Consider the following 57,671-nt stretch of genomic DNA (forward strand, 5'->3'; position numbering starts at 1 on the left):
ACCTCGACTTCTTCATTTCCCAGCTCCTTGCCTGATGGCTCTAAAGCGCCGGAAAATCTCACTCAAAGTGGATGAAAAAAATAGGGAGGACGTCAGGGCAGCTCGATAGAAACCCGGACTTTTTGTGCGAATCCCTGAAAATTCCTTGTTAGCAGGGAAATCTGGCAGAGACGGCTTCTGCTCTGGACTGCGCTGCGCACCAGGCAGTTTTTTGGAACAGCACTGATTTTTGCCTTCGTTCACCGGGCTAGTGCAAAGCCGCGCAGTTCTGCGTTTTTCAGCACCACGTCAGCTGTAGTGAGAACAGAGGCACCTCACGTCGCGGTGAACCGACAGCGCATACAAGCTTTATCAGAACACCTACGAGCCGATCGCTGCGTGAAATGCGACATAGGACGAAGCAAGCGCTGCTTCGCTGTCTATAAGCGACTGGCGGCTTGAGATCAGCTGACGCTGCGCGTCGAGCACGTCGAACAGCGAGGCGAGGCCCTCACGGTAAAGAGCGTTGGACTGGCCAAGAGCGGCCTCGCTCTGCTCGATTGCCTTGGCGAGATCCTCGTTACGCTGGCGATAGGCCTCAATCGCCACAAGTGCGTTCTCAACCTCGCCCAGCGCTTCAAGAAAGGCCGCGCGGTATTCGGCCAGCCGCGCTTGCCCTTCGGCCCGCGCCGCCTCCACTTCCGCACGGCGCCGCCCACCGTCCAGGATCGGCAAGTCGAGCGCCGTACCGATCCCGACCAGGAATCTGCTGAACAGTTCGCTCAGCGTTCCGGCACCGAGGCTGAGTGTACCCGGAACCGTCAGGGAGGGACGCAGGTCCGCCTGCTCGATCCCGATTGCCGCAGCCGCCTGCGCCAGCCTCGCTTCCGACGCAAGGATATCGGCACGTCGCCGCAAGAGGTCCGCCGGAACACCTGCTTCCGGACCGCGAGCATAGTTGGGAATGGTACTGCCATCCGGCTGCGAGGGCGGAGCGAAGTTGCCGGGTGATTCGGCCAGCAGGACTGCCAACGCATTGGCGGAAGCAGTGCGGTCGATCGAGATGAGACCAAGCCGTGCACGCGTCTGTGCCAGGTCCGCCGCGGCACGCCGTACGTCGAGATTGGCGGCGAGGCCTGCCTCAAAGCGCAGTGTCACGACCCGCAACGTCTGCTGCTGCAAGTCGGTGGACTGTTCGAGAAGATCAAGCTGCGCCCCCGTGCGGCGATATTCGATGTATTGGTTGGCTATCGCTGCCGCAACGAGGCGGCGCTGGTCGGCGAGAACGTAGTCTGCCTCGGCGTAATTAGCGGCCGCCGCCCGGACCTCGGCCGCAAGCCGCCCGTTGAAATCGAGATTGAAAAGGCCGAACAGCCCGGCAGTGCTGCGCACGCGGTTGTCACTGCCGAGGTCCACGTCGACCGCCGCTGAGCCATCAACTGAAGGCAGTCGGTCCGAGCGTTCGGCCGTGAGCAGCGCCGCCGTCGCCTCCAGCCGATCCGCAGCCGCATCAACATCAAGGTTGGTAGCGAGCCCGCGCCGAATCAGTGCATCGAGCACAGGGTCCTCAAAGCCCGTCCACCAGGACTCGCTTCGGCCGGACGGTGGCAGGTTTGTAGCGTAGACGGCAGGCGGTGCGATCACCGGAAGCAGCTCTGGATCGGAAGCCGTGGCACATGCGGCCAGAGCCAGTGTGCCCGCCAACGTCGCTCCCTTACCGATTGTGCCGATCATGCAGGCGCCATCGTGGTATCTTCATCAGTCGCCTCGATCTCCTCGCGGAGGCGTTCGAGATCGAACTTGCGTGGCTTACCCAGCCGCGCCACCGCAAGATAGATCACCGGGGTCAGGAACAGGGTGAACAAACCGGCCAAGCCCAGTCCGCCGAAGATCACCCAGCCAATGGACTGGCGCGCTTCGGCACCCGCTCCGCTCGCCAGGATCAGCGGCAGGGCGCCCACGACGGTGGAGATGAGCGTCATCGCGATGGGCCTGAGGCGAACCGCTGCCGCTTCCTCCACTGCCTCACGAACGGTGTGGCCCTGATGGCGCAGCTGATCGGCAAATTCGACAATCAGGATGCCGTTCTTGGCCATCAGTCCGATCAACATGACGAGGCCAATCTGCGAATAGATGTTGAGCGATACGCCAGAGAGGAAAAGCGCGAAGATTGCCGCGGCAAGCGCGAATGGCACTGTCAGGATCACGACTGCCGCACTGGTCAGGCTCTCAAACTGGGCGACAAGGACCAGAAACACGATCACCAGCGCGAAGGCATAGGTCAGCAGAAGATCGCTCGAGGTCTCCTCGAGGCTCTCCGCCTCGCCCCGCAGCAGCATGTCGACACCTGGCTTCACAGATTCGTCGGCCAGTCTCTCGATCTCGTCCACCGCCTCGCGCAGGGGGGTGCCGGGCGCGATATCGGCGCTGACCTCGATCGCCCGGCGTTGTTCGGTTCGGTCGAGTTCGGCAGCAATACCCTGTTCCTCGATCCGCGTGACACTGGAAAGGGGAACAAGTGTGTTCTCGCCATTGGCGGCTCCCCGAACGTAGAGATTGCGCAGGTCCGATGGATTGGTGACGGTCACCGCCTGTGCCGTCAGGAAGATCGGCACTGCCTGATCCCCGACATTGAGATCGACCAGATCCTCGCCACCCACCATCGCGCGCAGTGTCTGCGCCAGATCGTCTAAGTCGACGCCGAGATCCGCGGCGCGCTGCCGGTCGATGCGGATGGAGAGCTGCGGCTGGGTTGGCTGGTAGGAGATGTCGGCGTTGGAAAGAATGTTCGACCGGGTGTCGATCGCCGTCGCCAGCGCCCGCGCTGATTCGAAGATCGTGCCATATTCAGCTCCGGTCAGCGCCACTTCCAGCCCTTCCCCTCCGCCGCCAAAGCTCAGGGTGCCGCGGCCACGAGCATTGGTGCGCGATCCCGGTATCTCCTGAAGAACTTTGTTCAGCTCCTGGACGATCTCGGACTGACTGCGCTCGCGATCGCCCCAGCCGGCGAGCTGCGCGGTTACCCGGACGCGATTGGGATCGTAGCGCCCGACGATTGAGAAGGTGCTCTTGATCTCACCGCTATTCAGATAAGGCTGAAGGACCTGCTCGACCTCGTCGAGTTCGCTGTCCATGAAATCGATACCGACGCCGTCGGGTCCGGTCGCGTCTACGTCGATCACGCCGCGGTCCTCGTCGGGCACTAGCTCGTTCTCGAGCTGGCCATAGAGCAGTCCTGCCGAAACGGCGAGCACCACCGAGACCAGCCCCACCCAGCGCGGGCGATTGAGGCAGTGCTGGAGCAAGCGTGAGTATCGCTGCGTCGCGACGACGCCCCATCGCGCCAGACGCCCAGGGGCCGGGTCGCTGCTCGTCAGGTCGAAGCGAGCGGCGAGCGCGGGCACCAGCGTCAAAGCGACGAAGCTCGACAGGATCACTGCCACCGCCAGCACGAAGCCGAATTCGCGGAATAGCCGTCCGACCTCAGATGGCAGGAAGCTGATCGGCACGAACACCGAGACGAGCACTGCGGTGGTCGCGATCACGGCGAAGAAGACCTGTCGCGTGCCGACGACTGCCGCGGCGCGGCGCCCGAGCCCCTTGTTCTGCAGGCGCTGCGCGTTCTCCAGCACCACGATAGCGTCGTCGACGATAAGCCCAGTCGCCAGGACGAGCGCAAGCAGCGTGAGCAAGTTGATGGAAAAGCCCATCAACCAGATACCTGCCACCACGCCGACCAGCGCTACCGGTATGGTTGCGCTCGGCACTACGGTGGGTCGCCATGCGCGGAAGAAGAGCAGCATGGTGCCCACCACGACGAGGATTGTGACGCCGAGGGTAATCAGCACCTCCTGCACAGAGATGCGAATAAACTCCGCGTCGTCGGACACGACTTCGATGCGCAGATCGTCAAAACGCTCGTTCAGCCGGTTCACTGCGGCGCGGATCGAGTCCGAGATTTCTATCGTGTTGGAGCTCGCCTGCCGCACCACGCCCAGACCGATAATCGGTCGTCCGTCGAGCCGGACGAAATTGGTTGCGTTGGCAGGCGCGAAACCTGCCTGGGCCACGTCGCCGACCCGCGTCGTGCCTGATATGACGATGTTCTCGATCAGCGCAGCGTTTGTCGCACTAGCCTCCGCACGCACGACCAACTCCTGCGCATTGGAGCGGAAAGAGCCGACCGGCACATCGTATGGCGCGCGTTCCAACGCGTCGGCGACATCGGTCAGCGTCAGCCCAAACCGGTTAAGCCGCGCGGGATCGACCGATATGCGCATTTGACGTGCGCGAGTGCCGAACTCCTCGATGCTAGCGACGCCTTCGGCGGTCAGCAATTCGGGGATGATATCGTTTTCGACGATGCCGGTCAGCTCGGCTTGGTCGTAGCGTGTCGACTGGACCGCCAAGGTCATGATCGGCTGCGCGTCCTGATCGGCCTTGACGACAGTAACCTGCTCGACTCGCTCGGGTAACTCGCGCGTCACGCGGCTTACCGCCTCGCGGACATCGGAGGCGGCGGTGTCGAGATCCGTGCCGGGGTTGAATTCAACTCGAAGTCGCGCGTTGTTCTCTTCACTTGAAGCGCTGATCTGACGAATGCCGGAGACGCGCGCGACAGCGTTTTCAAGCCGGCTGGTGACTTCCGAATCCATCGTCTCAGGAGCGGCGCCGGGCAAGGTTGCGCTGACGGAAACGATCGGGCGATCGACATTGGGCAGCTCGCGCACCTCAACACCCATGATCGCCGCAATACCGGCGATCACGATCAGCAGGTTCAGCACGCCGATCAGCAGCGGCCGCTTGACCGCCAGCATGGGCAGATCGTCGCGGTCCTTCACCGCTCCGCCGGTGCTGCGGCGGGGGGAGATGAAGCGGCCGGGCGCAGGCGCACCGTCTGGCGGCCCGCGCTGCCGCCGCTAACCAGGCGAACCTCCTGTCCATCGCGCATCTTCTGCACGCCTTCGACCACCACCCGGTCGCCACGGCGGATCGCGCCATCGACAAAGACGAGTCCTTCGCGGCGTGAGGTGATCGTCACCGGTACGCGGACCGCCTTGCCCTCTCGCACAATGAACAGGTGCGAACCTTCACCGCCCCAGACGATCGCCTGTTCGGGCACGGCGGGACGCGCCTCGCCGTTGCGGGCGAACAGGACGCGAAAGCTCATGCCGGGGCGCAGAAGGTCGTCTGAATTGGAGATGGCAGTCCGTACGATGAAGTCACGGCGGTCCTGCGAAACCCGCGTGTCGGTGGCCACGACCCGCGCATTGATCGTGCGCGAGGGATCGGAAAAGGGCGTCACCTGCACAACCTGGCCGGGCCGCAAAGCACTGAAGACCTCTTCAGGCGCGGGAAAATCGACAAAGAGCTTGCCGCGCTGATCGAGCTGAGTGATCGGCGTAGCATCGCTGACACGGTCGCCGGTGTCGATTTCCGTTAGACCGACATGGCCGGAGAACGGCGCGCGCACGGTGCGGTCGGCGAGATCGGTCTGCGCCTGCTCAAGCGCGACGCGGGCGCTGGCGAGCGCGGTCTCTCCTGCTTCGATCTGGCTGGCGGACAGTGCGCCGGTATCCTCGATCCTGCGATAGCGTGCGAGCAACTGGCTCGCCTCGCGCACTCGGACCCGTGCAGCCTCCACTGCCAGCCGCTCGGCCCGCGCATCGAGCTGGAGGAGTGGCTCCCCGTCGCGCACGAAGTCGCCGGCAGTGAAGAGCACCTGCGTCACGCGGCCGGCAGTCTCGGGAAAGATCTCGGCAGAGGTGGCCGCCCGCGCCGATCCAATCGCTTCTACCTCAAGCTGCTCGGGAAGGGCGCGAATCTCCTGAGCCACCACGGGCACCGGCGCACGCTCCGGTTCCGGTGCCTCGCGGGAGCAGCCAGCCAGGGCGATGAACCAGGAAAGGGCGAATGCGCGAAAGGTCGTAATCGCCATGGCCCTTTCGTCTAATCAACAAGTACCGCCCTGTGAAGCGCGGGGCACCACGCGTCCAAGAACGAACGCGCTGACTTCGTGTCGCTTGGAGCCAAATTGAGCACGGTGCGGTTGGCCGCAAAACTGATGTGTTGCAGTCGTACTCCTTGCTACGAATTGCCTTCACCCACATTCCACGACGAGGCACGCTTATCTAGGTGACCGATCGGGCAAGCGCCCGCTTGCGCAGAAGCAGCCACAGTGCCCCAGCTCCCAGGATGTCCAGGGCGGCGAGCGCCACGAACAGCGGGTTATACCCGTAGACCTCCGCGCTTTGCCCGATCAGGAACGTGAACAGCATACCGCCGATCCAGGCAACCGTGCCCGCCATGCCGCTTGCGGTCGCGACCGTGCGCCCGTCAAAAATGTCTGAGCACAGGGTGATGAGCGCACCGTTCAGCATTTGATGAGCGAAGCCCCCGACGCAGAATAGCGCAATCGCCAGCCCCGGGGAGCCCGCTAGGCCGATGCAAGCGGGCCCCAACATGAACATGGCGCCGATCGTCATGGTGATCTTGCGCGAATTCAGCGTGCCGACCCCATAACGCATCAAGAGCGGCGGCAGCAGACCGGCGGCAAGCGAGCCCACGTCCGCAGCCAGGAACGGCAGCCATGCCCACAGGGCGATGGCCTGGAGGTCGAGGTTCCACACTGCGACGAGATAAAGCGGTATGAAGAAATTGAAGGTCTGCCACGCAGGTTCGGCCAGAAAGCGTGGCAGTGCTATCGCCCAGAAGCTGCGCGTGCGCAGTACCGCCATGCGCGTTGCCGGCGGCGCGGAAGGTGGTTCACCACGGTCCTGCTCGATGTAGGAACGCTCATTCGCGCCCAGCCGCGAGTGCTCGGCCGGACTGCGATAAGCGAACCACCACAGAAGCGCCCACGCCACGCTGAGACCACCCGTCACCACGAACGCGGACTGCCAGCCGTAGCTGAGGATGCAGAACACCACGAGCGGCGGGGCTATCATGTTGCCGACGCTTGTGCCCATCTGGAACGCGCTCGTGGCGAGCGGACGCTCCTGCGCGGGGAACCACTCCGACACTGCCTTGGTGCCGGCGGGAATCGCCGCAGCCTCGGTGGCGCCAAGGAGGGTCCGGAAAAAGGCCAGGCTCTGCCAGCCAGTCGCAAGTCCATGCGCCATGTTCGAGAGCGCCCAGCCCATCGCGAAGATGAAGAAGCCGAGGCGCAAGCCGAGGGCATCCAGCACCGCACCGGCGACTGTCTGCATCACTGTGTAGGCGGCCTGGAACAGCAGCACAACCCAGCTGTATTGCTCGGTGGTCATCCCGAACTCGGCTTTGATCGTCGGCGCGGCCACCGACAGCGTTGAGCGCGCAAGGTAGTTGAGGATCGTGCCAAGCGTGACGAGGCCGATGATCCACCACCGCAAGTGTCCGCGCGACCGCCTCATCGCTGGTGCTCGCGAACCTGGGCAATGAACGCGCTGGCATTTGCCGCGGCGCCCCTGCGGTCGTGTGAAGCATCACCCTCAAAGCAGCCGTTCGCGCAGCTTACCAAATTGAGGTGAGCGCGCGAGACAGGACAATTCCTGCCATAGCCCTTGTCGCGGTCTCTCCCCTGTCGCCACCCGTCGATGTCGACGTAAGGCTGCAAAAACATCGAATCGTTCTCCGGGTGGTATCTCGGCGCTTCAGCCTTGGCCGTGGGCGGGTTGTCTTGCGCGCTGGATGTGACCGGGGCAGCCAGAGACCAGACAAGACTGATCGGCATTCCGGCGACTGTCAGGACATGTTTGACCGGACCCGACTTCCTGGCCGGCCACTTAGACCTGTGCGGCATTGCTGCACTCGGTGCGATATCTCGACGTGCGAGTAGAGTGCGACTGCAGGATGCCATCCATATCCTCCCCGTCGCCTCCCCACCTTGATGCAGGTTCAGCGAATGAAGCAAGCTGTGCAAATGCACACAGCCTTGCCGCATCACCCCATTTGGTAAGACCAGTCAAGTGCAGTGCAATCGCTTATGACGATGCGAAACGCACCTCCTTGCCGTCGCTGAATTGATCCCGGCCGCCTCACGCCGCTCCCCACCCCTGACGCACCTCTCCGGATAGGTCTACACCGCGCAGGAGGCGGGTGACGGCAAGCACGGCGGACATGCCACGCTAGCCGATCAAAGAGGTCTCTGGTCGTAAACCCTCAGACTGCTGATTTTGCCGTCGGGGTTGATCTCGTAAACGGCAATGGATGCAAGCGTACTATAGTCCCCATCTTCCTTGACGGGGTGACTCGAGTTCGAACGCTCTTCGGTTTCGAGGTAGACCAGGCCGGATTTACCGTCTCCGGAGGGCACTTCACGCATTCTCAAGATGTAGCCTTTCCACCAGGCATGGTTAGCCCACTGGGTCAGCAACTCGGCATAGCTCTGCCAATCGTTGCGCACGCCGTAATTCCCCACCCGGCGAAAGTTCTCTCGGTCGACAAGGTCGCCCAATGGCTCCCAGTCTTCGGTCGTGATCGCAGGCTGCTTATCCTTGTTCACCACCCGGTCCATCACGGTGAGGAAATCGAGGACAATCCCTTCCAGGCGCCCATGTGGCTGCTTCTTGGCTTCGTCCAGACTTTGCAACTCGTTGTGCGATGATGCCATGGCTGCACTCTCCTCGGGTTGTTCTGTTACCTTTGCGCTGGCTCTTTCAGCTGCGCGGCCTGTGCCGGAGACTAGCAAGGCGGCCAACATAGCGGCAGTGACGGTGTAGGCCTTCAAAACTCTCTCCTTTGTTTTTTATAGCCACGCCCTCCGTCCAGACCGAGGGGGACGCAGCGTTGACTGGCATGAGTATCAGCTCACCGGCGATGATGAGCAATTGCTTTTGCGATCGCTGAAGCGGAGCCCATGCGGCCAATCTTTGCCGCGCACTGCCAGGAGCGCAAGATGCATCCGCAGCAGCGCTGGCCCTAGCCGTCCGTTTACGAGCCTGTACGCTCCGCGAGGATCTGTGCCGGCTGATAGGCAGCACGTGAGATCACAGAACCGCACCTCGCCTTGTGCGTTGCCAGCGTGGGATCAGGGTCCTGCACGAAACAACCGGCGCGCCGTCGGGACAGGGTCAGTTCGACACCTCGGAGTCTAAATGTTCTTCACACGGTTCACCGCTCTTGCCATCGCGATCATCAGCACGATCGTCAGCGGCTATTACTTGCCTGCGATCTGGGCCATTCCGCTCTTTGCCGTTGCAGCCTTCCTGGTCGGCTTAGGTATCTACGATCTTACGCAGCCGGTTCACTCAGTACGACGGAACTATCCCATCGTCGGTCACTTGCGATGGTTCTTCGAGGACATTCGCCCGGAAATCCGGCAGTACCTGATTGAAGGGGACTTCGATCAAACGCCGTTTTCGAGAAGTCAGCGCAGCCTGATTTATGCCCGCTCGAAAAACGAGAGTAGCGAGCGCGCCTTCGGCACACTCCTGGACGTCTACAAAAACGGGTACGAGTTCATCGCCCACTCCACGCGTCCGGCACCCGCAGCGGACCCGGCAACCTTTCGCGTGCGGATTGGCGGCGACGATTGCACGCAGCCCTACTCTGCCTCGATCTTCAATATTTCAGCCATGAGCTTCGGTTCGCTCAGCGCAAACGCGATCCTCGCTTTGAACCAGGGGGCGAAGCTGGGTGGCTTTGCCCACGACACTGGCGAAGGGAGCATCAGCCCATATCACCGAAAGCACGGCGGCGATCTCATTTGGGAGCTCGGCAGCGGCTACTTCGGCTGTCGAACCGCTGACGGCAACTTCGATCCGAACGCGTTCGCCAAGAAGGCCAATGACCCCCAAGTCAAGATGATCGAAGTCAAGATGAGCCAAGGCGCCAAGCCGGGCCACGGCGGCATCTTGCCGGCCCCCAAAGTGACTGAAGAGATATCGCTTACCCGTGGTGTTCCGATGGGGGAGGACTGCATTTCACCTGCGCGCCATCGCGCCTTCTCCACGCCGGTGGAGATGATGGAGTTCATCGCGCAGCTGCGGAAACTGTCCAATGGCAAGCCGGTCGGCTTCAAGCTTTGTATTGGCCAGCCTTGGGAATTCATGGCGATCGTGAAGGCCATGCGTAAGACCAGCATTCTGCCGGACTTCATCGTGGTGGATGGGGCAGAAGGAGGCACTGGCGCTTCTCCCCTCGAATTTTCGGATCACCTTGGCATGCCGATGCGCGAAGGCCTGCTGTTCGTTCATAACACGCTGGTCGGCGCCGGCTTACGCAACAAGATCAGGCTCGGAGCCGCCGGCAAGATAGTCAGCGCGTTCGACATAGCCGCCGCGCTCGCCCTTGGCGCCGACTGGGTCAATGCCGGCCGCGGCTACATGTTCGCGCTGGGTTGCATCCAGTCCCTGACCTGCAACACCAACAAGTGCCCGGTCGGAGTTGCAACGCAGGACCCGCTACGTCAGCGGGCGCTCGTGGTGCCCGACAAGGCCGAGCGGGTGTTCAACTTCCACAGAAACACTTTGCACGCCCTTTCAGAGATGATTGCCGCGGCAGGGGTGGAGCACCCAAGCAAAATCGGACCACACCATCTCGTTCGGCGCGTCAGCCAGACCGAAATCCGCCTGTTCTCTCAGTTGCACACTTTCCTCGCCGCCGGCGAACTTCTGGGAGGCAGCTCCGGCAGCGACTTCTACACCACGGCTTGGCAACTCGCCCATCCCGACACTTTCGAACTGTCGCATCTGGCATGAGGCCTCTTCCGATCGATCATCGTTTTTACAAGAAACTGTATCTGGCCTCGCATCTACGGACGGTGTTAGCCAGACACTTACAGCCGCGTGGAGGCGGCAGTGGATGTAAGGCTACTGTCACAAGAAGCTCAGACATGGCTGAATGAGCTATCCGGACGCCGCTACCAAGTCGTTCAATAAGAACGGCCTGATAGCGGCGCCCTTTAGCCCGCAGCCAAAGCAAAGCGAGACCGCGTGACGTCCAGAGAGCTTACACCCCTTCTGTCGATTGCACCTGAGGCGACGCAGAACAAAACCTTGCGAGAGCAACTGTTCCAAGTTGCGTTCTCGCTTGTTCAGTGGCCGTGGCTACTGCGAAGCCTCCACGGCGGATCGCGTGCGAGCAAGGATGCGCTGCTCAACCGGCTTGACCTTGGGGCCGGTGCCCTGCCGCATCTGGGCAGCTGGAAAGCGGACACCTACCTGTTGCACCGCATCGTTGATCTGATCGAGGAAAACAAGCCGCGGGTCATCGTAGAGCTTGGCTGCGGGGCGACCACCCTGGTTCTTGCCAAAGCGCTTGCGCTTACTGGCAGTGGCGGAAAGCTCTACAGCTATGATCAAAACGCAAGCTTCGTTGCCGAGGTCGAAGCATGGCTGGCCACTTACCGTCTTCCCGTCAGACTACAGCACGCGCCGCTGACCTTCCGCGCCTGCGACTGGCCGGGGCAGTGGTACCAGATCGACGAGCCGCCGGAGGAAATAGATCTCCTGGTTATCGATGGCCCCCCGTGGGCTATTCATCCTTTCGTCCGGGGCGCTGCGGAGGTGCTCTTTTCAAGACTTTCCTCGACAGGGGTTATCGTTCTCGATGATGCGGCGCGACCAGGGGAAAGGTACATCGCCCGCCGATGGAAGCAGCGGTGGCCGGACATCGCCTTCCAGTATGAGGGCGGCGGCGCGAAGGGCACGCTGATCGGGAGGAAGCGTGAACAGACCAACTCTGCCGCTCGCTCGGAGATCCCGAACAGGCTGGCGGCGGAATAAAGGCTTGACCGCAATCTACACGCGCGATGCAGCCTGAACGGCGCCGCTCAAGTTTTACGATGCCAGAGCGCGGGTGCGGTGGGACGGCATTCTGACGCGCCGCTTGCAACCTAACGCTCCTGAGGCGTTCCTCCTTCAGGAGGATCGATGCGGCACCTGACAATACGTGTCCCAAGTGGACAAGGACGCGAGACATCGCACGTGGCAGCCAAAGCTGGCGCCACCGATGTTCAGGTGAGCAAAGCTCATGACGGTGACGACCAGTTCGAAATTATCGACCTCAACATCGGAAACTCCAGGGTCGAGCAACTCGTCGCGGCGCTGGAGCACATTTCCGATGTGAGAATCACGTTTGCTCCAAGAGGTGTCGTCGCCCTCCGACCTCCTTCATCCGAGGCGGCTCAGCAGGTAGTCGATGTCGAGCCAAGGAGTCCGCTAGAGGTCTTCTTGAGCGGGCTCCAAAGTGTAGGTTCTTGGACCGCGTTTCTCAGTTATGCTGCCGCAGCAGGCATCGTTGTGTGGATTGGTCTCTTCGCGGAGACAATCTACCTTCTGACGGCGGCGATGTTGATCGCACCTTTCGCTTCACCCGCCATGAATGCCGCTCTGGCAACCGCGCGTGGAGACGCTTCGTTGTTCGGTCGATCCCTGCTTCGCTATGGCGCGGCACTGGCTGTCTGCATCTCCACTGCCTTCGTGCTGAGCATGATCATGCGGCAGCAAATCGCTACCCAGCTTATGGTCGACAGGAGCCTTATCTCCTCGGTGGCAGTACTCCTGCCGCTGGTGGCGGGCGCTGCGGGCGCTTTGAACCTTTGTCAGTCCGAACGCAGCAGTCTGGTGACGGGAGCGGCGACTGGGATGCTCGTCGCTGCCTCGCTTGCCCCTCCTGCCGGTCTGGTGGGGATGGGCGCCGCGATTGGTGAATGGGATATCGTCAAATCCGCCGCCTTTCTCCTGATCCTTCAGATCGCGGGCATCAATGTCGCGGGTGCCATTGTATTCCGGATTTACGGCGTAACGCCACGGGGGGTTCGACTTTCCCGTGGGAGCCGCAAGGCGAGGGGCGCCTTGTGGAGTTCGACGCTGGCCGTGCTCGGAGCTTTGGTGGTTTGGCAAATGAGCAATCCCCCCGAGCTTCTCCGCTCATCGACGGCGCAACGGGCCACACAATCGGCCAGATCGGTTGTCGATAGAATAGAAGGGGTTCAGCCGGTTCAGGTGAACGCCTCTTTCACGCGCGCCGATATCCCTGGGCAGAACACCCTGCTCGTCACAGCATATGTGCAGTCGAGCCTTGATGAGGAGCGCGTGCGTGAACTCACGGCTGCTGCGATCAAGCGCGAGTTGTCGGCCCGGTACAAAGCAATCCCGTTGGTCAGTGTCACGGTCCTCAAGCCCTGATGCCGCCCGTGGGTGGCGGTTGATACTGTCACCCCACACCGATTGAGGAACCTAAGGATACGTCCAATGACGTATGCCGCCGCTGCGGCGCTGATGGCATCCTTAAGGTGATTTTCGGTGCGCGGAGGCAAAGTTGAGCGGAGTTCGCGTAGGCAAACGAATTATTGGCGCGCAGGCGCCTGTTACCGTGGGGTGGGAAAACGTCCCCAGGGTAGAAGGCGGTCCGGTGAAGCAGTTCGTATTCACCTGGTTCCAACCCACTGTCCTCTGCGCGTTGATCGCGTTCTGGTATTATGCGCCCAATTCGATCGCCACGGCATCGACCGCCATCGGCATCGGCATCGGTTTCAAGGTACTTCTGCTGGGTTTGGAATGGGTCAATCCACGCCATAAAAGCTGGCAGTTGACGTGGAAGGAACTGGTGACCGACCTGTTCTATGTCGGCCTGGGCTATACGTTGCTGCGCATAGTCGATAGCTTCATCGGTGACGGTGTCATGATTGAAGCCGCTCAGAGCGCCTTTGCCTGGGACAAGATTGCCTGGTTCATGGGCTTACCGCTGCTGATACAAGCGTTCCTGATCTCCTTCATCTTCGATTTTGGCCAGTACTGGATGCATCGCGGCATGCACAACTGGTACCCGCTGTGGCTGACTCACGCACCGCATCACTACATCACCCAGTTGAACATCAACAAAGGCGCCGTCGGCAATCCGGTCGAACTGTTCCTGATCGGGCTCGGTATCGGCGGGTTCTTCGACTTCATGCCGCGCGCCGCCCTCCTCGCCGGAACCCTCGGCCTCGCGGTCGGCACCTACCAGCACATCAACGTGCGCTTCAACACGCCGCGCTGGTGGCGCTTCGTCTTCAACACGACCGAGCACCACAGCGTGCACCATTCTCAGGATTTCGAAGCCAGCCGCAGCAACTACTCCGGCACCTGGATCATTATCGACCGCCTATTCGGCACGTGCGTTGACGGCGAGGCTGAACGGCTCGGCATGGAGGGCGGACGCCCAATGTCGATCAGGGAGACGATGACGTTTCCCTTCACCGAGGGCTGGAACAGGCTCAAGGAGCGACTCCCCAGGCCCGCCGCAGTGCCGGCCGAGTGACGATCCGCTCGATCCTCCTAAGCCCGGCCTCGCAGCACAACGAAACCGAAGCGCTCTTTCGTAAGGAGATCATGTAACTCACGGCTTGTCGACTGGATCTGGCACATCAGGGGCAGCTTGCCACTCCGGCCCGAGCAATCGAGTGATGACGTCTTCGGCAAGCTCGACCCTCTGTTCGATCAAAGTGGCACCAGCCACCGCCAGACAGACGACACGCTGACTTTCCGCAAGAAAGACCAGGTCGCTCAAGACAAGATGTCTGTCTTCGACGGCGGCATCTTGCAGATCAGAAAAGATGCAGTGGGAGCCGTGCTCCATTATCAGCTCACCAGTAAAGCGCTGCTGTTCTGCTTTCTTGCGCCGCTGCTTTTCCTAGGCGTTGCGAAGCTCACTATCGCCATAGGTAACGTTGAGAAGCCACCTGTTGAAACTACGGACACCGCAAATAAAGCCGGCAAGAAGATTGGGAGCTGCCGCAGCATCCTATAGACAAGGCCTTGGGCGCCCCTGCCCCCGGAAAACCGAAGAAATATTCTAGCGGATCTCAGGAGGACGAGAAGAAGTCCTCCGCCACTCCCGCTTATGTCTTCGCGGCAATGTTTGCGGCTCGCTATGTTTTCGGGCGGATACTGGAGGCGAGGCTCGTCAAGAACTTGTTTGAAAAGAAGCTGCTGGATAGCAGAAGCTCGTCCGCCGAATAAGCCAGGAACGGGTCCGGTGCGCAAGCCGTGCTATTCGCGAAGCTCAACATAGATCTTCTCAACACACAGGCTAGCTGCCCAGGCGAGCCCCGCAGCCTCGGCTTCTTCAACGGTATCGTAGAACTCACTCCTGATGACGGCTTCAGAGTCGCCGGCGTTCCCTTCTTCGCCGTCGCATTCGGCCAAGGCTGAAGTGATGAGCGAGTATTGCCCGCCCGCCACTCGCTCAATCTTGATGCAATCGGTATCCTCGCCAGCTTGTTCGCCCGGCGGCAACTTGATGATCTCCATACACGGTCTCCTTTAGCTGGGAAAACGTGCAGCAAGCCCAATGGATGCACCCCTTGATGCAGGTCGTGGACGCGGGAGCTACTTCAAGCGGTCTTTCCCTGCTAGTACCGCAGGAAGCCGTTAACTTTCGGGAGCTTACGACATGTGGAGGCCTAGGGGGGCGAGTCCGACCCACTTGGGTGCACAGGCAACGGCGGCTTTGATGGAGAAGGGCTTGACCTCCATGCCGGATACCTGCAACCTTATTGCGACTGCCTCGCAGTAGCTATCGTTCCTGACGTTCAAAAGGGCTTCGCCATGTACGAGTTTGTCGATCGCCATCCCCGTCACCTCGGCAACCCCGGCCGTCTGTTGCTTTGGGCTTTGCGCGGGTGGAATCAGTCCATGGCGAGCAAAGCCTGCCCGCCGCTCGCCCTGTACCGGGGATTTTGCAGGGTCGGCGCTAGTGCTGCTTTGAACGACTTTCACGTCGCAAGCACGCTCATGCGCCGGGAAGGACTGAAACCGCTGCATGTAGCGCCCATGGATGCGTGTCGAATCGAAGAGGACGAAGCCATACTCCTTGCGCTTTGGCAGGGCGTGGCCCGTGAAGATGTCGATCAGGTGTCTGGCACGCTGAAGCTCCTGGTGAAGCCGGACGCAATTCTAGCCGTGGCCCGCGCCATGGCGGACTGCAGCAACCAGATGATGCGCGCGGGCCTGGATCTGTCTCGCGCCACTGCCCTGAGCGAGAATCTGCAATGAGTGATCGCAAGACCGCCGCCGCCGCCCTTGCCCCCTCCGCCACGCTCACGGTGGAGAAGGTACACCGCGTGCATCATTGGAACGAACACCTGTTCAGCTTTTCCATTTCGCGGCCACCATCGTTCCGCTTCCGCTCCGGCGAGTTTGTCATGATCGGCTTGCCCGGCGAGGGGCGACCGATCCTGCGCGCCTACTCGATTGCAAGTCCCGCATGGGCCGAGGAACTGGAGTTCCTGTCGATCAAGGTGCCCGATGGTCCCCTAACCTCGCGCTTGCAGCGCATCGAGCGTGGTGACCCGATCTTCCTGGGCCGCAAACCCACGGGCACTCTTGTGGCGGACGCCCTGCTGCCGGGCCGTCGGCTGTTCCTTTTCTCCACCGGAACCGGGCTTGCGCCGTTCCTGTCGCTGGTCCGCGATCCCGACATTTACGAGCGCTTCGGCCAAGTGGTTCTCGTCCACTGCGTGCGCACCGCTTCCGATCTTGCCTATCGGGAAGAGCTGGAAAGCCACCTCGCCAGTGATCCGCTGGTACAAGATCAGGCGCTGCTGCAGCTGACGTACCTCCCAACGGTCACGCGCGAGCCGTTTCCCACAACCGGCAGGATAGGCTCCCTGATCGAAACCGAGCGCCTGTTTCGCGGCTTGGGCGGACCGAGCCGCCTGGACCCCGACACCGATCGGGTGATGTTGTGCGGCAGCATGGACATGATCCGCGATCTTGTCGCCCTGCTCGAACAACGCGGCTTCGAGGAGGGCTCCAACGCAAAGCCTGGAGACGTCGTGGTAGAGCGCGCCTTCGTGGGGTAAGGGCGCGCTCTGCGAGGTGGAGTTCAAGTCAGGCGCACTTGCCCGCCCGAGCGCGCGAACTTAGCCTCGTGAATCACTTTCGTCGCATATCGGGGTGAGAGCACCGTGTTCACAGCCACAAAGCTGGCTTTGCCAGTGGACCTGCCTAGCTCCACGCGAACGTAACCCTGGTGCATGTTGTCGGTCCAGACCACTTCCGGGATGTGTTCGGCATAGGCACGGTCGAGCGCTACGGAGGTTTGCGGACCGAAGCCGCTTTCGATGAAGTCACCGGGCGAAGAAATACCTGCGGTCCCGAATTCGATGCCTGCAGGGCGGTTAGAGTCGTCGACCAGGTTATTGAGCCAGAAGCTGTGACTGTCGCCGGAGAGGACGATGAGGTCGCTCGCCCCTGCCCGGCGCGACAAGTCGTAGAAACGCTCACGCGCCCAAGGATAGCCGGTCCAGGCGTCAGTGTAGTCGGCCAGATTCCAAAGTCCCCTCCAACCCAGCGACACTGCCGGATCGGCGCCCAGCTTGGCCAGTTCTTCCGGCGATCTGGCGGCAGCAAGCCGCGGCATCGGATCGGGCACGAGACCCAGCTTGACGACATCAGGCACATTGAGCCGGGCGACCACCATCGGGCTGCCAATGAGGCGCCACGGCTGCCCCGCCCGAACCGAGCCCGCGAGCGCGGCCTCGAGATCTTCCTCTAGCTCAGGCGAAAGCAAGGGGCGGTCGGGGGCCCCGAGCACCTCTTCGCGGAACCTCTCCGCCGAAGCGGCGTCGACGATGGAGGGCGCATAGTCGAGGTATTCGATCTGCTTGGCTCGAGCCGTATGCCGCGTCTCGAGCGTGTGCAGCAGCGCGAGATCGCCAAAGCTGTAGGCGCGCCAGAACTGCGCGCGGGAACGATCCGGATGCGCGGTATGCTCCGGCTCTCGGACGGGCATCCATTCGAAATACGCCTGGACGGAGGCCGCTCGGCGCGCGTCCCAGTCGCCTTCCGTCGCGGGCTGGTGGTTCTGAGCACCCCTGACCCACGGATTGTTGGCGCTCTCGTGGTCGTCCCAGCAGGCCAGCAATGTATGCCGCGCGTGCATGGCGCGCGAACCGGCGTCGGTCTTGTACTGCGCGTGGCGCGTACGATAGTCGGACAGCGAGACAATCTCATGCGCAGGCTCGTGGCTGCGGCCAATGGTGCGAGCGATCTTCTCACCCCAGCCGTCCTCGCCTCCGTACTCGTAGATATAGTCGCCGGTGTGCAGCACGAAGTCGATCGCCGGATCCCGAGCGATAGCATCGTAGGCGTTGAAGAACCCGAAGGCGTAGTTCGAGCAGGATGCGAGCGCGATGCCTAACCGGTCGAGACGCCCCTCCGGCAGAGTGCGTGCCTGGCCCACGGGAGAAACCGCATTACCAAGCCGGAAGCGGTAGAAAAATGTCTCGCCCGCAGGCAGGTCACCCGCAAGCACCTTCACCGTGTGGTCTCGCGAGGCATCGGTCACGAAGCCACCAGACTGGCGTATCCTGGCAAAGTCAGGAGTGTCGCTGAGTTCCCAGGTGCCTTGCGCAGGACCGTCAGTGGTGACTCGGGTCCACAGGATGACGCTGCTCGCGTCGGGATCTCCGCTGGCGATGCCATGGCGGAACACCGGGTTGGGCTCAGCGATGCGCGCCAGCAGGGGAGCGGGCAATGCCAGCAGCGCGGCGGTTCCTGCAAGTCCCGCCAGCAGCGCCCGGCGAGATACGTTGGTGTGGTGGATCGGCTTGGTCATGGCAGGAGCACTCGCGCGGTGTAAGGAGTATCGCCGCGGGGCGGAGGTTCCCCTCCTCCACCCCGCAGCTTGGGAATGACGACCGATCAGAAGTCGGCGGTCACCGTGAACACCGCTGTTCGGGGCGTGCCGATCCAAGCATAGTTTCCTGAGATGCCGCCCAAATAGCTCACGTCCGTCACGTTGTTGACGGTGAGCGAAAGAGTAAGCTCCTTGAGCAGTTCGCTCAGCGCCTCGCCTCTCAGTGACACGTTCACGTCGGTCAGGAAGTAGTTCTCCGCTACCCAGCTGCTGCCCGCGTCGACGAAGCGATCGCCTGTGTACTTGCCCGTAACGCCGAAAGTGAGCGGACCGGTGTCGTAGCTACCCGAGAGCGCCCACATGTGTTTGGGGATGCCGGCCACGCGGTTACCCGCGGTGATGCCCTGCTCCTCGTCCAGGACAGCATTCCCGGTGCCGCGGTACGTAGCATCGATGTAGGTGTACATGCCGTAGAGCGTCAGCCCGTCGAGCGGCCGGACGTTCGCGAGCAGTTCGAAACCCTCGGAGTCGATGCCGCCGGCGTTGAAGAAGGTGCCATCACCTTCGCCGAGGTAGTCGACCCCTGCCTCGCTGGAGTTGGGCACGAAGATCACGCGGTTGGCGAACCTGCTCTTGAACCACGTGGCCGAGGCCTCGAAGCGCGGTGTCGTATAGCGCACACCGGCTTCCCAGTTCTTCGCAGTCTCGGGTTCGATATCGACGAAGGCTTCATCGCCGAATTCGAGGAGCCCGTCCGTCAGCGCCTTGAAGTTCTCGGCGTAGCCGCCGAACACGTTCAGGTTCTGCATCGCTTGGACCTGGATGCCGCCAGAGAACAGCACGTTCGACTTGGACTTCACGCTGGCGTCGGGCGTCTCGCCGAACAGATCCTCGCGATCGATGTGGTTGATGAACTGCTTGGCGCCAACGTTGGCGGTGACGGGGCCGAAACGGATCTCGTCCTGCACATACCACTTGAAGGTATCTTGCGGGTAGCGGCGATTGTACTGCGTCCAGTACGGCTGATCCGCGAAGTCTGGGCCGACGGCGGTGTCGACGACATTGTGCCAGTCACGCCATTCCTTGCGACGTGTATCCTCATACCACAAACCGCCGCGCAACACATTCTCGGCTGCCCCTATGCTCATCATCCAGGCGCCGTCTAGTGTGCCGCCCACACGCTCCTTGCTATAGTGCGTGTGGCGATAAGACTGCGCGCCCCTCGCTCCCGGCGCATAGCAACGCGGGCTGGACGCATCGGCGCACAGGGTGGGGCTGAGAGCGACGCCGTTTGCATCGACGAAGGTGTAGCGCGGCGGCACCGTGGAGCCTGCTGGCAGGCCTGCCCACCACGTCGGCGTGCCGTCTACACGGCCCGAGCCAAGCTCGCTTTGCGCGCCGGCACCATCCTGGATCACATCGACGATGTAAGGGGGCGCCCAGTCGCCACGGCCTGACATGTCGTGATAATAGGCCGAAGCCTTGATCTCGAACGCATTGGCGACCGTGGTTTCACCCTTCAGGTACGCGAAGAAGTTCTCACGCAGCGTTGACCACACACGGCGGTACTGCTGGTCAACGACCGGGACTCCCGTCCAGCTTGACGTCAGCCCGTCGCGGTCAGGTGCACTCGCGAACTGTCCGGCCGAGTAGATCTGATCATAGTTGTTTTCGTGCGCGTCGTCGTAGCTGACGTAACCGGTAAGCCGAACGGGGGTATCGACGATGAATTTGCCTGCGAAGTTATTCCGCTTGTTCTGCGCGGCACCACCGATCCAGTCGGTCGCTTGCTGGTGCGACGCCGAGAACCAGGCTTTTGCCAGGCCGCCAAGCAGCAGACCCGTGTCGAACCTTCCGTAGTAGCGCTGCGCCTCCGCATCGCCGAACGATCCCGAGACGCGCACGCGCCGTTCATCCAGCGGGTCTGACGTCACGAAGTTGATCGTGCCGCCAAGCGCTTCGTTCGAGCGCGTGGCGATGTCGGCAGTACCCTGCGACACCTCGACCGTCGCAATGTTCATGGTGTCGACGTAGCGGTGTGCCTTCGCGCCGCCGCCATAGCCGGAGTCGCCGTTCGGCATGCCGTCAATGGTCATGCCGATCTGTTGCTGGTCGAGGTTCGTCTGGAACCCGCGCACCGAGAGCGTGGTTGACCAATCGTCGAAGCCCAACGCATCGCCCTGGTTCACCGACACGCCAGGAAGCGTGTTGATGAGGTCGAGCGGATTGGCGAGCGGCGGCCGGTCGTCCAGCAACACATCGCTTACTGCCGTGTTGTTGTACGTGGTGCGCTCACCTGTGACGACGATCATGCTTGCATCGACTGCATCAACGGCGGCGGCAGCCTCGTCCGCTGCCAGAGCAGGCGTCCAAGAGACAAGCGTCGCAAGGCTGCTGCCAATGAGTGCCGAGCGGCGAATGGAATAACTGCGCATGCTGGTGGTCCCCCTGACCCTGTATGTTGCAGCGCAGCGTTTGATCTATTTTTCTGACAAACTCCGGTCGTTTCAATGACGAATCGCGGTCATCTTGCTGACACTTGTGCTACAGGGCGCACCCTAGGCAGACACGCCAATTCCTTGGCCCCAGGAGTGGGCACAGCGAAGTCTCACCGGACGATGTTCGGCCGAGTCGCTACCGGAAGCTAGCAAGTGCCCTGCTGCATGCTGGCGCCTAGCGCAACCAGCACCGCAAAACCGCTCACTCCCACTCGATCGTGCCGGGAGGCTTGCTTGTGTAGTCATAGACCACACGGTTGATGCCCTTGACCTCGTTGATGATCCGTGTCGCCACGCTGCTGAGGAAGTGAGCGTCGAAAGGATAGATATCCGCGGTCATGCCGTCAGTCGAGGTGACGGCCCGCAAAGCGCAGACGTTGTCGTAGGTGCGCCCGTCGCCCATCACGCCGACCGTTTTGACCGGCAACAACACCGCAAAAGCTTGCCAGATCGCATCGTAGAGACCGGCGTTGCGGATCTCCTCAAGATAGATCGCGTCCGCCTTGCGCAGGACGTCGCAGCGCTCGCGCGTGACTTCGCCCGGAATGCGGATCGCCAGGCCGGGACCGGGGAACGGATGACGCCCGACGAAGACCTCGGGCAAGCCCAACTCGCGGCCAAGCTCTCGCACTTCGTCCTTGAACAGCTCACGCAGCGGCTCGACCAGCTTCATGTTCATGCGCTCTGGCAAGCCGCCGACGTTGTGGTGACTTTTGATCGTGACCGAAGGGCCTCCGGTGAAGGAAACGGACTCGATCACGTCCGGGTAGAGCGTGCCCTGCGCCAGGAACTCGGCACCGCCGATCTTCTTCGCCTCGTCCTCAAAGACGTCGATGAAGGTCTTGCCGATGAACTTGCGCTTGGCTTCCGGATCGGTGACGCCCTCCAGCCCCTTGAGGAACAGCGTCGAGGCATCAACGTGGACAAGCGGAATGTTGTACGCGCCGCGGAACAGGCTGACGACCTGCTCGGCCTCGCCGCTGCGCATCAGTCCGTGATCCACGAAAACGCAGGTCAGCTGCTCGCCGATCGCTTCGTGGATCAGCACCGCCGCCACTGCGCTATCGACGCCGCCGGAGAGTCCGCAGATCACGCGGCCACTGCCAACTTGCTGGCGGATTTCCTCGATCTTGGTCTTGCGGAACTCTGCCATCGTCCAATCGCCAGTCATGCCGCAGACATGACGCACGAAGTTCTTCAGCAGCTTGGCGCCGTCGGGCGTGTGAACGACTTCGGGGTGGAACTGCATGGCGTAGATGCGCTTCTCATCGTTCGCGATCACGGCGAAGGGTGCGCCGGCGCTTGCCGCGACGGTGCGGAACCCCTCTGCGAGACGAGTAACCTTATCGCCGTGGCTCATCCACACTTGGTGGCGTTCGCCAACTTGCCATAGGCCGTCAAACAGCGCGCAAGTCTCTTCGATCTCGATGAAGGCGCGGCCGAACTCCCCGGAATCGCCCGCCAGAACTTCCCCGCCAAGCTGATGCGTGAGTGCCTGCTGACCGTAGCAGATGCCCAGCATCGGTCGGCCGCTCTCAAGAATGACGTCAGGAATTTGAGGGCCCCCGCTGTCGAGCACAGACGCCGGTGATCCCGAAAGGATCACCCCGACAGGGTCGAGGCGGGCGAATGCTTCGGCAGCCGTGGAAAATGGGGCAATTTCCGAGTAAACGCCCGCTTCGCGCACGCGCCGGGCGATAAGCTGCGTCACTTGACTGCCGAAGTCGACGATCAGGACGGAATCCGAAGGCTGGATGGTCATGCCCGCGGGTTAGTCTGCGGCGCCTAAAGTGTCCAGATGTGCGCTGAAGTGCGCCGACGCAAATGACAAGACAGGGCTCACTTGCAAAACGCGCAAGTTATATTGTTGCTTTCGCGATTGCGGAAATTACTAACCCTCCTATGTTGCATTTGCGAAAGGATGCGGCGCTAGAGACGCCGTGTTCAACGAACTGGAGGAAAGTGCCATGACCCTCGTCCACCGGACGTTCGGTCTCGCCGCGGCCTTGGGCGCTAGCGCCCTTGCGTTCGCACTCACCCTCGCCTGAGGGGGGCGACCCGAGACAAAAGCAGAGGCGGCCCGATGAGGGCCGCCTTTCTTTTTTTGGCCCCCGGATCAACTTACCGAGCAAGAGTCCGCACGAGATCGTGGAGGTAGTCGCGGGCGGTATAAAGCGCCTTGGCTTCCACTCGCTCGTTCAACCCGTGCGTGCCGTTGCCGTCCGGATCGGTCCAGACGCTAGGGATGCCGTATACGGGAATCCCCACCGCCGAGAGGTAGAGACCATCGGTAGCGCCCGTGGACATCGCGGGAATAACCGGAACATCCGGGAAATACTGGGCCGCAAGCGCCTCCACCGGCTTCACAATCGCCGGATCGAGCGGCGGCGACTTCGCGATCGGTTTGCCCTTCACGCGCTGCTCAATCTTGATCCCGGGATTACCGATCACCTGTGCCAGCACCGCCTGCGTTTCATCGGCAGTGTGCCCTGGAAACATGCGACAGTTCACGTTCGCGGTTGCCCGCTGCGGCAGAGCATTGAGGGCGTGCCCGGCATCCACTTGCGTCGCCACACATGTGGTGCGCAACATCGAGTGCAGCGCCTTGTCCCTGTCGACAATCGCCAGCGCGGCTTTGTCGTCAGGATTGGCCGCAAGAGCCTGCATCGCCTGTCCTACTTCACCACCACGTTGCTGGCCAGACTTGGTGAAGAACGCCCGCGTCACGTCGTTGAACTCGACCGGAAACTCATGCTCGTCGATCTTCAGCAGCGCCGCGGAGAGATCGTAGATCGCGTTGTCCGGCACTGGCTGCGAGCTGTGGCCGCCCGGATTCGTCGCCGTAAGAGCGAAATCCTGGTAAGCCTTTTCGCCGACCTGGAGCGTCTGCACCATGAGCTTGCCGTTGCCGTCAGTCCGGCCACCGCCGCCCTCGTTTAGGGCGAATGCCGCATCGATCAGGTCGCGCTTGTTTTGGGCCAGCCACTCGGCGCCGTTAAAAGCGCCGCTGGTTTCCTCACCACACGTAAGCGCCAGCTTGATCGTGCGCTGCGGCTTGTATCCGGTCTTGGCAAAGCGCGCGAGCGTGTCGACCCAGATCGCGGCCATTGCCTTGTCGTCCACCGCGCCTCGAGCGTAGTAGTAGCCATTCTCTTCGACGAGCTTGAAGGGATCGCGCTCCCAGTCCTCACGTTTGGCTTCCACCACGTCGATGTGGGCGAGCAGCAGCATTGGCTCGAGCGTGCCGGAGGTTCCGGGATAGATGGCAACGAGTCCACCGTCCTTGGGGTGCTCGGGCTTGGAGAACGGGATCAACTGGTCCTCGGTCATGCCGGCCGCCCTCAGCCTCGCGGCCATCTTTGCGGCCGCTTCGGTGCAACTGCCCTCGCTCAGCGTGGTATTGGTCTCAACCAGTTCCTTGTAGAGACCGAAGAACTCTTGCTGATCGGGGCGCAATGCGGTGCTCTGCCCGCCCGCCTGCCCGATCGCGACCTGCGGCAAGGCCAGCGCTCCCGCCAGCAGAAACGAAAGCGATTTCCTCAGCATCGGCAGCCCCTTGTCCGTGACGGTTGTGCTACATTGACGCAGCAATGCTCACGCGCGCAAGCCCTTGTGGAAAATGACCGCTTCAATGCCGGTTTTGCTTTAGTTTCGCGCCCCCTGACCCTATATAATCGATATGGCAAGCACCCCAGAGAACACGAAGAACACCAACTCCTACGGCGCGGAATCGATCAAGGTCCTCAAGGGCCTGGACGCCGTCAGGAAACGCCCCGGCATGTACATCGGCGATACCGACGATGGTTCGGGCCTGCATCACATGGTGTTCGAAGTCTCGGACAACGCCATCGACGAAGCGCTGGCAGGCCACTGCGACCTCGTCTTGATCGAACTCAATCCAGACAATTCCGTATCCGTGACAGACAACGGCCGCGGCATCCCGACCGACATCCACCGTGAAGAAGGCGTCTCGGCGGCCGAGGTCATCATGACTCAGCTCCACGCCGGCGGTAAGTTCGAGAACACCTCGGACGACAATGCCTACAAGGTTTCCGGCGGCCTCCACGGCGTCGGCGTGTCGGTGGTGAACGCCTTGTCCGAGTGGCTGGAACTCACGATCTGGCGCGACGGCGAGGAGCACTGGATGCGCTTCGAGCACGGCGACACGGTCGCGCCGCTTCGCGTCGTAGGGCCGGCGCCCGAAGGCAAGAAGGGCACTCGCGTTACCTTCCAGGCCTCCACCGAGACGTTCAAGAACGTGACCGAGTACGACTTCGACAAGCTTGAGCACCGCTATCGCGAACTCGCCTTCCTTAACTCGGGCGTACGCATCCTGCTGCGGGACAAGCGGCACGAGGAAGTGCTGGAGCATGACCTATACTATGAAGGCGGCATCGGCGCCTTCGTGAAGTATCTCGACCGCAACAAGCAGGCGCTGATGCCGGAGCCGATCGCCATCATGGCGGACAAGGACGGCATCGGCATCGAAGTCGCCCTGGAGTGGAACGACTCGTACTACGAGAACGTCCTCACCTTCACCAACAACATCCCTCAGCGAGACGGCGGCACACACCTTGCCGCCTTCCGCGCGGCGCTGACGCGCACGTTGAACAACTATGCCGAGCGCTCGGGTCTTCTCAAGAAAGAGAAAGTACAGCTCTCCGGGGACGACATGCGCGAAGGCCTCACCGCGATCGTATCGGTCAAGCTGCCCGACCCTAAGTTCTCCTCGCAGACCAAGGACAAGCTGGTCAGTTCCGAAGTGCGCCAGCCGCTGGAGTCGCTGATGGGCGACAAGATGTCAGAATGGCTGGAAGAGAATCCCGCCACAGCCAAGGCCATCATCCAGAAGGTCATCGATGCAGCCGCGGCGCGCGAGGCCGCCCGCAAGGCGCGCGAACTGACTCGGCGCAAGGGCGTGATGGACATCGCCAGCCTGCCCGGCAAACTTGCCGACTGTCAGGAGCGCGATCCCTCCAAGTGCGAGCTGTTCCTGGTCGAGGGTGATTCGGCTGGCGGCTCGGCCAAGTCGGGACGCGACCGCAAGATCCAGGCGATTCTGCCCTTGAAGGGCAAGATCCTCAACGTCGAGCGTGCCCGTTTTGACCGGATCATTTCGTCCAAGGAAGTGGGCACGCTGATCCAGGCAATGGGCACCGGCATCCGCGACGACTTCAACCTCGACAAGCTGCGCTACCACAAGATCGTCATCATGACGGACGCCGACGTCGACGGCGCGCATATCCGCACGCTGCTGCTGACGTTCTTCCACCGTCAGATGCCCGAGATCATTCGCGCCGGGCACCTCTTCATCGCCCAGCCACCGCTCTACAAGGTCAGCAAGGGCCGCTCGGAGGTCTACCTCAAGGACGACCGCCAGCTTGACCGCTATCTCGTGGACGCAGGCTCGCAGGGCCGTGTGCTTGAGACTGCAGGCGGCGGGCGCGGCGGCGCCGAGCTGCGGGAGCTGATCGACCACGCGATGGCGATGCGCAACCTGCTGGGATACGTTCCACGCAAGTACGACCTCGGCATTATCGAAGCTCTGGCTCTGGCTGGCGCCTTCGCGCCCGACCTCAACGACGCCGGCAAAGTCGCGGCTCTCACCGAGGCCGCTGCCTGGCTTGAGCGCGGCGATCCCGAAGCCAAGTGGACCGCGCGGCGCGGCGAGGAAGGCGCCTACGTGGTCGAGAGGCTATGGCGCGGCGTAACCGATCACCACATCATCGAAGCCAGCTTCCTCAGCAGCGCCGAAGCGCGTAAACTGGCGCGGGTCGCCGGGGAGCATGCAGCCGTCTACAGCACTCCCACCCGCCTGACCCGGGCGACGGCGGATGCCGCTGAACCAGAGCAGGCTTCAGAGAGCGAGAGCGAGGCGGAAGCGGCACCGGTTCGTGTGACCGATGGAACGATCACGCGCCCGACGCAGCTTCTTGATGCAGTGCTGGCGAATGGGCGCAAGGGCCTTTCGATCTCACGCTACAAGGGTTTGGGCGAGATGAACGCCGAGCAGCTCTGGGAGACGACGCTTGACCCGGACAACCGCATTCTTCTGCAAGTGAAGGTCGAAGATGCCGATGTGACGGACGAGATCTTCACCCGGCTGATGGGCGACATCGTCGAGCCCCGGCGCGACTTCATCCAGGAGAACGCACTCAACGTCGCCAACCTCGACGTGTGATAGCCGCATGAGCCGCCTCGGTTCCGCGCCCGACGCTGCCGCGTTCGAGAGGTTGGCCCGAGCGGCTTTCACCCGCATCCCGGAGCCTTTCGCTCGCCACCTGGAAGGCGTGCGAGTGCGAATCCAGGAGTTCGCCGACGACGAGACACTCCATGCGCTCGGCATCGCGGACGGGTGGGAATTGACTGGGCTTTATCACGGCCGACCGCTGGACCAGGAGTCGATCTGGACCTCGGGGGAACTTCCGCCGGTAATTACGCTCTATCGCCAACCGCTTCTGGCGGAATGGTGCGAGACCGGCGTGGGGCTTGAGGAGCTTGTCACTCACGTTGTGGTCCACGAGGTCGGCCATCATTTCGGCCTATCCGATGCAGAAATGCACACACTGGAGGCAGAAAGGTAGTCGCCGCCGCGGACAGCGGAGTTTGAGCGGTGCTCTCCGCGCTACTCCGCGGGGTGGAGCACAGCCGGCCTAGGTCGCGCTATACGGCTCAACATGGCCATAGAGCGTGTGATCAGCGCATGCTCAGCCATCCAGGCATGATACGCACGATAGTTGGGGTCCTCTGCCATAAGGTGCGCTTCCTCCGTTCGCGCGCGCCAGTAGTAGATGCCGCTGACCAGCGAAAGCATCACCGTGTTGCGCACCATGTCGGTCATCGAGCCGTTGGTCACGAGGAAAGGGAGCGTGGAGCACCACCAGAACAGGTTCTTTGACAAGTAGGCGGGGTGCCGGGTGTAGCGGTAAGGGCCGTGGGTAATCACGCCTCGGTACGTCAGGTTGGAGAAGCGAATGCCGAAAGCGACCGTAGCCCAGGCATAGACCGCGGTGAGGAACACCAGCAGCGCCGCCCACGCCCACAGCAACGGAGCGCTGCCAGCCAGCCAATACCCCCAGCCACCAATCGCCGCCTCGTAGCCCATCACGTCCGCCCGGCCCATCGTGCCCCAGACCAGCGGAGGGTAACACATCAGCGCGGCGACCCAGCCCGCCAGGAACGGGTTGCCGCTGCGAATGTGTGCATCAAGCGGGCGCAGGGTTAGCAAGTATCCCACGGTGCCGATCTGCACATCGACCAGGAACAGCGTTTCAAACAAGGTTTGCGCCAAGCGCACCGGGTCCGCGGCGGCCGCCAAATAGTCTGCCTCCACCACGGCAGCGAAGCCCGGTGGCAGTATCGAGATCATGAAGGCGCCGAAGAAACCCTTGATCGCCCAAGCCCGCCAGTGCTTGGCGACTTGCCCGCTCTCCCAACCTTCGCGACCGATGAGCATCGCGCCGAAGTGCCATGCGCTGTCCCGGGGATCAACGAGGTACCGGTCCAGCCAGATGACGTAAGGGACGGACAACAGGACCATCGGCACTGCGAAGACGCCGATCACTTCCATCGCAAACAGATACTGCCCGTCCCAGTACCAACGTCCCACGCAGTAGAAGAAGCCGATCGCTGCCCAGGTGGCCCAAAGGCCGACCACCTTGGTAACAGAAACCCTCAGCACATCGCGCATACGACGCTCTAGGCGCCAGTCTATCCCGGTGGAGGGGCGGCGATGCACTTTGTCTACCGCCAGCGACCATGCAATCATCGGCAGCGAGGTGAAGAGCAGCGTCGCTACCGCCGCATAAGGGCCGGACATTGGCGCACGTGGGCCTGGGATCGCCAATGCCTCAGCGATCAGGGCCCAGTTACGGCACACCGCGATCCACACGAACAGCCCAGCCACTCCGACCAGGCCGACTGCGGTGGAGACATCGCTTCGAGGACGGACCGAAGGTGCGCTGCTCATGGCGCCACTGGGTAGTGGCGAAAGGTTAAAACGCTGGCAACGACGCTACGACGCCGCCACAGGCCTACCGATAGGCGGTGATCGTGCCGCTATCGTCCAGCAGATAGAGCGTCTGATTTGCCACCACTGGCGGTAACGAGATCGAACCCTTCAGCTCTGCATACGGCATCAGCGTCCCATCGGCCGGGTTGGCATACGAAAGCTGCCCCTCCGAGTTGGCGACCCACAGGCGATTGCCGGCGAGTACTGGCCCCACCCAGAAGATCGGCCCCTTGCGCTTCTCTGCGTTACGGTAACGCTGCAGTTCATTCAGCCAGCGCACCTTGCCGGTACTGCGTGCGATCGCCAGCAACTGGCCGCGGTCGGTGAGGGTGAACACCCAGTCGCCCGCCACGGCCGGCGTCGAAATGCCTGCGAGGTTGAGTTCCCAAACCCGCTGGCCCGTGACCAGTTCGTAAGCGGCCATGCGCCCACCCTGACCGAGCGCGAAAACCCGGCCCCGGTCGATGATCGGATCGGCATCAACGTCGGTGAGGCTGCCCACTTCGGTGGAGATGGAAGTGCGGGCAAGGGCGTCTGACCAAAGCTGACGCCCGTTTTCGTAGCGGTAGGCGACGAGCTCGCCGGAGGAATAGCCCGCGACGATGGTGCCCTGCCCGGCAGCCGGTGCAGCCACGCCGAAGACGCCGGCTTGCGAGACCGAGGCCGATTCGTTCCAGAGCTGCTTGCCATCGGCAGCGTCGAGAGCAACGATCTGGTTGTCCTGCGTCATCACGTAGATGGCATTGAAGCCAATCGTGGGTGAGCCGCGCAGCGGACCAGCAGGCTTCACCCGCCACTTCTCGGCGCCGTCAGCGGCGCTGAGCGCGGCAACTTCGCCAAGTCCTGTCGTCACGTAGACATTGCCCGCGTCATAGCTGACGCCGCCACCGAAGATGGCGTTTTCATTTTCGCCGTCCGCGCCGAGAGCCTTGCTCCACAGCTTGGCTCCGGTGTCGGCGTTGAACGCGGTGACGACACCGCTGGTGTCATAGACGTAAAGACGCCCGTCGCCGATCACGGGCGCGGCGGCAAGGCGGCGCTTGTTGCTCGATCCCGCGACGTTAGCCGTCCACAGACGCGTCGGCGAATCGCCTAAAGCCAGATGGCCGTAGGCCTTGCTGGCCGTGCCGCCGGCCTGCGCCCACTCCGAATTGACCTCTTGCGGAGGCAAGATCACGGCGACGTCGGCAAGCTCGGGCGCAACTTTTGCGCCCGACTCGATCCGGGAGAGAATCGGAACGCGGTCGCCGACCGTCGGGGTCTTGGACGCATCGCCCTTGCCCCTGAAAATGCCGCAGCCCGATGTTCCCAACGCCAGCGCGAGAGCGAGAACCGGGAGGAGGCGCGAGCGCCTGCCATTGCTTGTATTCATGTCGTGAGCCTTGCCGGACAACTGCTTATTCTCCTTCACCGCCTGCTGGAGATGCATTATCCCCCGAGGCGCTCACGACATCGTCGATTGCGTCGTAACCGATTTGCCCGGCAAGTTGGCGTACGCGTGCGCGCAAGCCCTCCGGCTGCGTGTTGTCTTTCGCGATCTGCACCAGGAGAGGACCTGCCTGCTTGTCCTTGCCCTGCTTGAGATAAGCGATGCCCACCATCTCTCCGGCAACGCCGAACCAGGGGTTACCAGGCTGAACCAGGCCCGAGAGGCGATCAATCACCGTCTGGGGTGAAAGTTTATCGAAGGTCGCGGCGACCTCGCGCACGCGTGCCAGATCGCGCAGCGGCTTGGGTGCGCCCTCATCGGCGGCAACCTTGGAGTAGATGCCGGCGGCCTCGTCCGCCTTGCCCTGTTCGAGAGCAATCCCGGCCTGTGTGAGCTGCGCCAGCACGGCATTGCCGCGTTCACCTGCGGCAAGCGGAATGAGCTTCTTCTGCGCTTCGGCTGTATTGCCGGCATCAAGGTCGTCAAGCGCCAGGATCAACTGCTCTGCGCTCGCCTCAGCCTTCTCGTTGCGACGGTGATCCCAGTAGAGATACCCGGCAAAGGCGAGCAGCCCGAGCACGATCACTGCAAGCAGCGGCTTGCCGTAGCGGCGCATGAACACTTCCATCTTGTCCTGGCGCAAGGCGTCATCGACCTCGCGCATGAACACGCCTTGCTCAGCCGCATTGCGGCGGACAACGGCATCGGAATTCTGCGGTGGAACGGCCAAGTGAGGGCTTTCTGGTAACCTGATAATGCTGGCCGCGGTGTTTAGCGGATAGTCGCTGCTTTTCAACGACCATGATCGCTGGAGGAACGCGGCTGAAGCCTGGCTGAATGGGCGCCAGCAGGCGTTAGTGCCATTCAGGGAAACTGGGGCTTGCCAAGGGCACGGGCATAGACCTGCCGGTAAGCCTCGATCATCCGCCCCTCGTCGAAGTGCTTGGCGGCATGCGCGCGGTTGGCGCCGCCGATCGCGGCTCGTGCCGGTGCGTCCGCAGCCAGGCGGCTCAAGACCCGCGCGAGGGCGTCATCGTCGCGCGGAGCGCAGATGAATTCGCGATTCTCGGCAGCGACCATGTCGGCAACATCACCCACGTCAGAAGAGGCGACCGGCAACCCTGCCGCCATCGCCTCGATCACAGATATGGGGAATTGCTCGCTTTCGGAGGACAGTGCGAAGATATCGAACAGACCCAACGCCTTGGCAGGATCGGGCGCGAAGCCGGGCAAATGAACGCGGTGTGCGATCCCGCTCGCAAGCGCCTGCGCCTTAATCGCATCGCGCTCGGGACCCTCACCTAGGATAACCAGCTGCCACTCTTCCGGCAGCCCGGCAAAGGCCCGCACAAGACGAGGCAGGTTCTTCACTGCCCGCAGTCCGGCAAGCGTACCGACCCAGAACTCGCCGGGACGCTTGACGATGCGCGACAACGCATCCGGCGCGGGCTTCTTCTTGTAGGCGGCCAGCTTGATGCCGTTGGGTATCACCACCACTCGCCCCGCCGGCTGTTGCCACGCTCCGAGGGCGACCTTCTCCAGCTTTCGCGAGGGGACGACGAGTGCCGACGCACGTCCAAGAGCGATACGGCGATACCAGTTGCGCGTCGTCTTGAGCCGATCCGCCTCGTCCTCGTTGAAGCCGTCTTCGTGATGGACGAGCGGAGGCAAACCAACGAATTCGCGGAAGACGGTATGCGCCATCACCGCATCCATCGCGCCCCAGTTGTACGTGAGGATCAAATCATAGGGCTTCATCGCGGCGGCAATCCGCTGCAGACGCCCGGGCGTCGGCTTGCCAGACAAGCTCGGGAACGCCTCAGGGTAGGTGACGCGAATGCCGCGGTCGATCGCCGACGCGGCGCCGAGCGCTCCGGGCACTGCCGAGACGACGTCGTGCGCGATGCCGCGCCCGAAGGCGTTCATCAGCCGCGCCGCGCGCAGCTCCTTGCCGCCCCGATCGAAACTGGAGTGAAGATGCAGGACCCGCAAGCGCTCGCCTCTCTCAGCCGACACGGGCGAGCAGCCGGTCGATCGCCGCCGTGGCGACAGGCTCGGTGAGCATGGGCGCGTGCCCGACGCCGGGAACTGTCACCCCTTCGGCCTCAGGCAGACGGTCAAGCATCCGGGCGAGCGTCTCCTCGCTCAGCAGGTCCGACAAAGCGCCGCGCACGATGAGCACGGGCCGACCCGCAAGTGCCTCCAGAGCGGGCCACATGTCCGCCTGCTCGGCATCGGGATCTAGTGCTGTGAAAGCTTCGGCTATCTTCATGTCGTAGTCGAAGACGATGCGCGCGTTGCTGGACAAGGTCATCACCCGCTTGGCGGCGGCGATCCAGAACGGCAGGTCCTTTCCGGGATGAGCGCTTTCATGCACTTCTTCCATTGCTCGCGCCGCGTGAACCCAGGTGGGAAAGCTGCGCCCCTGCCCGACATAGCTCTGGATGCGCCTCAGCCCGGCAGGCTCAAGGCAGGGACCCACGTCGTTAAGCACTGCTCCGACGATCCGCTCCGGCGCCTGCAAGGCGAGCAGCATCGTCATCAGGCCGCCCAACGAGGTGCCGATCGCGACAAAACGGTCGATCCCGGCTTCATCCAGCAGCGCCAGCACGTCATCGACATATTGCAGCGGATTGTAGCTGGCTGCGTCCCGCGTATATTCGCTTTCACCCCGGCCGCGCATCTCCGGACATAATACGCGCCAGGTCGGCGAGAGGCGTTCCGCCAGTTCGACGAAATCGCGCGCGTTGCGGGTGAGGCCGTGCAAACAGACCAGCGGCGGGCGCGCATCGGAGCCAGGATAGTCCCTGTAGTGCAACTTCAATCCGTCCCGGCTTGACCAGAACCGATCCTCGTACCGCGTCATGCTTCGTGGCGCCCCTTGCTGCCTTCCGCCCGACGTTATCGGCGAGCGCCCGCTTGCACTATCGCGCGATGTCGGGCGATCCGCAAGCGAGTGGCCGCAAGAGCGCCCAAGTCGAACGCGCAGTAATTTCCACTGTCAGGCGCGGTACAGGCAGACGCCCGTAACGCTGTCCATCTCGGCTGACGGAGACGTCGTTAGCAACCCGGTAGGGAGTGTCATGGCATAGGGTCGGGGATCACAACGCGACCTAAGTAACGGAACATCAAGCCTAATGGACGGCACAGCGGCACACCCATCGGAGGTCGACAGAGCACGGAGTATGCTCCGCCCTTCGCCCGCGCCCGAGATCGTGTCCTATGAACCAGCTACCGGCGCGGAGATCTGGCGCCGCGCAATCAGCGATGTCGACGATCTCGTGAGCCGCGCGCGGCGCGCTTGGCCGGAGTGGGCCGCGCAGCCGCTTTCAACGCGCATGGAACTCGTGCGCCGCTTCGCCAATGAAGTGCGCAAGGAAACCGAGCGGCTCGCGACGACCATCGCACGCGAGACCGGCAAGCCGATGTGGGAAGCTCAGGCCGAAGTCGACAGCGTCCTCGCCAAGGTCGAAACGTCGATCCGCGCTTATGCCGAACGCACTGCGCAGCGCAGACTCGACAGTGCCATCCAGGGCACGATGGCCGTTCGCCACAAGCCGCACGGCGTGCTGGCGGTACTTGGCCCTTTCAACTTACCGGCCCACCTGCCCAACGCGCACATCATTCCCGCGCTGATCGCCGGCAACGCGGTCATTTTCAAAGCCAGCGAACACGCGCCCGCGACCGGGGAACTGCTGGCGCGCTGCTTCCATCGGGCCGGAATTCCGGCGGCAGTGATGCAGCTATGCGTCGGCGGCCCCGCGGAAGGTCAGAAGCTGGTCGTGCACGAGGGTGTTGACGGAGTCCTGTTCACAGGATCGGCCACCACCGGCATTGCCATCAATCACAAGCTATCCACACGGCCCGACAAGCTCGTGGCGTTGGAGATGGGCGGCAACAACCCGCTTGTGGTGTGGGACACGCCCAAGATCAGCGACGCTGCCGCCATCATCGTACAGTCCGCGTTCGCTTCCGCCGGGCAGCGCTGCACTGCGGCGCGACGGCTGATCGTCAAGTCCTCCATGTACGAGGCTGTCGTTGCTGAGGTAAAATCCTTGGCTGATCGCATCATCTTCGGCGCGCCTTTCGACACGCCCGCTCCTTTCATGGGCCCGGTGATCGATAACGCTGCCGCCGACGGGCTGAGCGAGAGCTTCGTCTATCTGCTCAGCCACGGCGGACGTGCGATCAAGCATCTGATCCGGCCGGACGAGTCTCTGCCGTTCCTCTCACCAGCGATGATCGACGTCACGGCGATGCAGGATCGCCCTGACGTCGAACTGTTCGGCCCCATCCTGCAGATCATGCGCGTCGACGATCTGGACGAGGCAATTGCCGAGGCCAATAACAGCCGGTTCGGGTTGGTTGCGGGTCTCGTCGGCGGCACACCGCAGGAGTACAATCGCTTCTGGGCCAACATCCGCGCAGGCATCGTCAACTGGAACCGCCCGACGATCGGCCCCGCTCATGCTGCACCGGTCGGAGGCATCGGGCTCTCCGGCAATCATCGCCCGACCGGGTACTATGCGGCGGATTACTGCGCCTACCCGGTCGCCTCGGGCGAAATGGAGCAGCCGCGCGCCACCATCGGAGTCGGGCTTCGGTAGGAGCCGCTCACCACGCAGAAGCTAATGGCCTCAGTGACCGCTTGCGATCAGGTCCACTTCAGTCAGTCCGTTGTCGAGCGCACGCGCGTAGATCAGATAAGCAACGTTGCCCTTGCGGCCGCCCAGGACATGATCAGAGCCATCCATGCGGTGCTCCGCGCCAAAGCCGGCGTTGGTCGCCTTGGTATAGTAGAAATCCATGACGTCGCCGGGCGTCACCGGGCTGACGAAGTTCACCACACGCAAGCTGCAGCCCTCTCCGTCGGTGCCTGCCGCCTCCTGTACCGCGCCTCGTGGATAGACCGGCAAGTCCTTCGGCAGCTTGGCCGCCCAAGTGGCGGAATATTGAACTTTCTGCGTGCAATCGGTGCTTGCCGCCTTCGCCTGCTGCGCGACCCGTGCGGCAGTGGCGGCGCTCTCGACCAGCGACGTCGGACTGCCGGTCTGCGGTTGCGGCGTGGCCTTCAGGCTACCTCCGGCTTGCACCATCGCCTCGTCGCGAGCAGCCTGGATAGCTTCGGGCGAGCGTTGCTCCGGCGGCAGTTCGGTCTGCCCGCCGTTAGGCGCGATGGCCGAGCCATTGGCGCCGGACATCTCAGGATCGACCATGATTTCATCACCCAAGGCACCGGTTATCGCCGGGTCCTCAGCGCCATTTGGTTCGCTTTTCGTCTCGGACTTGCAGCCGCCGAACAGCAGCATGGCACTCGCAGCGCAGGCGATCGCAAGGCGGGTGGAGGTCTTCATCGTCACGTCCTTCCCCGCCGGCCACGAGAAGCAAGTGCCTATCGCAGTCCGGCTTGCTTAATTAGCCGTTAGCCTTGTCGGCCAATCGTTAACGAGACGTTGAGAAGGATGGTTAACCTCTGCCGCGTACCATTTTGGACCAAAGCGGCAGCTAACATGTAAATGCCTGCAGCCCAGACGTGAAGAAGGGCGCTCTCGCACAATGGAGAGCGCCCTTCCCGGCCGGCTCGCGGCAGCGGTGCTGCGGAGCTGGACTGTTCCCCCGCACGTCGCCGTCCGCGCGGAGAGAACTGTGGAAGCGGTTAGCGGCAGCGCGAATCGCTACGATCTACTTCGCGGCCGAGCAGGGCACCGCCGGCTGCACCAAGGATCGTTCCAATGGTCCGGTCGCGGCCGCCGTCGATCTCGCGGCCCAGCAATGCACCCGCAGCGCCGCCGAGCAGCAGGCCGGTCGTCCCGCTCTCCTTGCGGCAGTGATACCGGTTGTCATTGCCGCGCCACTGCTGCGCGGCGGGCTGGCGGTAGCGATTGCCGTAGCCGCGACGGTAATCCTCGCGCGAGTGGCGGCTGCGATTCCAATCGCGGTACTGGTTGTAGGCCTCGCTTCCCGGAGCGGCGTAAGTCGCCTGCTGGGTGGAGAAAGTGGGGGCCGCGACAGCGGGAACCGCGGTGGCGAGAGTGGCGCTGGCTGCTGCAAGTGCCGAAACCTTGAGAATGATGTTCATCGTGCTTCTCCTTATCGGCGGCACCGGGGGGAGAGATCCGCCTTACCCATTCAGGTTTAGAGTTACGAACCTGAATGGAACCCAACCAACCCTTCAGAATTGCGCTTTTCGATGAGACGAGTTTCTCACTGCGACGAGTTGCTTGCTGGCTTCTGCTCCGCTCCTCTAGGGGTGGCCAAATGAACGCAGGCTCCCGATCGCATAGCGGCCTTCCCCAAGCTCTTGGGGCTTACCTCTTATGGGGTCTTCTCCCGCTCTACTTCCATCTGCTGCGGGACGTGGCCGCGCTTGAGGTTGTGGGCTGGCGCGTTCTCTTCACTGTCCCGGTGTGCCTTGTCATCGTCGCCTTCCGCCACCAGTTCGGTCAGGTCGCGCAGGCGTTCTCCGATCCACGGACGTTGAGAGCGCTGGTACTGAGCGCGTTCCTCATCGCCACGAACTGGGTCGTCTACGTTTTCGCGATCGCGACGGACCACGTTTTCGCGGCAAGTCTTGGGTATTATATCAACCCGCTGATGAACGTGCTGGCAGGGACGGTCTTCCTGGGAGAGCGCCTGTCCGCCCGGCGCTGGCTTGCTGTTGGCCTTGCCGCAGTAGGCGTTACGATCCTGGCTTGGGGCGCGCTCAACACTTTGTGGGTCAGCATGACTCTGGCGGTGAGCTTCTGCGGCTACGGACTGGTGCGGAAGGTCACCCCCGTGGGGTCGCTTCCTGGCCTCACCGTCGAAACTGTTGTGCTGATCATCCCTGCTACGGCTGTCCTCTTCTGGTTGGCGGGCCAGCCGGGAGGTCTTTCGCTGGGCGATTCTACCGTGACAACCGTAGCTCTCGGCTTCGCCGGCGTTATCACGGGCCTGCCACTGCTGATGTTCGCCACGGCAGCCCGGCGGATGAGCTACTCAGCGCTTGGCTTCGTCCAGTTCCTTACGCCGACCATGGTGTTCCTGCAGGGTCTGCTTGTCTTCCATGAACCTCTGAAGCCGGTGCAGCTGGCAAGCTTTGCGATGATCTGGAGCGCCATCGCTGTGTTCTGCTGGGACCTTCTGAAAGCAAGGAGACCGGCGCCTCAGGATGAGGTGGAAGCGCCGGTCTAACCTACAGGGTCGCAGCCATCAGAGAGCGCCCGCGAACCGCAGCGGCTCACCCTGGGCGGTGTTGGCAAGCTGCCCTTCCCACATTGCGAAGTGCCCGCGCACAATCGTGCCGACCACGCGGCCCTCCAGCTCCATCCTGGTGAACGGCGACCAACCACAGCGGCTCTCAAGCCAGTCCTCGCTGATCGTGAACTGGCCCTTGCGATCCACCACCGTGAAATCGGCGTCATAACCAGCCGCAATGCGCCCCTTGCCGACCAGGCCGAATACGCGCTGGACTCCGGCGCTGGTCATGTCGATCAGCCGCTCCAGCGTCATGCGTCCTTTCGCTACGTGGTCGAGCATGAGCGGCAGCAGCGTCTGCACTCCCGGCATCCCGCTAGGGCTGGCGGGATACGTCTTCGCCTTCTCCTCAAGCGTGTGCGGCGCGTGGTCAGAGCCAAGCACGTCGGGCACGCCCTGATGCAGCCAGTGCCACAAGCCGGCGCGATGCGCGGACGAGCGGATGGGCGGGTTCATCTGCGCGTATGTGCCCAGCGCGGGATAGGCCTCTTCCGCCGCCAGCGTGAGATGCTGGGGCGTGACTTCACAGGTCGCGATATCCCGATGCTGGGCTAGAAGCTCCAGTTCGGCAGGAGTCGTGATATGGAGCACGTGGATCGGCCGCCTGGCCTCGCGTGCCAGGCGTAGGATGCGCTTGGTCGCCAACATGGCGCTCTCGTCATCGCGCCAAACCGGATGGCTCGAAGGATCGCCCTCGATGCGCTCCCCCTTGCGCTCGTTCATTCGCGCCTCGTCTTCGGCATGGATGGCAACACGACGCCGGCCACTTGCCAGCACGCGCGCAAGCGCCTCATCCTCGGCCACCAGCAAGCTACCGGTGGATGCGCCCATGAAGATCTTGACCCCTGCTGTGCCGGGGATGCGCTCCAACTCGGCAAGATCATCGGCATTCTCAGCCGTCGCACCGACATAGAACGCGTGATCGCAATACATGCGATGCAGCCCGCGTGAGAGCTTGTCGTGCACGCGCATGACCGAATCGGTGTTGGGATTGGTGTTGGGCATCTCGAACACAGCGGTGATGCCGCCCATCACGGCAGCGCGACTGCCGCTTTCGAGGTCTTCCTTGTGCTCCAGGCCCGGCTCGCGGAAATGCACCTGGCTGTCGATTACGCCCGGCAGCACGTCCAACCCGGTGCAATCGAGGTGCCGGCTCGCATCTGGGTAGCTGCCGATGCCCAGGATCTTGCCGTCTCCCACGGCTACGTCGGCGTGGACCGCACCCGACGGGGTGTGGACCAGCCCGCCTGTCAGTACCAGTTCCGGAGCGGCGCTCATCGGCTTGACTCCGCCAGGGAGCGACGGTGCGAGTGCGAGTTTGATTCGGTCGAATGGGTCATGGCGCACACTCTAACGGTACCGAGGCTGCGGGACAGCCCCCTCAGCGAACTGCCACGACGCTGGCGGCGAAAAGATCATGCGCAGCCCGACGCTCTCCGTCACGCACAATCACATGCGTGTCGCCCCACCAGCCCGGCTCGGGCAGCGGAGCCGATTGGCCCAGCAGCGTTTCTCCCAGCCGAATGGCGACCGCGCAGTGCAGGCGGTCTTCTCCATGGCCACGAGCGAAAGCTATTACATGCGCCGCACGCTGCCCCGTCACCTCCAGCGATTCGTAACCGCCATCCTGAAGGGCCCGGCTCTCCTTGCGCCGTGTCAGCAGCTCCGCGATGAGGCGCAGCTTGGCGCCCTCACCGTCGCTCGTACCGCTTGCGAGCATCTGCTGGCGCTTCGCGAAATCAACCGGGCGGCGGTTGTCCGGGTCAACCATCGAAAAGTCCATCAGCTCGCAGCCTTGATAGATGTCGGGCACCCCGGGCGCGAGCAGGTGCAGCCCTGTTTGCGCCAGCGTGTTCGCGAGCGCGGGCGCGGTGATCTTTTGCATGAACTGCGAGAACTCGTCGCGGAAGCTGGCCCCCTCAGCGCCCGTTAGCATCAAGGTAGCAAGTTCGTGACAGCGCGCTTCGTAGCCCTCTTCGGGTGCTTCCCATGAGGAGCGCAGCTTGGCTTCGCGCAGTGCCTTGCGCTGCCAGTCATGAACGCGCGGCAGCAGGCTTTCGTCGCCTTCTTCCCAGGCACCGACGAGCGTCTGCAGCAGCGCGTAGACGTCGTCAGGGGCGACCGCTTCAGCTTCTTCGGCGGCAAATTCCAGCCAAGGTCGAGCGTGGCTCGCCCAAATGTCCGGCACTGCACTCAGCACCGCCAGGCGCGCGCGGGCGTCCTCGCCGCGCTTGTGGTCGTGCGTGGCCGTGGCGAGCATGGCATGCGGGTAGTTCGCGGCCCGGCCGCGCATCGCCTGGTGGAAATCGGCCGGACTGCATGCGAAACGCCCCGGATCGAAGCCCACGTCGTTCGTCGAGAGCAGCACGCCATGCCGGTAAAAGGCAGTGTCCTCCACGCCCTTCGCCGCAATCGGCGCGGAGAGCTGCTGGAACCGCCGCACGGCTTGCGCGGCAATCGCGCCTTGCGCGCTGCCGTCCCCTGCAAGCCAGCCAAGCACGAGATCGAGTACCGGAACCTCACCCGGCGGCATGAGCGGCAGCGCAGCCTCTCTTGCGGCCTTGCGGGTGACCTCATCCGCGGCAGGGGCGGCGGCGCCGGTGCCGTAAGTGCGATAGACCGGGAACACCCAAAGGAGCCGCTCGACCGCCCTGCGCAACATGCCCTGCGTCACCCATCCGTGGCCCTCGGCTTGCGCGAGCGCGTGGAAGCTGCCTACGCAGGCGACAAGTTGCCCTTCGAACTGCCAAGCCAGCAAGTCTTGCCGCGAAGCAAGCGCCTCAAGATCGAAGTCCGCGTTGCGGCCGCTCACCTCTTCCCAGAGCGCCTCCAGCGTTTGTTGCCCCGCCGGCTCGTGGAGGATCTCCGAGACTTCGCGCATGAAATCGTAGCCGCTGGTCCCCTCAATTGCCCAGTCGGTCGCGAACGGCTCTTCGGGGGCGAGAATCTTTTCAACGACGATATAGGCGTGGCGGTCAGGCGCGATGCTGTCAAAGCGCTCGCGCAAGCTGCGGCAATACCCGGCGGGATCGGTCAGACCGTCCACGTGGTCGATGCGCACGCCGTCGATAAGCTCCCGCGCGAAAAGGTCGAAGTAGAGACGGTGCGTCAGCGCAAAAACATCGGGGTCTTCCGCTCGCACTCCGGCCAACTCGTTGATCGAGAAAAAGCGGCGCCACTTCAGGCGGTCGTTGGCGGTTCGCCAGTAAACAAGGCGATAGTGCTGGCGCTCCAGCAAGGCGGTCAGCTCAGCAGGGCTCTGGCCCGCAATCGCGGCCTGCACGTCCTCCGTGTGGATCGGATCATCGGGGCGGATCGGGTAAGTCGCGCCACCGTATAGTTGTATGCCCAGCCCGTCGCCTCCGTGAACCAACTTCACCGCGCCATCCGCGATGGCATCGGAGAGCGGAGTGCCGAGAACCGGCAGCACCACTCGCTGGCTCCAGTCGATGTCGAAAACTCCGGCGTAGGCACTCGCCTGGCCGTGCCGAAGCACGTCCATCCACCAGGCGTTCTCGTCGCCGGCAACACCCATATGATTGGGTACGATATCGATGATGAGGCCCAGGCCATGCTCTCGAAGCACCGCAGCGAGGCGGGTGAAGCCCTCTTCGCCGCCAAGCTCGGGATTGATCCGGGTGGGATCGATCACGTCGTAGCCGTGTGTCGAACCTTTGGCGGCAGCGGTGATGGGGGAGGCATAGAGGTGACTGACGCCAAGCTTGGCGAGATACGGAACGATGGCCTCCGCGTCCGCGAAGGTGAAGCCGGCGTGGAACTGAAGGCGGTAAGTCGCGCGGGGGATCATGCGGAGCGAGCCTCGACAAGAGCGGCAATGCGGCGCGCCGTCACCGGCTCGGCCAGCAAATCGGCAAGCGGTGCGGAGAGGCGGCGGCGCCAGTTGGGATGCTCGTCGATCGTGCCGGGCAGGTTCGGCTGCTCTTCCAGTCCCAGCAGATCCTCAAGCGGAATGATCGCCAGGGCCGAAGGCGTTTTGCCAAGGTGCTCAACCGCAGCGTCGACCACGGGCGCAGGATCGTCCTGCGCGGGCTGAGGAGCGCCTTTGCCGACGGCGTCCCAAAGCGCCTTACGATCCGCCATGCGTTGCCTCTCCTCCTCTTTCACGCCTTCCTCCTGCGCGCTGGCACCCCGCCCCAGGCGACGGTTCCATTCGATGTCGCGGCCTCGCCACCAGCCCGCTACCGTCGCGAGATCATGTGTGCCACTCATGGCGATGGCCTGGACCGGAAAGTCCTCCTGCCGACAGAACCCGCCTGCGTGGTCACGCTCGAACCACAGGACGCGCATGCCGAGGATGCCCTTCTCCGAGAACGGCTCGATAAATCCCGACGGGCGGGTGCCAAGGTCCTCACCAACGATGATCGCGCCGGCGCGGTGCGACTCGATTGCCAGCAGGCGCAGCATGTCGGTGAACGGGTAGCGCAAATAAGCCCCTTCACTTGCGGCCGCCCCGCCAGGCACAATCCAGAGCCGCGCAAGACCGAAGGCATGGTCGATCCGCACGCCGCCGGCATGGCGCAATGCTGCCCGCACAGTGGAGATCCACGGCGCGAAAGCGCTTCTGGCCAAGCCACGCGGCGAGAAGTTGGTAAGGCCCCAGTTCTGCCCTTCCGGCCCCAGCAGATCAGGCGGAGCGCCTACGGTAAGCCCCTGCAGCATGGCGCCTTGCAGCGCCCAGGCATCGCTGCCGCCGGGATCGATCCCCACGGCGAGGTCGGATATCAGACCGATGGCGGCGCCTGCCTTCGTCGCCTCCCGCTGGGCAGCGGCCAGCGATCGCCCGGCGAGCCACTGGGTGAAGAAGTGGAACTCCACTTCGTCTGTGCGCTCGGCGGCAAAGCGTGCGGCGGCAGGTCCGTCGGGGTCCTGATACTCTTGCGGCCAGGCTTGCCAGCCCGCACCATTCTCGCTGAAGTGGAGCGACAGGGCATTGTACAGCGCGTGGCGCTGGAGCGCTGCGCCTTGGGCCTGCGCCCACTTGTTCACTTGCGCGCGCGCGTCAGCGTCCAGCGCCGCGAAGGTGCGACGCAGCCCCTGATAGCGCTGGGGCAAGCTTGCAGACCAGTCGATCAGCGAGCCGCCATCTTCGCTACTCTCGTTCAGCTCAGCAAGGACGGGGTTGAGGAAGAGCCGACTGGAAGGAGAGTAGGGGCTGAAACTGCGATTGTTCGCCGGATTGGGAGCATGGACCGGGCTGATCGCAACCGCGTCCGCGCCGCGGTCGGCAAACAGCCGGACCGCGCCGCGCAAGTCGTCAAAGTCGCCATAGGCAGCGGGCTTTTCGTGAAGCGAAGGGATCTGGATTGCGGTGCCCCAGAGGCGGCTACGCTTCGCTCCGGCCAGATCCGACGGCAACAGGCAGCGTGGCGGCGCGACGGCGAGCACCAGCGTGTGCCCGGCGATACGCAGGGTGTGGTAGCCGAACTCGGAGATGCCCGGCAGCATTCCGTCCTGAACTGTGAGCTGGCGAGTGGAGCCGTCTTCCAACTGCAGTTCCGCTGTGGTCGCGTGCGCCAGGGGAGAGGGCAATGCTTCAGGCTTATTCACGTCGGCTGACAGAAATGCGGGCGGCTGGCCAGCTTCCTCCTGTAGGCGTGCAAGACTGGCGCGGGCCTCGGCATCGCTCTCTGCGGGGTAGCCGAGCGCGCCCAGGATTGTCGCAAGTGCGGTGTCGGCAACGACCTGTTCGCATCCTCTCGCATCGCGCCATTCGCGCGCGAGACCGACTGCCTCGGCCAGGACGTGGAGCGCGCTCACGCCCTGTGTAGCCGCGCGACGAAGCGCTGGCCCTCACTGAAGATGATCTCGCCCTGACCGTCCGGGAGATCAGTGCGTCCCTCCCCGAGATCGAGTGCGACGGTCAGAGTGGACCCATCACCCATGCGCCAGGATGCCGCGACAGCCCTCTCGCCCAGCACTTGCGCGCCCATGGCCTTGGCACCCTTAAGACGCGGCACGACCAGGCGCGTACGCAGGCCGATAAGTTCGCGGTAGAAGCTCTCCCACTCCGCCGCGTCGGGTCCCGACTCGGTGCGGGAGGCTGCAAAGGTGGCTTCGGCGTTCGGGTCCGGTATCCGCTCCCGAGCTGCTTCGTGACGAAAAGCCGCGAATTTTGCGAACTCGCGGCGACGGCCCTCGCGCACGGCGTCGGCAAGCTCGTCGTGGAAATCCGTGAAAAACAAAAACGGGGTTCGCGATCCGGTTTCTTCGCCCATGAACAGGAGCGGGATCTGCGGGCAAAGCAGCAGCAGAGCTGTTGCCGCGCGTAACCGCTCCTTATCGGCGAGCAATGTCAGGCGCTCACCCATGGCGCGGTTGCCGACCTGATCGTGGTTCTGCAGGAAGGATACGAAAGCACTCGGGCGCAAGTCCGCGCTTGGTGTTCCTCGCAGCTTTCCGTCATGATTGAGCGACGGATCACCCTGATAGATGAAGCCTTCGGCAAGGCAGCGGGCAAGCCGCTCCGCCGCGTGGTCGGCGAAGTCGCTGTAGTAGGCGTCGGTCTCGCCTGTCAGCAGCACGTGCAGCACATTGTGAAAGTCATCGTTCCACTGCGCGTCATAGACGCCGGGTTCCAGGCGTTGCGCATCGTTTTCCTCGTTTTCGAGCACAAGGTGAACGTGACGGTCCGGACCGATGCGCGCCCGAATGTCCTGGGCGAGTTGGTCAAGGAACCCCGGATTGCCGATCGCGTGGACAGCGTCGAACCGAAGGCCGTCGAAGCGATAGTCCTCCAGCCACATCAGCGCATTCTCGCGGAAGTAGGCTGCGACCATCGGCTCGTCCACGGCAACCGCACCGCCCCAAGGCGTGTCGATCTCTGTGTGGAAGAAGGAGGGGGCATAGGCGCCAAGGTAGTTCCCGTCCGGTCCGAAGTGGTTGTACACCACGTCCAGGAACACCATCAGCCCAAGCTCATGGGCCTTGTCGATCAGCCCGCGCAGATCATCCGGCGTCCCGTAGCTCTCGGCAGGAGCGAAGGGCAGGACACCGTCATAACCCCAGTTGCGCGTGCCGGAAAAAGCGCCGACCGGCATCAGTTCGATCGCAGTGACTCCCAGGGCGGCAATGCGATCTAATTCATTCGCCACTCCCGCAAAGCCGCCGAGGGTGCCGACATGCAGTTCCTGCACAATCGTCTCCTCCCAAGGTCGGCCGCGCCATTCCTGCGATCGCCAACCATAGGAACCATGATCGACCACGACACTCCAGCTGTGGACACCGCCGCTTTGCGCGCGCGAGGCGGGATCCGGCACCGCTAGATCATCATCAAGGCGGAAACGATAGCGCGTCCCGGGCTTCGCGGCTGTCTCTGCGTGGAACAGGCCATCCTCGCCCGCAGTCATGGCAAGCGGCTCAGCGCCGTAAATCTCCAGCTTCGGCGCCTTCTGGCTGGGCGCCCACAATGCAAAACGCCACCGTTCCGTGTCGATCTCTCGTGGGCCCCAGATGGTCATCACTCGGTCAACTCCGAGACCGAGCGGATGAGCATCGCACTGTGCGGCGCCACCTCTACCTCCCCGTCGATTTCCTCATCTGCGGCTTCAGGCCTTGCACTGTCGATCAGCAACGTGCGCTCGGCCACCGCGGTCGTCAGAGTAAAGCGGATCGGATCATCGCTGGCGTTAAGCAGCAGGTTGATCGCTTCCATGCGGCCATCCTCCATCTGCACGGCCCGCCGCATCGAGAGGGCACGTCCTTCGGGGTTCTGCCAGTCGTCAGGCGAAATCTGCTGCCCGTTCTCGTCCCACCACTCAACGTCGTTGATGCCCTGCCCCGGCGAATCCTGGCCGTAGAGGAACACCCTTGAGCGCAGGACCGGGTACTCCTTGCGCAACGCGATAAGGCGCGACGTGAACGCATTCAGCGCGGCGCCCTCCTCGCTTTCCAGCAGCGACCAGTCGAGCCAGCTGATCTCGTTGTCCTGGCAATAGGCGTTGTTGTTGCCGCCCTGGGTCCGCCCGAACTCGTCTCCCGCGACCAGCATCGGCGTGCCGAGCGAGGCAAGGAGCGTCGTCAGCATCGAGCGCTGCACGCGGGCGCGGGTGTCCTTTACACCGGCATCGTCGGTCGGCCCTTCCGCGCCCCAGTTGCGCGACAGGTTGTTGTCATGACCATCGCGGTTGTCCTCGCCGTTCGCTTCGTTGTGGCGTTCTTCGTAGGAGACGAGATCGGCCAGCGTATAGCCATCATGGCTGGTGAGGAAGTTGACCGAAGCCCAAGGCCGCCGTGCCCGACGATCGAACAAATCGCCCGAGCCGGAGAGCCGCGCAGCCAGATCCGCCCGCTGGCCAGGGTCACCGCGCCAATAGCGGCGGGTCGTGTCGCGGAATTTGTCGTTCCACTCAGCAAAGCTGGGGGGAAAGTTGCCAAGCTGATAGCCGCCCATGCCGACGTCCCACGGCTCCGCGATGAGCTTCAGCCGACCCAGCACGGGGTCCTGGCGCAGCACATCAAAGAAGCCGGCGTTGGGATCGAAGCCGTGATCGGTGCGGCCCAGAGTAAGGCCCAGATCGAACCGGAAGCCGTCGATGCCGTATGAGGTCGCCCAGTAGCGCAGCGAGTCCGCCACCATCTGAATGACGCGCGCGTGACCGAGGTTGAAGGTATTGCCGGTGCCGGTGTCGTTGAGGCAGTAGCGCTTGTTATCGGGCAGCAGGCGGTAGTACGTCGCGTTGTCGAGCCCGCGCCAGCATAGCGTCGGCCCTAGTTCGCTGCCCTCGCAGCTGTGATTGTACACGACATCCAGGATAACCTCGATGCCCGCGGCGTGAAGCCTGCGAACCGCGACGCGCAACTCATCCTGCGTGGCTTCGTCAGCGAAGTAGCTCGGCTCTGGCGTGAAGAAGTTGAGGGTGTTGTAACCCCAGTAATTCCGGAGCCCCTTCTCCTGCAGGAAGCGGTCCTGCGTGAAGGCCTGGATCGGCAGCAGTTCCAGCGCCGTGACGCCAAGCCGCTTGAGATGATCGATGATTTTCGGGTGCGCGAGCCCCGCGAAGGTTCCGCGCTCCTGCGGTGGCAGTTCCTCCAGGAGCTTGGTCATGCCCTTGGTGTGGGCCTCGTAGATCACGGTTTCCGACCACGGCGTGTTCGGGCGACGATCCTGCGACCAATCGAAACAGTCGTGGGTGACGACACCCTTCGGCATGGCGGGTGCGCTGTCGCGCTTGTCGAAGCCCAGGTCCGCGCGCTTGCTGCGCAAGGGATAGGCGTGCAGCGCGTCTGTCCACTTCACTCCGCCATGCAGCCGGCGGGCATAGGGATCGAGCAGCAGCTTGTTGGGATTGAAGCGGTGGCCCTCTTCGGGCCGATACGGGCCATGCGCCCTGTAGCCATAAAGAAGTCCGGGTCGGGCATCGGGCAAGTACCCGTGCCAGACCTCGTCCGTGCACTCCGGCAGGGGAAAGCGAGCGATCTCCCGTCGGCCGCTCGGGTCGAAGAGGCACAGCTCGATCATCTCGGCATGCGCGGAAAATATCGCGAAGTTCACGCCAAGCCCATCGGAAGTGGCGCCGAGCGGATAAGGTCTACCGCCCTCGAGGCGGTCGGGCAGAAGGCTCAAGTTCATTTCCTGCGAAAAACAAAGACGTTCGGCATCGAGAAATGCCTGCTGTCGAGTTTTGATGCAGCGAAATCATCCCGTTCGCGAAATAAACCTTCGTAACCGCGTCGCGTCAGACAAGAACAAACGGTATTGTCACGTATCCGCGCACAGCCACAGGCGCTCCATCACGCTTGAGCGGAGCCCAGCGCCACCGCCGCACCGCCGTTAAAGCTGCCTTATCCAGGCGCTCGCTGCCGCTGCTGCTGGCCACCTGAATGTCAACGACCCGGCCGTCCGGCCCGACCAGCAAGAGCAGCTTTACCGTTCCCTGCTCACGCTTGCGCCGTGACTCCACGGGGTAAGCCGGCGGCTTCGCTGAAATCACTTGGCTGGAAAGATCCCCTCCCTCGGCCGGAGCCGCAGATGCAGGAGCGGCTGATGGCGCTGTTGCAGGCCCTGCCGAGTCCGGCGCGAATTTGGCCACTATGACTTGCGGCGCCTGAACCAAGGGCGGTGCTTCAAGAGCAATCTGCGTTGGCCCCGGCAGCGGAAGCTGAATCTTCGGCTTGGGAATGAAGGCTTGAGGCGGCTGCTCAACGGGTTGGTCCAGCCGCGTCGCTGGAGGGGTCGGCGGCGGCGCGGTATCGAGTTCCTCCATGTCCACGACAGTGAGACGCGGCTTCACCTGATGTTTGGCGACCACGTTGATGGTGGCAAGCGCCGCCACCACCGCGAGCATCACGCTAAGTGATGCGACGAACGCGACCGGACCCGATCGGCGTGAGGGCGCGTAGTGTCCACGCTCGTAGTGTTCAGAGGCTGCCAGGGATGTAAGATCCTCGACGGGTGCCACCCTCCCGGCCCTTCGCCGAAGAACGCTGAGTGCCGGGCCAGGACTTGCTAGTGCCGATGCGAGTGCCGCCATGACGCCCTTTTGAACTCCCATCATAGAGCTATTGCGAGTCATTCTCATAGGAGCTAAGGCTCGGCGCGTCCAGACCGAAGGAGGTCAGTCTCGTCGGGAAGTGGCAGCCGACAACAGACCTTGCGTCCCCGTTTGAAGAGAGTTTGCGCACTTGGAAGCCGTCGAAGCCGCACCGTCCGCTAGCGCACCGCGCGCCGCAGCTCTTCGCAAGGACTCCGCGGTCCGTGCGGGCGAAGTCCGCCCTGGACGCAAGAATCGCAAGATTCGCACGATTTGGCTTAAACAGTTGCACACGTGGCATTGGGTCAGCGCTGCGGTTTCATTGACTGCGATGCTGCTGTTCTCGATCACCGGTATCACCCTCAATCACGCCGCTTCGATCAGCGCCGAACCCACTGTTACCCAAAGCAGCGGCCAGTTGCCGGCGCCCCTGCTGGCGAAACTGCCCGAAGCAAACGACGGAGCTGCGCCGCTCCCGCAAGACGTGGCACGCGAAGTCGCCAAGGCCGTGATGCTGGACCCCGCAGGCTACTCCGCGGATTGGTCGGACGAAGCAGAAGTCTACATCGCGATGCCTGGCCCGGGCCGCGACGCCTGGGTGAGCATCGATCGCGCATCGGGCGAGGTCATGGCGGAAAATACCGAACGCGGCTGGATCTCGTACCTCAACGATCTGCACAAAGGCCGCAACACCGGGACCGCGTGGTTCTGGTTCATCGATGTCTTCGCTGTCGCGTGTGTCGTCTTCACGCTTACCGGACTGTTGCTGCTTCAGCTTCATGCCAAGCACCGGCCGTCCACCTGGCCGCTCGTGGGCCTCAGCCTGGCCATACCGCTGATTATCGCTCTGTTCTTCGCTCACTGACTTTGAGGCTATCCGCAATGAATTCAAAGCTTCTGCCCTCCATCCCACTGCTGGTCGCCGGCACGTTTGCAGCACCGGCTGCGGCCGCGACGGTCAGCGTGACGATCCCGAAAATCAATGTCGCCGAGTACCACCGCCCCTACGTCGTCGGCTGGCTGGAGCCTGCGGCCGGCGGTCAGGCGCGCACGGTATTCGTGTGGTATGATGTCAAAAAAGGCGGAGGCGAGCCCGGCACAAAATGGCTTTCGGACTTGCGCACCTGGTGGCGCAAGGGAGGCCGCTCTCTGAAGCTCCCTGCCGACGGCGTGAGCGGTGCAACCCGCGCTCCCGGCACCTACCAGATCCCGCTGCCCGCCAACCTGCCTGCCGGCCAGTACGTGCTGAAAGTCGAAGCCGCGCGTGAGACCGGCGGGCGTGAACTCGTTTCGGTTCCGATCACCGTGCCGAAAGCCTCCGGCTCGGCCACTGGCAAGACCGAACTCGGCGCGGTCACCGTCCGCTAGATTTTCGCCCTTCGGGCTCAAGCACAAGGATCTGCCATGCGTTGTCGTCACGCTTTGTTTGCCGCCGCGGCCCTTGCCGCGATCCTCTCCAGCCCAGCGTCCGCTCACCGTCAGTGGCTGCTGCCGTCGACGACGAGCCTTTCGGGCACCAGCGAATGGGTGACAGTGGACGCTGCCGTGTCCAACGACCTGTTCTATGCCGATCACGTGCCGATGAGTCCTGAGCAGGTGAAGGTCTGGGCACCCGACGGTATCGAGAGCAAGATTGAGAATGCGGCCACCGGCCGGTATCGCTCAACCTTCGACGTCAAGATCGACAAGCCCGGCACGTGGGCGATCGGGACCGAACGCAACGGCGTGATGGGCACTTTCAAGCTTAACGGCGAAACATGGCGCGTGGGTGGTCGCGGTCGTCCTGCAACCGCCCCCGGTGCCGGCGCACCCGGCGGCGCGAACATGCAGCGCCCGCAAGGTGCAGCCCCGACCGCTGCTCCAGCCAGACCACAGGGTTCGGGACCGATCCGCATGGTGGCCAACGTGGAGGATATCCCCGCAGGCGCAACCGACATCAACCTGACGGAGGTCCTGGCCAAAAACATGGTTTTCGTGACCGCCGATGCACCGACCATGACGGTGCTGGAGCCGACAGGTAAGGGGCTTGAGTTCCAGCCTCTCACGCACCCCGCTTCGCTGGTGTCCGATGAGCCTGCGCGGTTTCGCTTCCTCGTGGATGGCAAGCCGGCCGCCGGCGTAAACGTCACTGTCGTTCCCGGTGGCAAGAAGTTCCGCGAAGCCGAAGAGGCGCAGGAACTCAAGACGGACGCCGACGGGGTGGTCACGGTACAGTGGCCCGTTCCCGGCGTGTACTGGTTGAACGCAAGCGCCGAGGACGCCAAGGCGAGCACGCCCCGCGCCGATAAGCGGCGGATGGGCTTCACGACCACACTTGAGGTGGTCGCGCCCTGAGCGGACGCCTCGAAGCACTCTCGTGCGCCTCGCTGTTCCCTTAGCCATCGATCCGGAGGCTCTCGACGGCTGGCGCCAGGACGCGCCAGTCGTCGAGCTGGGTGGCGAGACGATGGGCACACGATGGCAGGTGCGGCTTGCCGCTCCTGCCGGCTTCGATCAGGCCGCACTTGAGACCGCCATGGCGCAGCGCCTCGAGCAGATCCTCGCGCAGATGAGCCACTGGCGGCCAGACTCGTTGCTGGGCCGCTTTAATCGCGCGGCGGGCGGCACATGGTTCACTTTGCCGCGAGATTTCGTCCTCGTCTTGGAGACGGCTCTCTCAGTCAGTGAGAGCTGCGGTGGCAGCTTCGATCCGGCAATTGGCGAGCTGGTCAACTTGTGGGGTTTTGGTCCGGAGCCGAGTGACGGCAGGCCGACCGCCGCCGCTCTGGCCCAGGCCCGGGGGCGCTCGGGCGTCTCCCACCTCGCCTATGATCCAGAGCATGGCAGGCTCCGCCAGCCCGGCGGCTTACAGCTTGATTTCTCCGGCATTGCCAAAGGCTTTGCCGTGGACGCGCTGGGGGAAGTGCTGCGCGCTCACCAATGTCGTCATGCCCTTGTCGAGGTCGGCGGGGAACTGTTGGGGCTTGGCATCCGACCAGACGGGGATCCGTGGTGGGTGGAGCTGGAAACGCCAACACACGGCGCAAGCCCCTTTCGCGTCGCCCTCCACCAGCTCGCAGTCGCCACCTCGGGCGACTACGTGCGCGGGCGGCACACGATCGATCCACGTAGCGGCCATCCCGTTGCCCATGCGCTGGCGGTAAGTGTGATCCACTCTTCGGCGATGTGGGCAGACGCCTGGGCGACAGCTCTCAGCGTAGAGGAGCCTGCCGCGATGGAAGCGCTCGCAACCCGCGAGGGACTCGCGGTGCGAGCATTGATCCGCTGTGAGGGCCATGTGCGGGAGTGGATCAGCCCAGCACTTTCAGCCCTCCTTGTTGAACCGGAGACACCCGGCGCCTGAAGGTCTCGCCGCGTGTCTTCCTCCCGGTCGGACCAGTCGGGCATCAGAAGCAATATTTTCTTGATAATGCGAGTGCCTCGCAATATCGATGCTTCACCGTACACGTACCTCAGGGGGGAAAATGTCTATCAAATCGTCCTCGTCGGCAGCACGCCGCACGTTCCTTGCACTGTCCTGTATCGCACCGGCTCTCGCGCCCGTTGCACATGCGCAGGAAGCGGAGCCTCAGGAGCGTTCGCTCGGCACCTTCACTGTTACCGACACTGCGATCGTGGAAGAGCCCGGCCGCAAGCTGGAGTCTCCCAAGCGCACCCGCCCGGTACGCGACACACCCCAGACCATCACTGTCCTCACCAACGAAGTGATCGAGCAGCAAAACCTGCTCACTCTACGCGACGTGCTCTCGACAGTTCCTGGCATCACTTTCGGCGCGGGCGAAGGCGGCGGCGGCTACGGCGACAACATCAACTTGCGGGGGTACAGCGCGAATAACGACATCACCGTCGATGGCGTGCGTGACAGCGCGCAGTACACGCGCACCGACCCCTTTAATCTTGAGCAGATCGAGGTCACCAACGGTGCAAACTCGGTCATCTCGGGTGCCGGCTCTGTCGGTGGGAACATCAACCTGGTCACAAAGCGGCCGCTTCCCGAAGACGCTTACGAAGTAACCGGAGGCGTCGGAACCGACGACTACTACCGCGCTACGGCAGACCTCAACAACCGCGTCAACGATCTCATCGCCGTGCGGCTCAACGCCATGTGGCACCGCAATGACGTGCCGGGTCGCGACGTAGACAAGTACAAGCGCTGGGGCGTTGCGCCTTCGGCCACGATCGGCATCGATGGTCCGACCAGCCTGACGCTGCAGTACTTCCACCAAGAGGACGACAACACCCCCCAATATGGCGTGCCGTACTACGAGGGCTTGGTGCCAGGCGTGGAGCGCGGCGACTACTTCGGCTACCGCAATGTCGACACCCAGAAGTCGAATGTCGATCAAGCCACAGCTATCTTCGCGCATGAATTTAGCGATGCGGTTTCCATCCGCAATCTCGCGCGATGGCAGGATGTCACCCAGTTCACGATCGTGAACCCGCCTCAGGGCACCTACTGCCTTTCTAGCGGGGTGACGCCGACGGGAGGCGCCTGCACAGCGAACATCGGCACCAGAAACGATCCCATCAATGTTACAATCCCTGCGGGCTTCTACCAGCCGACCGGTCCGCGTGGAACAACGCGCGACAGCCGCAATCAGCTCGCTTTCAACCAGCTTGACCTCAACGCTATCGTCAACACTGGCCTAATCGAACACACCCTCGCGATCGGCGTTGCCGCCACTTGGGAAAAGTATGAGCTTTACCAAGGCAACTCTCAGCGTAATGCGGACGGCAGTCCCTTCTTCTCCATTTACCCGCTGATCAACATCGATAATCCCTACGACGTCGTCGTTGGGCCGGGCGCCTTCACATACGGCAGCAACGTCTACACGGGGCCGATAAACTTCATTCCGAACGTCTATCGCATCGGCGAGCAGACCAATGTCGCAGGTTACGTGTTCGATACGATGCGGCTCGGCAAGTTCGAGCTGAATGCAGGCGCACGGCTGGAGCGGAATGTCGGCACCTATCAGTCCAATTCCATCTCTACCGACGCCGCGACTCTGGGCGACATGACGCCCGGCACCGAGTTCCGCAACGCGGACACACTGTTCTCGTACCGGGTGGGGTTGGTGTACAAGCCAGTGGAAGCGGTCAGCCTTTACGTGGCCTATGGCAATTCGCGCACACCGTCGAAGAACTCGGTGAACGGCTCGTGCTCGGATGCGACCTGCAACATCAGCCCGGAGTCTGCTCAGAACTACGAGATTGGCGCGAAGGCGGAATTGTTCGAGGGCGGCCTGCTGCTCGCGGCAGCGGCTTTCCGCAACGAGCGTGACAAGTACGCAATCGCTTCCAACGATCCCGTGGTTCCACAAGAGCAGCTCGACGGCCAGTCACGCGTAGACGGTATTTCGCTCAGCGCCATCGGCAAGGTGACGCCGGATTGGACGATTACCGCGAACTACACGTATTTAGACCCCGTTCTGCGGCAGTCGGTGTCCGACTTCTGCCTTGCGAACCCGGGTGAAGGAACCTGCACAAACACTGTGGCCAATCCCGATCCCGGCGCCGGCTCCCGCCTCGTCAACACGCCCAAGCACTCGGGCAGCTTGTTCACCACTTACCGCCTGCCTTTCGGCCTCACGGTGGGGTATGGGTTCACGTATCAGGGCCGCTTCCCCTTCACGCAGAGCAACACCGGTGTTGTCTATTCCGACGATTTCCTGCTGCATCAAGCGTACCTCGCCTATGACTTCACGCCGAACCTCTCGGCGCAGCTGAACGTGAAGAACATCGCTGATGAGCTGTACTTCACGCGCATCCGCAACAACGGCTGGGCCATGCCGGGCGAGGCGCGTTCGGCAGTCCTGACGCTAACTGCCCGGATGTAAGCTGGCACCATCTGGAGCCCGGCGGTCACGCAGCCGCCGGGCTTTCACATCTATGGCACCCATCTTGTCCGCGGCCGATCAAACCGCGAAAGAGAAACGATGGTCATCGAGATACCCGAACTCTTCGCTTCGTCAGAAGTGCGCGAGATCCGCGCCGCGCTTGAAAGTGCGGACTGGACGAACGGACGCACCACCGCAGGCCATCGCGCCGGACGGGTGAAGGAGAACGAGCAACTCGCGCTCGACCATCCGTTGGCCCGGCAACTCGCCGACCGCGTCCTCGAGCGCGTCTCACGCACACCTTTGTTCATCGCAGCTGCCCTGCCCAGCCGCGTGCTCCAGCCGCGGTTCTCGCGTTATGACGGGCACGGCCACTACGGAAACCACGTCGACAACGCGATCTTCCCCATCGGCGGCACCGGAGAGCATCTGCGCTCCGACGTGTCAGGCACGCTATTTCTTAGCGAACCCGAAGAGTACGATGGCGGAGAACTCGTCATTGAAGACACGTTTGGCACTCACACGGTGAAGCTGCCCGCAGGTCACCTCATCATCTATCCCGGCAGCAGCCTGCACCGTGTCGCACCGGTTACGCGCGGCGTACGTTTCGCCTCGTTCTTCTGGACGCAGAGCTTCATAGCCTCGCCAGAGCAGCGCCGACTGGTCTTCGAACTGGACGGTGCGATTCAGTCGCTCGCAGGCGATCACCCCGCTCACCCGTCCCTCGACACGCTCACACAGGTCTACCACAACCTCTTGCGGCAGTGGTCGCATACCTAAAGGGTCAACCGGTTTACGCCAGCCGTCCTGAAGCCGCGGGCCGGCGGCTCCATCGCTTCACCAGTCGCAAGCGCCAGAACAGCGCGGTGAACGTATAGCCCAGCGTCGCAGAAACGACGGCGAAGATTAGCAGTCCGGCCGCAGTGGCGCCCGATGCGTGGAGGAACAGCGAAAACCAGTCCGCATCGGCAGCCGCTGATCCAAACGAAGTCACCGGCAGCATCTCGCCTACTTTAAAGGCGGCAAAATAGATCGGCGCAAACGTCAGGGGGTTGGTGACCAACGTGGCAGAGGCGGCGATGGGCACGTTGGCGCGAATCGGCACCGCGAGCAGAGCCGCGATTACGAACTGCCCGATCGGTATCAGGAATCCGACGAACAGCCCCAGCGCGACACCGCGAGGCAGGCTCCTGCGATTAAGGTGCCAAAGACTGGGATGGCTCAGCAGATGAGCGAAGGGCCGAACCCATCTATTCTGGAATACGATCTCGCGCGCCTTCATTCCCGGTCTTTCTGCACTATCCGACTCGGCCAGGCGCCACGCCTGACGCTCCATATGACGCGACTACAACATCTGCATGAAACCGCGCTTGCCGGATGGACAAGCCGCAACATCGCAAATTCACCTTAACCGCTGGCGAATGCCACCGGTGAAAGACCACATATGGGCACCCTCGCCGCTCTTTTCGAGGATGACAGATCGGGCGAACAGAACCGACTGAGCGAGGCTCGTCTCAGGCGGGGCCATGCGGTAGGGGCCCCGCATGATTCCATTTTCCGGCCACAACCGCGTTGCCATTGCCGATGCAGCGGTATCCCGCTTTCCAAACTCGGGCCGCCACGCGTCGTGAGCGAAACAAGTGCTTTCGACGTGATCGTGCTGGGCGCAGGCGCTGCCGGCATGATGTGCGCTGCCACCGCGGGAGCACGGGGGCTGCGGGTGCTCTTGATCGACCATGCTCCTGAACCGGGCCGGAAAATCCTCATATCAGGTGGCGGACGGTGCAACTTCACCAACCTGCACACCGGCCCCGACCGCTACCTTTCCGCCAATCCGCATTTCGCCAAGTCCGCCCTGGGGCGCTACACGCCGGAGGACTTTCTGGCGCTCGTCGGGCAGCATGGCATCGCTTGGCACGAGAAAACGCTGGGGCAATTGTTCTGCGATGGCTCGGCGCGGCAGATTGTCGCGATGCTGGTGGCAGAGTGCGACGCTGCCCGCGTGAAGATGCTGCTGGGCCATCCGGTCGCCGAGGTAGATCACGCCGACGGTGCCTTTCGGGTCAAGGTCGATGGCCGCGACTGGTCCGCCCCCTCCCTCGTGCTCGCCACTGGAGGACCTTCCATTCCAAAGCTGGGCGCGACGGGCTTCGCCTATGATGTCGCGCGCCGCTTCGGCTTGTCGATCGTGCAGCCGCGCCCTGCCCTCGTCCCACTCACGCTCGGTGGCGAAGATGCCCTATTTCAAAGCTTGTCCGGAGTTTCCGCGCAAGTAGAAGTCAGCTGCAAGAAGACGCAGTTCCGCGAGGCGGCGTTGTTCACACACCGCGGTCTCTCCGGTCCAGCGATGCTGCAGATTTCCTCCTACTGGCAGCACCGCGATCCCTTGTCGGTGAACTTCCTGCCAGAAATCGAACCGGAATGGCTCTTGCGCCAGAAGCAGGCGCAACCGCGCACCACGGCGCGGCGATCTCTTGCCGCCGCGCTACCGGCGCGCCTTGCGGAGGTGCTGAGCGAGCGCCTCTCGCTGGAGGGAGATCTGGGCAACATCCCCGACAAGGCTCTGCGCGCGGCACAGGCCCGCCTTACCGCCTGGATCTTCACGCCCAACGGCACCGAAGGGTTCGCCAAAGCCGAAGTCACCGCGGGCGGCATTGCGACCAAGGACTTGTCCTCCCGCACCATGATGGCTTCGCGCGTCCCTGGCCTTCACGCAATCGGAGAGGCTGTGGACGTGACGGGATGGCTGGGCGGATACAACTTTCAATGGGCGTGGGCGAGTGGCTGGGCGGCAGGTCAAGCGCTCACGGCGGCGTAGCTCTTGGGAGCGGCAGCGCCTCGCGTCTCACTCAGCGGCATTGCACCGCCTGCCCGGCCCTATATTCTCCAGCCTTAATTCCTGGGAGAGCATGCCATGATCGAGATGATCATCGAACAACGCCGGCGCAGCCTTGGCGGAGGACTGGAGGTCGGCCGGGTCCTACCGTTCGCCAAACGGCGAATGGTAGGACCGTTCGTATTCTTCGATCACATGGGGCCGCTCGATGTCGCCGCCGGAGTCGATCGTACGCTTGACGTACGGCCCCATCCGCACATCGGCCTTTCGACGGTAACATACCTGTTCTCCGGTGAGATCATGCACCGCGACAGCGTGGGGTCGCACCAGCCTATCCGCTCGCGTGAGGTGAACTGGATGACTGCCGGCAGCGGCATCACTCATAGCGAGCGTTTCGAAAAGGCGCGTGCGGTGGGCGATCGCCTTCATGGTATCCAGGCCTGGGTGGCACTGCCGGTCGAGGCTGAAGAGACCGCGCCCTCCTTCTCCCACCACGCGGGCGACGATCTGCCGCAGTGGAATGAAGCAGGCGTGCACGGGCAACTCATTGCAGGCGAAGCTTATGGACTGAACGCTGGTGTGAAGACACACTCACCTTTGTTCTATGCGCACCTCGACCTTCAGAACGGCGCCACGGCTGAAGTTCCTGAAGGCTACTCAGAGCGCGCGATCTACATTGCGACCGGCGCGGTTAAAGTCGACGGCACCCGGCACGAGGCCGGACAAATGCTGGTCCTTGGCCCAGGTGTCTCGCGCCTGCGCGCCGACGGCAGTGCCACGGTGATGGTCCTGGGCGGCGAGCCGCTGGG

43 protein-coding genes (1 of these 43 running past the window's edge) are annotated in these 57,671 nt (G+C 63.0%); 19 read left to right on the plus strand and 24 right to left on the minus strand.

Going from position 1 to position 57,671, the window contains the following annotated elements:
• Positions 1 to 360: 360 nt before the first annotated feature.
• From ABVV53_RS05795 to ABVV53_RS05815, 5 genes are all read right to left on the minus strand, one after another.
• Positions 361 to 1,713 (minus strand): efflux transporter outer membrane subunit, encoded by a 1,353-nt coding sequence (locus ABVV53_RS05795; RefSeq protein WP_353983452.1) that lies wholly within the window; start codon positions 1,711 to 1,713, stop codon positions 361 to 363.
• Positions 1,710 to 4,820, minus strand: coding sequence for an efflux RND transporter permease subunit (locus ABVV53_RS05800; protein ID WP_353983453.1), 3,111 nt, complete (start codon positions 4,818 to 4,820; stop codon positions 1,710 to 1,712). Before ABVV53_RS05800 ends, ABVV53_RS05795 begins: the two co-directional genes overlap by 4 nt.
• The gene (locus ABVV53_RS05805) at positions 4,817 to 5,917 is read right to left on the minus strand and encodes an efflux RND transporter periplasmic adaptor subunit (protein ID WP_353983454.1); all 1,101 of its coding nucleotides are present in this window, start codon (positions 5,915 to 5,917) and stop codon (positions 4,817 to 4,819) included. Before ABVV53_RS05805 ends, ABVV53_RS05800 begins: the two co-directional genes overlap by 4 nt.
• A gap of 193 nt (positions 5,918 to 6,110) precedes the next feature.
• The gene (locus ABVV53_RS05810; RefSeq protein ID WP_353983455.1) at positions 6,111 to 7,370 is read right to left on the minus strand and encodes an MFS transporter; all 1,260 of its coding nucleotides are present in this window, start codon (positions 7,368 to 7,370) and stop codon (positions 6,111 to 6,113) included.
• 722 nt (positions 7,371 to 8,092) lie between these two features.
• Entirely contained in the window at positions 8,093 to 8,686 is a 594-nt protein-coding gene (locus ABVV53_RS05815) for a hypothetical protein (RefSeq protein ID WP_353983456.1), read from the minus strand.
• Between the two features lie 367 nt (positions 8,687 to 9,053).
• Here ABVV53_RS05815 and ABVV53_RS05820 point away from each other — a divergent pair, with 367 nt between their 5' ends.
• The 5 genes from ABVV53_RS05820 to ABVV53_RS05840 all read left to right on the plus strand — a co-directional run bounded on the left by ABVV53_RS05820 (position 9,054) and on the right by ABVV53_RS05840 (position 14,691).
• Complete coding sequence (locus ABVV53_RS05820; RefSeq protein ID WP_353983457.1) at positions 9,054 to 10,658, plus strand: FMN-binding glutamate synthase family protein; 1,605 nt, start codon at positions 9,054 to 9,056, stop codon at positions 10,656 to 10,658.
• Between the two features lie 234 nt (positions 10,659 to 10,892).
• Entirely contained in the window at positions 10,893 to 11,684 is a 792-nt protein-coding gene (locus ABVV53_RS05825) for a class I SAM-dependent methyltransferase (RefSeq protein WP_353983458.1), read from the plus strand.
• Between the two features lie 201 nt (positions 11,685 to 11,885).
• Entirely contained in the window at positions 11,886 to 13,088 is a 1,203-nt protein-coding gene (locus tag ABVV53_RS05830; RefSeq protein WP_353983459.1) for a DUF389 domain-containing protein, read from the plus strand.
• Between the two features lie 133 nt (positions 13,089 to 13,221).
• Positions 13,222 to 14,202 carry a sterol desaturase family protein gene (locus ABVV53_RS05835; protein WP_353983460.1) on the plus strand — a complete coding sequence of 327 codons (981 nt, stop codon included), beginning with the start codon at positions 13,222 to 13,224 and terminating at the stop codon, positions 14,200 to 14,202.
• A gap of 117 nt (positions 14,203 to 14,319) precedes the next feature.
• Positions 14,320 to 14,691, plus strand: coding sequence for a hypothetical protein (locus ABVV53_RS05840; RefSeq protein WP_353983461.1), 372 nt, complete (start codon positions 14,320 to 14,322; stop codon positions 14,689 to 14,691).
• Between the two features lie 242 nt (positions 14,692 to 14,933).
• On the opposite strand, the gene ABVV53_RS05845 is transcribed toward ABVV53_RS05840, so the two are convergent.
• Positions 14,934 to 15,194 carry a hypothetical protein gene (locus ABVV53_RS05845; protein WP_353983462.1) on the minus strand — a complete coding sequence of 87 codons (261 nt, stop codon included), beginning with the start codon at positions 15,192 to 15,194 and terminating at the stop codon, positions 14,934 to 14,936.
• 297 nt (positions 15,195 to 15,491) lie between these two features.
• Here ABVV53_RS05845 and ABVV53_RS05850 point away from each other — a divergent pair, with 297 nt between their 5' ends.
• Positions 15,492 to 15,938: a hypothetical protein gene (locus ABVV53_RS05850; RefSeq protein WP_353983463.1), complete on the plus strand. Its 447-nt coding sequence runs from the start codon at positions 15,492 to 15,494 to the stop codon at positions 15,936 to 15,938.
• Positions 15,935 to 16,747, plus strand: a complete 813-nt coding sequence (locus ABVV53_RS05855; protein ID WP_353983464.1) for a ferredoxin--NADP reductase — start codon at positions 15,935 to 15,937, stop codon at positions 16,745 to 16,747. The genes ABVV53_RS05850 and ABVV53_RS05855 overlap by 4 nt, the downstream gene beginning before the upstream one ends.
• Before the next feature lie 23 nt (positions 16,748 to 16,770).
• Here the strand turns inward: ABVV53_RS05855 and ABVV53_RS05860 are convergent, their stop codons facing one another.
• From ABVV53_RS05860 to ABVV53_RS05875, 4 genes are all read right to left on the minus strand, one after another.
• Positions 16,771 to 18,504 carry an alkaline phosphatase D family protein gene (locus ABVV53_RS05860; protein WP_353983465.1) on the minus strand — a complete coding sequence of 578 codons (1,734 nt, stop codon included), beginning with the start codon at positions 18,502 to 18,504 and terminating at the stop codon, positions 16,771 to 16,773.
• A gap of 86 nt (positions 18,505 to 18,590) precedes the next feature.
• Entirely contained in the window at positions 18,591 to 20,960 is a 2,370-nt protein-coding gene (locus tag ABVV53_RS05865) for a TonB-dependent receptor (protein WP_353983466.1), read from the minus strand.
• Between the two features lie 265 nt (positions 20,961 to 21,225).
• Positions 21,226 to 22,785, minus strand: a complete 1,560-nt coding sequence (gene guaA / locus ABVV53_RS05870) for a glutamine-hydrolyzing GMP synthase (protein WP_353983467.1) — start codon at positions 22,783 to 22,785, stop codon at positions 21,226 to 21,228.
• Between the two features lie 359 nt (positions 22,786 to 23,144).
• Positions 23,145 to 24,569, minus strand: coding sequence for a M20/M25/M40 family metallo-hydrolase (locus ABVV53_RS05875; RefSeq protein ID WP_353983468.1), 1,425 nt, complete (start codon positions 24,567 to 24,569; stop codon positions 23,145 to 23,147).
• 133 nt (positions 24,570 to 24,702) lie between these two features.
• On the opposite strand from ABVV53_RS05875, the gene gyrB reads away from it, so the two are divergent.
• A complete protein-coding gene (gyrB, locus tag ABVV53_RS05880) occupies positions 24,703 to 27,204 on the plus strand; it encodes a DNA topoisomerase (ATP-hydrolyzing) subunit B (RefSeq protein ID WP_353983469.1) in 2,502 nt (833 codons plus the stop codon).
• A gap of 7 nt (positions 27,205 to 27,211) precedes the next feature.
• The gene (locus ABVV53_RS05885) at positions 27,212 to 27,607 is read left to right on the plus strand and encodes a metallopeptidase family protein (RefSeq protein WP_353983470.1); all 396 of its coding nucleotides are present in this window, start codon (positions 27,212 to 27,214) and stop codon (positions 27,605 to 27,607) included.
• A 41-nt stretch (positions 27,608 to 27,648) separates the two neighbouring features.
• Here ABVV53_RS05885 and ABVV53_RS05890 read toward each other — a convergent pair whose 3' ends face one another.
• The 5 genes from ABVV53_RS05890 to ABVV53_RS05910 form a co-directional block, all read right to left on the minus strand.
• Entirely contained in the window at positions 27,649 to 28,992 is a 1,344-nt protein-coding gene (locus ABVV53_RS05890; RefSeq protein WP_353983471.1) for a methyltransferase family protein, read from the minus strand.
• 64 nt (positions 28,993 to 29,056) lie between these two features.
• Positions 29,057 to 30,406 (minus strand): outer membrane protein assembly factor BamB family protein, encoded by a 1,350-nt coding sequence (locus ABVV53_RS05895; RefSeq protein ID WP_353983472.1) that lies wholly within the window; start codon positions 30,404 to 30,406, stop codon positions 29,057 to 29,059.
• Positions 30,407 to 30,431: 25 nt separating this feature from the next.
• On the minus strand, positions 30,432 to 31,193 hold the full coding sequence (locus ABVV53_RS05900; protein ID WP_353983473.1) for a tetratricopeptide repeat protein: 762 nt from the start codon (positions 31,191 to 31,193) through the stop codon (positions 30,432 to 30,434).
• Positions 31,194 to 31,327: 134 nt separating this feature from the next.
• Positions 31,328 to 32,479, minus strand: coding sequence for a glycosyltransferase (locus ABVV53_RS05905; protein ID WP_353983474.1), 1,152 nt, complete (start codon positions 32,477 to 32,479; stop codon positions 31,328 to 31,330).
• On the minus strand, positions 32,469 to 33,329 hold the full coding sequence (locus ABVV53_RS05910) for an alpha/beta fold hydrolase (protein ID WP_353983475.1): 861 nt from the start codon (positions 33,327 to 33,329) through the stop codon (positions 32,469 to 32,471). The genes ABVV53_RS05905 and ABVV53_RS05910 overlap by 11 nt, the downstream gene beginning before the upstream one ends.
• 319 nt (positions 33,330 to 33,648) lie before the next feature.
• Here ABVV53_RS05910 and ABVV53_RS05915 point away from each other — a divergent pair, with 319 nt between their 5' ends.
• Positions 33,649 to 35,070, plus strand: coding sequence for a succinylglutamate-semialdehyde dehydrogenase (locus ABVV53_RS05915; RefSeq protein ID WP_353983476.1), 1,422 nt, complete (start codon positions 33,649 to 33,651; stop codon positions 35,068 to 35,070).
• A 30-nt stretch (positions 35,071 to 35,100) separates the two neighbouring features.
• On the opposite strand, the gene ABVV53_RS05920 is transcribed toward ABVV53_RS05915, so the two are convergent.
• Positions 35,101 to 35,817: a hypothetical protein gene (locus tag ABVV53_RS05920; protein WP_353983477.1), complete on the minus strand. Its 717-nt coding sequence runs from the start codon at positions 35,815 to 35,817 to the stop codon at positions 35,101 to 35,103.
• 302 nt (positions 35,818 to 36,119) lie between these two features.
• Positions 36,120 to 36,542 (minus strand): glycine zipper 2TM domain-containing protein, encoded by a 423-nt coding sequence (locus ABVV53_RS05925; protein ID WP_353983478.1) that lies wholly within the window; start codon positions 36,540 to 36,542, stop codon positions 36,120 to 36,122.
• Between the two features lie 179 nt (positions 36,543 to 36,721).
• Between ABVV53_RS05925 and rarD the strand changes: the two genes are divergently transcribed.
• Positions 36,722 to 37,636, plus strand: coding sequence for an EamA family transporter RarD (gene rarD, locus ABVV53_RS05930; protein ID WP_353983479.1), 915 nt, complete (start codon positions 36,722 to 36,724; stop codon positions 37,634 to 37,636).
• A gap of 18 nt (positions 37,637 to 37,654) precedes the next feature.
• Here rarD and ABVV53_RS05935 read toward each other — a convergent pair whose 3' ends face one another.
• From ABVV53_RS05935 to ABVV53_RS05960, 6 genes are all read right to left on the minus strand, one after another.
• Complete coding sequence (locus ABVV53_RS05935; RefSeq protein WP_353983480.1) at positions 37,655 to 38,977, minus strand: dihydroorotase; 1,323 nt, start codon at positions 38,975 to 38,977, stop codon at positions 37,655 to 37,657.
• Between the two features lie 103 nt (positions 38,978 to 39,080).
• Positions 39,081 to 41,507: a malto-oligosyltrehalose synthase gene (gene treY / locus ABVV53_RS05940; RefSeq protein ID WP_353983481.1), complete on the minus strand. Its 2,427-nt coding sequence runs from the start codon at positions 41,505 to 41,507 to the stop codon at positions 39,081 to 39,083.
• On the minus strand, positions 41,504 to 43,477 hold the full coding sequence (malQ, locus tag ABVV53_RS05945) for a 4-alpha-glucanotransferase (protein ID WP_353983482.1): 1,974 nt from the start codon (positions 43,475 to 43,477) through the stop codon (positions 41,504 to 41,506). Before malQ ends, treY begins: the two co-directional genes overlap by 4 nt.
• Positions 43,474 to 45,177 carry a malto-oligosyltrehalose trehalohydrolase gene (gene treZ, locus ABVV53_RS05950; protein ID WP_353983483.1) on the minus strand — a complete coding sequence of 568 codons (1,704 nt, stop codon included), beginning with the start codon at positions 45,175 to 45,177 and terminating at the stop codon, positions 43,474 to 43,476. Before treZ ends, malQ begins: the two co-directional genes overlap by 4 nt.
• Positions 45,177 to 47,282, minus strand: coding sequence for a glycogen debranching protein GlgX (glgX, locus tag ABVV53_RS05955; RefSeq protein ID WP_353983484.1), 2,106 nt, complete (start codon positions 47,280 to 47,282; stop codon positions 45,177 to 45,179). The genes treZ and glgX overlap by 1 nt, the downstream gene beginning before the upstream one ends.
• 112 nt (positions 47,283 to 47,394) lie before the next feature.
• The gene (locus ABVV53_RS05960) at positions 47,395 to 48,117 is read right to left on the minus strand and encodes an energy transducer TonB (protein WP_353983485.1); all 723 of its coding nucleotides are present in this window, start codon (positions 48,115 to 48,117) and stop codon (positions 47,395 to 47,397) included.
• A 334-nt stretch (positions 48,118 to 48,451) separates the two neighbouring features.
• Here ABVV53_RS05960 and ABVV53_RS05965 point away from each other — a divergent pair, with 334 nt between their 5' ends.
• The 6 genes from ABVV53_RS05965 (at position 48,452) to ABVV53_RS05990 (ending at position 54,806) form a co-directional block, all read left to right on the plus strand.
• On the plus strand, positions 48,452 to 49,054 hold the full coding sequence (locus tag ABVV53_RS05965; RefSeq protein ID WP_353983500.1) for a PepSY-associated TM helix domain-containing protein: 603 nt from the start codon (positions 48,452 to 48,454) through the stop codon (positions 49,052 to 49,054).
• Between the two features lie 17 nt (positions 49,055 to 49,071).
• The gene (locus ABVV53_RS05970; protein WP_353983486.1) at positions 49,072 to 49,557 is read left to right on the plus strand and encodes a DUF2271 domain-containing protein; all 486 of its coding nucleotides are present in this window, start codon (positions 49,072 to 49,074) and stop codon (positions 49,555 to 49,557) included.
• A 36-nt stretch (positions 49,558 to 49,593) separates the two neighbouring features.
• The gene (locus ABVV53_RS05975) at positions 49,594 to 50,523 is read left to right on the plus strand and encodes a DUF4198 domain-containing protein (protein WP_353983487.1); all 930 of its coding nucleotides are present in this window, start codon (positions 49,594 to 49,596) and stop codon (positions 50,521 to 50,523) included.
• A 22-nt stretch (positions 50,524 to 50,545) separates the two neighbouring features.
• A complete protein-coding gene (locus ABVV53_RS05980) occupies positions 50,546 to 51,532 on the plus strand; it encodes an FAD:protein FMN transferase (RefSeq protein ID WP_353983488.1) in 987 nt (328 codons plus the stop codon).
• A 121-nt stretch (positions 51,533 to 51,653) separates the two neighbouring features.
• Positions 51,654 to 54,026, plus strand: a complete 2,373-nt coding sequence (locus ABVV53_RS05985) for a TonB-dependent receptor (RefSeq protein ID WP_353983489.1) — start codon at positions 51,654 to 51,656, stop codon at positions 54,024 to 54,026.
• A 99-nt stretch (positions 54,027 to 54,125) separates the two neighbouring features.
• Complete coding sequence (locus tag ABVV53_RS05990; protein ID WP_353983490.1) at positions 54,126 to 54,806, plus strand: Fe2+-dependent dioxygenase; 681 nt, start codon at positions 54,126 to 54,128, stop codon at positions 54,804 to 54,806.
• A gap of 13 nt (positions 54,807 to 54,819) precedes the next feature.
• On the opposite strand, the gene ABVV53_RS05995 is transcribed toward ABVV53_RS05990, so the two are convergent.
• Positions 54,820 to 55,308: a DUF2062 domain-containing protein gene (locus ABVV53_RS05995; protein WP_353983491.1), complete on the minus strand. Its 489-nt coding sequence runs from the start codon at positions 55,306 to 55,308 to the stop codon at positions 54,820 to 54,822.
• A gap of 345 nt (positions 55,309 to 55,653) precedes the next feature.
• Between ABVV53_RS05995 and ABVV53_RS06000 the strand changes: the two genes are divergently transcribed.
• Both ABVV53_RS06000 and ABVV53_RS06005 read left to right on the plus strand, forming a co-directional pair.
• On the plus strand, positions 55,654 to 56,844 hold the full coding sequence (locus tag ABVV53_RS06000) for a BaiN/RdsA family NAD(P)/FAD-dependent oxidoreductase (protein WP_353983492.1): 1,191 nt from the start codon (positions 55,654 to 55,656) through the stop codon (positions 56,842 to 56,844).
• Positions 56,845 to 56,940: 96 nt separating this feature from the next.
• Positions 56,941 to 57,671, plus strand: the 5' portion of a protein-coding gene (locus ABVV53_RS06005; RefSeq protein ID WP_353983493.1) for a pirin family protein. 163 nt of this gene lie beyond the right edge of the window; only the first 731 of its 894 coding nucleotides appear in the window; it begins with the start codon at positions 56,941 to 56,943; its stop codon lies beyond the right edge, outside the window.

The organism is Novosphingobium kalidii (assembly GCF_040534015.1).
GTDB classification, from domain to species: Bacteria; Pseudomonadota; Alphaproteobacteria; order Sphingomonadales; family Sphingomonadaceae; genus Novosphingobium; species Novosphingobium kalidii.

Excerpts from the sequence above, each read along its gene's own strand:
- ABVV53_RS05795 (WP_353983452.1), bottom strand. The coding sequence starts at position 1,713 with ATGATCGGCACAATCGGTAAGGGAGCGACGTTGGCGGGCACACTGGCT.
- ABVV53_RS05805 (WP_353983454.1), bottom strand. The coding sequence starts at position 5,917 with ATGGCGATTACGACCTTTCGCGCATTCGCCCTTTCCTGGTTCATCGCC.
- ABVV53_RS05810 (WP_353983455.1), bottom strand. The coding sequence starts at position 7,370 with ATGAGGCGGTCGCGCGGACACTTGCGGTGGTGGATCATCGGCCTCGTC.
- ABVV53_RS05820 (WP_353983457.1), top strand. The coding sequence starts at position 9,054 with ATGTTCTTCACACGGTTCACCGCTCTTGCCATCGCGATCATCAGCACG.
- ABVV53_RS05845 (WP_353983462.1), bottom strand. The coding sequence starts at position 15,194 with ATGGAGATCATCAAGTTGCCGCCGGGCGAACAAGCTGGCGAGGATACC.
- ABVV53_RS05850 (WP_353983463.1), top strand. The coding sequence starts at position 15,492 with ATGTACGAGTTTGTCGATCGCCATCCCCGTCACCTCGGCAACCCCGGC.
- ABVV53_RS05855 (WP_353983464.1), top strand. The coding sequence starts at position 15,935 with ATGAGTGATCGCAAGACCGCCGCCGCCGCCCTTGCCCCCTCCGCCACG.
- ABVV53_RS05860 (WP_353983465.1), bottom strand. The coding sequence starts at position 18,504 with ATGACCAAGCCGATCCACCACACCAACGTATCTCGCCGGGCGCTGCTG.
- ABVV53_RS05865 (WP_353983466.1), bottom strand. The coding sequence starts at position 20,960 with ATGCGCAGTTATTCCATTCGCCGCTCGGCACTCATTGGCAGCAGCCTT.
- guaA (WP_353983467.1), bottom strand. The coding sequence starts at position 22,785 with ATGACCATCCAGCCTTCGGATTCCGTCCTGATCGTCGACTTCGGCAGT.
- ABVV53_RS05875 (WP_353983468.1), bottom strand. The coding sequence starts at position 24,569 with ATGCTGAGGAAATCGCTTTCGTTTCTGCTGGCGGGAGCGCTGGCCTTG.
- gyrB (WP_353983469.1), top strand. The coding sequence starts at position 24,703 with ATGGCAAGCACCCCAGAGAACACGAAGAACACCAACTCCTACGGCGCG.
- ABVV53_RS05885 (WP_353983470.1), top strand. The coding sequence starts at position 27,212 with ATGAGCCGCCTCGGTTCCGCGCCCGACGCTGCCGCGTTCGAGAGGTTG.
- ABVV53_RS05890 (WP_353983471.1), bottom strand. The coding sequence starts at position 28,992 with ATGAGCAGCGCACCTTCGGTCCGTCCTCGAAGCGATGTCTCCACCGCA.
- ABVV53_RS05895 (WP_353983472.1), bottom strand. The coding sequence starts at position 30,406 with ATGAATACAAGCAATGGCAGGCGCTCGCGCCTCCTCCCGGTTCTCGCT.
- ABVV53_RS05910 (WP_353983475.1), bottom strand. The coding sequence starts at position 33,329 with ATGACGCGGTACGAGGATCGGTTCTGGTCAAGCCGGGACGGATTGAAG.
- ABVV53_RS05915 (WP_353983476.1), top strand. The coding sequence starts at position 33,649 with ATGCTCCGCCCTTCGCCCGCGCCCGAGATCGTGTCCTATGAACCAGCT.
- ABVV53_RS05920 (WP_353983477.1), bottom strand. The coding sequence starts at position 35,817 with ATGAAGACCTCCACCCGCCTTGCGATCGCCTGCGCTGCGAGTGCCATG.
- ABVV53_RS05925 (WP_353983478.1), bottom strand. The coding sequence starts at position 36,542 with ATGAACATCATTCTCAAGGTTTCGGCACTTGCAGCAGCCAGCGCCACT.
- rarD (WP_353983479.1), top strand. The coding sequence starts at position 36,722 with ATGAACGCAGGCTCCCGATCGCATAGCGGCCTTCCCCAAGCTCTTGGG.
- ABVV53_RS05935 (WP_353983480.1), bottom strand. The coding sequence starts at position 38,977 with ATGAGCGCCGCTCCGGAACTGGTACTGACAGGCGGGCTGGTCCACACC.
- treY (WP_353983481.1), bottom strand. The coding sequence starts at position 41,507 with ATGATCCCCCGCGCGACTTACCGCCTTCAGTTCCACGCCGGCTTCACC.
- treZ (WP_353983483.1), bottom strand. The coding sequence starts at position 45,177 with ATGACCATCTGGGGCCCACGAGAGATCGACACGGAACGGTGGCGTTTT.
- ABVV53_RS05970 (WP_353983486.1), top strand. The coding sequence starts at position 49,072 with ATGAATTCAAAGCTTCTGCCCTCCATCCCACTGCTGGTCGCCGGCACG.
- ABVV53_RS05975 (WP_353983487.1), top strand. The coding sequence starts at position 49,594 with ATGCGTTGTCGTCACGCTTTGTTTGCCGCCGCGGCCCTTGCCGCGATC.
- ABVV53_RS05985 (WP_353983489.1), top strand. The coding sequence starts at position 51,654 with ATGTCTATCAAATCGTCCTCGTCGGCAGCACGCCGCACGTTCCTTGCA.
- ABVV53_RS05990 (WP_353983490.1), top strand. The coding sequence starts at position 54,126 with ATGGTCATCGAGATACCCGAACTCTTCGCTTCGTCAGAAGTGCGCGAG.
- ABVV53_RS05995 (WP_353983491.1), bottom strand. The coding sequence starts at position 55,308 with ATGAAGGCGCGCGAGATCGTATTCCAGAATAGATGGGTTCGGCCCTTC.